The following is a 55,443-nucleotide window of genomic DNA, read 5'->3' as shown; positions in this document are numbered from 1 at the left end:
GCACCTGCGTGCTGATCCTCGGCGACGCCCGCACCAACCGCACCGACCCGAATCTCGCTGCGCTGGAAGCGATGACCGAACGGGCCAAGGCGGTCTACTGGCTCAATCCCGAGCCGTCGAGATCGTGGAACACCGGCGATTCAGCGGCCTCGAGCTATGCCGAAGTCGTCACCATGCACGAGTGCCGCAACGTCGCCCAGCTCGCCGTGGTGATCGGTCGCCTGCTGCCTGCCTGACGGCGCGGGGCCCTCGGCTCACCGCCGTGCCGACAGAGACGGCGGCCCGGCACCGGGTGGCGAACCACCCGGTGCGCCGAATCATCGCGGGCTGAGCCGCACCACCGCGTACTCGTGCTCGCTCTTGGCCTGGTACTTCCCGTACCGCGGCTGCGCGGTCGTGATCGACTCCCAGGCCCTGGCCCGCTCCTCACCGGTGAGCACCCGCGGGGCGACCGGCTGCGGCGCCTCACCGGGCAGTTCGATGCTCGCCTGCTCCGGGTGCCCCATGAGGTTGAGGTGCCAGTCGGGATGTCCGTTCTTCCCACCCGACGCCACGAGCAGCCAGGACCCGTCACCGTCGGCGAACCACGAGATCGGGGTCTGCCGCGGCTCGCCGCTGCGGCGGCCGACGGTGTTGAGGATCAGCACGTCCATCCCCATGAAGGTGCCGTTGCCGTTGCGGATCTTGCGGTTCATCCTGGCGTTCATCCTGTGCTGCATCCACCGGGAGAAGCCCCCGTGCGAGCTCTTGGTCTTGCCGGACGGCTGGTTCGTGGTCATCGGAAGGTCCTTTCGGTTGGGTCGGGTGCGGGGACTCAGCCCCAGGCGCCCGCGATCTGGCGGGTGGTGGCATTGAGCCGGTTGAACATGTTGGTGACGCCGATCATCAGCACGATCGAGGCGAGCTGCTTCTCGTCGAAGTAGCTGGCGGCCGCGTCCCAGATCTCGTCGGTGACGGCGTTGGAACGGTCGGCCAGGCGGGTCGCGGCCTCGGCCAGTTCGAGGGCGGCGCGCTCCTCGTCGGTGAAGTACGGGGTCTCGCGCCAGGCGACGACCGTGGCCAGCCGCTCCTCGCTGACACCGGCCTTGCGGGCGGTCTTGGTGCCTGCGTCGACGCAGGAGCTGCAGCCGTTGATCTGGCTGACCCGCAGGTGCACCAGCTCCAGGATCTCGCCGTCGACACCGCCGGTCTGCACGGCCTTGAGCACCTGCTGGATCGGGCCCATCGCGTCGGTGAGGACCATGGCCGGGTTCTGCATCCGAGACTGCATGATGTTCTCCTTGTTTCCTGTTGTTCTCCGCTGCTTGCGGTGTGACTCGATAACAGCCCGTCGTGCGCCGGAACACGATGGCTGTGGGACACTGTGGGACAGTGGAAAACGGCCCTGACCTCCCGATTGTCATCGGGAAACTTTCTGATCCGGGCCGGGACAACGGAGTGGGAAACGGTGGTTGTGCAACAGCAGACGGTAAGGGCCTACCCACAGGACGAACTCGCTGCGCGCCTGCGCCTGATCCAGGAACTGTCCGGGCGCGGCGTGCGCGCGCTGGCCCGCGATACGGGCCTGAGCTCGTCGTCGCTGTCGCGCTACCTCAGCGGACAGACGGTGCCGCCATGGCCCGCCGTGCTGGAACTGTGCCGCCTGGTCAAACGCGACCCGCGCCCGCTGCGTCCGCTGTGGGAGCGCGCCAACAACCCGTTGCCCGCGCCGCCGAAGACGAGCCGCCAGGTCGCCCCACCGAGCCCGCCCGTCGACGCCCCACCTCCGCCGCGCAACGATTTGCCGCGCGACGTCCCCGACTTCACCGGTCGCGAACAGGCACTGGCCGACGTCCTCGCCGCCGTCCGGTCCGACCGGGTGGTCGCCATCGACGGCATGGCCGGTGTCGGCAAGACGTCCCTGGCCGTGCACGCCGCGCACCAGCTGACCGCCGAATACCCCGACGCCCAGCTGTATCTCGACCTGCACGGTTTCACCGACGGCCGTCAGCCGCTCGACCCCGACGCCGCGATCCGCGCCCTGCTGGCCGCGCTGCAGGTGCCCTCGGAGAAGGTCCCGCAGGACGGCGGTGTCGAACTGCGGGCGGCGTGCTGGCGGTCGGAGCTGGCCCGGCTGCGCGCGGTGGTCGTCCTCGACAATGTCGCCGATGCCGCGCAGGTCAGTCATCTGCTGCCGGGCGCGGGGGAGTCGGTCGCCATCATCACCAGCCGTAATCGGCTGCTCGAGCTCGACGAGGTGCCGCCGGTGACCCTCGACGTGCTCACCCCGGAGGAGAGCGCGGAGCTGCTGGTCAGGGCCAGCGGCGATGCGCGCGGACCCGACGGCAGGCTCGCGCGGGAACCCGAGCAGGCCGCCGAGGTGCTGCGGCTGTGCGGCAATCTGCCGCTGGCACTGCGCCTGGCCGCGGCCCGGTTGCGGCACCGTCCGGGCTGGTCTGTCGGCATCCTCGTGGAGCGAATGGCCGAGGGCGCCAACGAATTCGACACCGCCTTCGGCATGTCGGTACGCCAGCTCAACCGCGATCAGCGCCGTCTGTTCCGGCTGCTCGGCCTGATCCCCGGATCCACCTTCACCGATTATGTCGCCGCGGCGGTGGCCGATGTGCCGCTGCGCACGGCGCGCACGATGCTCGAGGATCTGCTCGACGCCCATCTGGTCCAGCAGCCGGCCGAGGGCCGCTACCGCCTCCACGACCTGGTCCGCCAGCACGCCCGCAACGCCACCTTCGAACACGACACCGACGCCGACCGCGATCGCGCCCTGCACCGGATTCTCGACTACTACGTGCACACCGCGGCCGCCGCCGACGCCGCGATGCCGTTCCTGTCGCCGACCCGCCCCGTGTCGGCGGGCTCGCCCCCGGCCGAGTTACCGCACTTCCCGGGTCGCGACCCCGCGTTCTTCTGGTTCGTCACCGAGTACACCAACCTGATGGCGGTGTTCTACGCGGCCGTCGAGGTCGGCGCCGACGTCCATGTCTGCGAGCTGCCGCGCTTCCTGCGCGCCTTCTTCGCCCGACGTTGCGGCACAACGCATCTCAACGCCCTGTTCGAACAATCCCTGACCGCCGCCGAGAATCTGGGTGACCCACGTCAGCTCGCCGAAGCCCACAGCGACCTGGGTTTCGCCCGCTACAACGCGGGCCGCATGGCCGAGGCGGCCGCCGCCTACGCCGCCGCCGCACCGCTCATCGCGGCGGCGGGTGACCCACTGCCCCGCGCCGAGCTGACCATGCGCTGCGCCCACTTGCGCTGGGACGAAGGCGATACCGAGGAACCACTGGAACTGTTCCGCCAGGCCCGCGACCTCTACGCGACCAGCGGTTGCCCGATGAGCGCCGCCGACGCCATCGCCAGCGAAGCCTGGGCCATGCTGCAACTGGGCCACCGTGAGCAGGCCGCGCAGCTGGCCCGCGAAGCACTCGACATCCCCGTCGATGACCCGTCGTGGCCGCCGTCGCTACAGGCCCAGATCACCCTCGGCGTCGCCATCGCCGCCGACGAACCGGACGAAGCTCTCGAACATCTGAGCACCGCGCTGACCCTCGCACGCGAGGACGGCCACAAACACAACGAAGCCTGGTGCCTGAACTGTCAGGGCGTCGCGCTGCGCCGGATGGGCCGCTACGACGAAGCCCTCGCCAGCCATCGCGAGGCATTCGCCCTGCTCGACGCCCTGTTCGAGGAGCACTGGAAGATCCACTTCCTCAACGGCTACGCCGAAACCTGCCGTCTCGCCGGGCTTCCCGACGAAGCGCTGCGCCTGCACCGCCAAACCCTGGAACTGGCACCGAAACTCGGCTACCGGCTCGAGGAAGCGATGGCGCACCAAGGAATCGCCGACGTACTCGAATCGACCGACCCGGACGCCGCCGCGCACCATCGCGCGGCGGCCCAGGCCATCCAGGCCGAGCTCAGCCCATCGACTTCGCTCCATCCAGCGATTCCCGAATGATGTCGGCGTGGCCGGAGTGCTGCGCGGTCTCGGTCATGATGTGCATGAACACCCGGCGGGCGCTCCAGCGTCCGCCGGGCTCGAACCAGGGCGCCTTCGGCAGCGGCTGAGTCACATTCAGGTCGGGAAGCGTGCGCACCAGTTCATCGGTCCGCGCCGCTACCTGCTCGTACTCGGCGAGCACGCCGGCCAGGGTCTCGCCGGGCAGCATCCGGAAGACGTCTCCCCACGCGGCGATCTCCTCCTCGCTCATCGACTCGAAATCGGGGCCTTCTTCGGGCCCGTCGACGATGAACTTCGCCCAGTTGGCTTCCACCGCCGACACATGCTTGATCAGCCCGCCCAAGCACAGCTCGCTGGCGGTGGTCCGCATCCCGGCCTGCTCGTCGGTCAGATCGCGGGTCGTGTGCCGCAGGAAGTAGCGGTGCTTGGCGAGCATCTCCAGCAGGTCGGTGCGCTCGGCGTCGAGGAGAGTAGGCGTGGTCATGAGCGGATTCCCTTCGTTGTCGGTGTGAAATCCAAGGTAGAACCCATTGCGGCCAGTTTCTGTCCGCAATTGCGGACATAATCGAAAACATGGCCGACACGAGCGCACGCACCCTCCGTCTGCTGTCGCTGCTGCAGACGCATCGCTACTGGCCGGGCACCGAACTGTCCGAGCGACTCGGAGTTTCGGCGCGCACCCTGCGCCGCGACATCGACCGCCTGCGTGAACTCGGCTATCCCGTGGAGGCCCGCCCCGGCGTCGACGGCGGCTACCAGCTCGCCGCGGGCGCCGCCCTCCCGCCCCTGGTCCTCGACGACGACGAAGCCGTCGCCATCACCGTCTGCCTGCAAGCGGGTTCCCAGGGCGCCGGTGACGGCCTGGCCGAACCGTCCATCCGCGCCCTGGCCAAACTCGTCACCGTCCTGCCCACCCGCCTACGCCGCCGCGTCGACGCCTTACGCGCGATGACCGTCTCCACCGGCTGGAACGCCGTCCCGCTCTCCGACGTCGACCCCGCCGTCCTCACCGACCTGGCCATGACCTGCCGCGGCGAGGAACGCCTCACCTTCACCTACACCGCCGCCGACGGCCGCACCAGCACCCGCGAAGTAGAACCGCACCGCCTGGTCTCCCTGGGCCGCCGCTGGTACCTCGTCGCCTACGACCTCACCCGCCACGACTGGCGCACCTTCCGCGTGGACCGCCTCACCGACTCCCACACCACCGGAATCCGCTTCCGCCCCCGCGAACTCCCTTCCCCCGACGCCGCAGCCTTCGTCCGCGAAGGAATGGGCTCCCGCCGAACGGGTTACACCGTCACCGCCGAAATCGAAGCCCCCGCCCTCGATGTCCACTCCCGCGTCGGCCGCTGGTGCATCATCACCGCCCTCCCCGACAACCGCTCCCACATCGAGATGACCGTCGACAACCTCGACTGGCCAATCCTGCTGCTGGGCAAGGCAGAAGCCGAGTTCCAGGTCCTGGGCCCACCGGAACTTGTTGCCCGGCTGGCAGAGTGGGGAACACGTTTCAGCGCAGCGACCGCCAGATAGCTGACCCGGCGCGCGTTTGGTGCTTTGTCAGGGGCGGTATCCGTCCTGCGGTCGATACTGCGGCGGCTGACCGCTCGGGAGTTGTTGTCCTTGTGGCGCTCCATGACTCGGCTGGGGGAATCCCGGATGTGACGCGCCCGGGATGGGTGCGGCACCGGGGTTCTGTGCGCCAGGGGCGAGCGCGGGGTGTGCGCCGAGCACGGGTGTGGGAGCGGGGCGTTGTGCACCAGGCACGGGCACCGGGCCAGGCGCGAGACCGGGATAGTGTCCGCCAGGCATGGGCACGGCACCCAGATGCTGCGCGACAGGGGTCGGCTGAACACCAGGATGGTGCCCGACCGGCGGCCGCATGCCGTATGGCTGCATCTGCGCACCGGGCGCCCAGGCACCGACCGGTCGCCCACCGACCTGCGCGACCGCCCTCTTGCACCACCGCCGCGTCGACGGCAGCACGGCGAGCACGAACGTCACCACCGGAAACAGAAGCGCCAGCATCGACACCTTCCACGGCACGTCGATCCCCACAGACTGCAGCCCGTACAAGGCTGTTTGCCCGAACACCACATCCAGGTGCCGCCCGACCGAAAGGCGATATTGCAGCAACTGGGCAACAGTCGAGATCGCCGTCACCACATACGAGGCCAGCACCCCGACACACCCCAGCACCACCAACGTCGGCCCCGCACCCCGCCGCCGAAACACCAGAATCGCCCCCGCCAGCAACAGCACCCCCGCCAGCAGGTCGACCACCAAGGTCACCACCGACACCACCGACATCCACCCGGGAACCACTCCCCACGCGAACACTCCACGCTCACTGTCGACGGTCGCCACCACCCCGAAAACAACCCCCACCACCCCGACAATCCCCCCGAGCAGCGCAAGAACCGCAGCCGCAACCGCCGTCCCCCCGCTAGCCGGCCGCTGATCGGCAACCCTGTACATCTGGCCCTCCTCGCGTAGTCCCGGTCGACCCACTCCGACCAGATCCACCAGGCTGCCGCACACCGCCAACCGCGCATCATGAACACCGCGAGTGGTCCCGCCGCCTGTACTCGGTTACCCACCTGCTCGATGGCGAATCCACGGAACCACACTGCTACCGCAGAACGGCTCTCCGGGCTACCCGTGCCGATACCGCTGCATCCGCCGCCGCTGGAAGAACAACTGGTCGACCGCGACCGGATCCACCAACGCCGTGATCTCGGCCAACCGGGTGTCGTAGTGATGCTCGGTAATGCACCGATGCAGGTGGGCCCGGCGCTCGGGCCCGAGCCCCGACCACACCGCGCCGAATCGAGCCTGCGCGTCGGGCCCGGAGACGGCAACCAGATCGAGCAACGCAGGCCAGCAATGAGTTTCCGTGGCCCGGGCAGGCAGCTCGGCCACCGCGGAATCCGACAGCGCGGCCAATGCGTAACCGACCACGCTCCGCACAGGCTCATCCATGCGCGACATCAGGGTGAACAGCCCACTCCAACTGCCGGCGTCGCTGCGGCTGTCCAGCGGCGCGACCAACCCGGCGCCCACGCCCGGATCGTCGAACACCGGATTGCCGACCAGCGTCCACAGCGCGACAGGCGTGAGCTGCCCAGCCAGCGTGAGAAATTCGGGCACCGCACCCGCCCCGATCGCATTCCTGACCAGGTTCGCCACCTCGACAGGCCGCGCATTGCCGAACAGCACATCGCCCACCCGGCAGATCACATCCGGCGCACACCGCGAAAACACCGACAGCGCAGCATGCTGCAGCGCAGGCCGACCGGCCAACACCGCATGCACCATCCGCGGAATCCGCCGATGCGGACCGTCGAGCAACTGCCGGAGCACAGCGCTGAGTAAGTCGCGGTCATAGGAGTAGGCGGCAGAGTGGATCAGCCCTGCATCATCGGGAACCCCCGCCTCCACAGCGGCGATCAACTCCGGTGTGGCACAGGACAAGAAGGGCCCAGCGGTCACATAGTCACACCGGCGCAGCAGCTCGTTGACGATCTCGACGATCGGCCCGGGCGGCGCCACATCCGCCAACTGTTCGATGGCCCGCGGATCCAGATACGGCGCGCAGTCCGCCGCGTACCTGGGATCGAGCATCAGCAACGTCTCAGCAGCCTTGACCGGATGTTCGACCCCCACAGACCCGGCCGCCCGCCCGGTAGTCATCGGCGGAACCAGCCTCTGCACCAACGGAATCGAGATCGACAACGGAATGAACGGCACCAACGCACTGATCCGCCGAAACGTCTCGATGTGCTGATCGAACAACACCCCCGAAATCTGCTGCTGCAACTCATGCAGCCGATCGGCCCCCAGATACCGCAGATGCTGCAAACGCTGAGGATGAACATGCAGCGTGCGAGCCAGCAGAATCAACTGCGCCCGCGTCGTCAGATCAGTCATCTGCCGCCGAACATGATCTTCTTGGTCACCGCGCGAAACGGCCGAGGCAACGCCCCCAACATCGAGTCGATCGACTTGTCCAGCGCCGCAGCCTCGAACGTCACCGCCGCCCGCATCAACTCGAACAGATCCCTGGCTTCGTCGGCGGGCAAACTCTGTAGCGCAGGCAGCGTCTCAGGCACGCCACCTTCACAGTCACTTCGGACAGTCATATGGCTCCTGAACAACGCGTAGATCTCAACTTCCGAGAATGCCGCCTCTCCCCGCCCCCGACCACAACTTCGCGAATATCTGTGCACAGCAACGAAAACAACGACACAGATACATGTGAACCGACGTTCCACCGATGATGTTCTATGGCCGAAGTCTCTTGACATCGTTCGAGCAGCCCACCTCCGGATCAAATCGGAGAAGTGGCGTCGCAGTGGGAGATCCAAGACACACGAAGTAGAATCGCCGAGAAATCCGACATCGAGAGGCAGCCTCCCAGGCATGACATCGAGTGGCCCGTTTCCCAAGCTGCTGCCGGACTCGACATCGGACACCGACGCCATCGCGCGAAACGACTGGAACGCCTACGCCGAGATCGACTTCCTCCGGGACCACTGGTCGGTGAAGCAATGGGCTCCGGGCCACACGGGGTACTACTGGTACCTCACCTTCGATTCCCCTGAACTGATCGAACTCGCCGCTGAGTGCCAGAACGCCCTGACACAAGACGAACTCGACAACGTGCCGCTGGATGCCCTGCACCTCACCCTCGCGGGGATCGGCAGCACGACGACAGTCACCGACGAGCAGATCGACAACCTGGTCTCGCTCGCGCGATCGAGACTGACAGACGTGAAGCCCTTCGACCTCACCATCGGCCCGCTGAGCGGCTCCCGCAGCGCCGTCCGATTCTCGGTGTCACCGTGGGATCCGCTACTCGACCTGCACCGAATCCTCCGGGCATCCACCTCGGAGTCGATGCCGAGCCTTTCCGCCCCGACGGGATCAGGCGGTTCCCGTTTCCGGCCACATCTGGGCATCGCCTACAACAACACCGACCGAGCCGCCGCTGAGCTCATCGAAGCAGTCGCAGCGCTGCGCGACACCGGACCCGCCACAGTGCGCGTGAACCATGTCGAATTGGTTGTGCTCCGAAGAGATGGCCACAGCTACCGCTGGGACACCCGCGCGGCCATTCCACTCGGGGGCACGACGGTGCTCGACGGGGCGTTGTGGGCAGACCCCGCTGGGAGTGAGTGAGCGGAGGGAGTGCAGGGGTACCCCGGTACCGCAAGGCACGGGTGCACCTTGACGCATGTGGTCCGCCGGTCGGTCGGTCGCTTCGGTCGTTTGGTGTGCACGCTCCGCCGGGCATTACTCGGCAAGGAGCCGGGACTGGGATACTGCACAGGGTCAGGAACACCCAGGGGAGCCCTGGTATCCATGCCACCAACCACGGTGGAGCCGTCCGAGTCCGCCTTTACCGGCCGACCCTGTGTCATCGGAACAGTCGCAGCGGCCCCTCTGACGGGCGACGACTACGCCGGTGCCTACCACCGATCTCGGTCCGGCACAGCACTTTTCCACCCTTTAGGCGGTGGCCAAGGCACACCCCGCATAGCCAGCACCGCCCGAGTGAACCCTCCATTCGGCGTCTGATTCGCTGTCAACTCCTCGACCGAGATGTACCGTGGTGACGCCAATCGTTCACGGGTCGATTATGCATCGGTGATCGGCGGACGCCGACCTCTCGTTCGGGTTGCTCACCTGTGTCTACTTCCCGCCCCACTGAACGGGTTTGGTCAGGGCGACATCGATGTTGGCGAGCTTCGACGGGTTGGCCGACAAGAACTCCTCGAACCTCTCGGCAAGGCGTTCACCGGCGGGGTGATATTCCTCCTTTTCGGGGACCATCAACTTGGCGTTGTGCAGCCCCCTTAGTGCGAACTTCAGAATCGGGCCCTCGTTTTCCGCTTCCTGCAGAGCGGGGCCGACATGCACACGCAGATCGGGCGAAAACCCGATCAGGTTGGCGTCGAACGCCGTGTGGTGAATACGGCATAGGCTCAACCCGTTGGGGATCTCCGCTGCCCCGTGGATGTTCTTGTCCGGGATAATGTGTGCGGCCTCGAGGAGCTCCGGCCTCCCGAGACGGCAGACGGCGCACCGTTTCTTGTAGGCGATGAGTACCTGGCTACGGAACTGTGGTTGGTGGAGTCGCTGCTCGGTGACCCGCTGTGCATACCGTTTCTCCACCGGTGATAGATGCAGCGGATCGGCCACATCCAACAGCTTCTCGTCGAGCGCGATAAGGATTTTCCGGTTCTCCGGGTCGTCCTTGATCGCGTAGACAGGGTAGATCGGAACGTACCGGATCCCGTCGACGTCGATCCATTGAAGGAAGATCATCGGAAGTCGGGTCTTCACCGAATGGCGCAGCTTGCGGTTGTCGCCCTTGTTGATATCGCCCACCGTGTACGCGTACGAGTGCAGGGACTCGCCGACGACCTCATCGGAGTACGGGCCGTTCGGGGTGCTCATCACTGACAGCGTGGATGTGAACGACGCGGGGTTACGGATTCCGCGCTGGCCGTCCACCAGCGGCAGCCGGGTCCCGCGCAACTCGAAGTCGAACAACTCGCGCCGAGTGAGGGCACCGCCCTTGACTGCGACCAATTGGTCTAGGGCAGAAAAGATTTCGTTCCGGAGCGCCAGCTCTTCGTCTAGATCCACCGCCTCAGCTTGCCACGGTTGAGCGGGGGAGGCATCTGCACTTCGCTACACACTCTCTACTACTGTTCTGGCAGCGAAGATCAATCGCCCGGCACGTCCGCCGGGTAGACCGCCGAGGGTTCGGATTGGACCCGGGTGTGCTCGGCGGCGCCGACCGGGTTCCGTTTGGTGGTGGGCGTCTCGGGCGTGGAAGTGGCGAGGTCGACGCGGCCTGTGTCGAATCGTCCTGAGAACCACTCGACGACGAATCTTCCGCTATCTCGATACCGGAACCCGCGCCCGAACCATTACCTCGCCAACGCCGCGAATCATCAATTTTGGAGGTCCGGCGATGACGATAGCCCGAATCGACCTCGATGATGACGTGCTGGAGCGGGTGATGGCAGCTTCCCAGGCGAAGACCAATAGCGACGCTGTGAACCTGTCTCTGTGCAAGGTCGGCCACCAGCACGGTTGATGCGGTCGGGAGGTCAGAAGGACAGTGCTGACCAAGGAAGTTCGATGGGGAATGGGTACGGGAAAGATACCTCCGTGCCGCCGTCTGTGGTCCACTCACCTGCGAGGACGTAGTTTGCGGGGCGTAGCGGCCGAACGCCTTCTGGGAGCTCGGCGTGACCGATGTCGAGTCCGTATACCCGGACGGTTCCGATCGTGCCGGTGTCTCGCAGCAAACTGACTTCCCAGTACCACGGGATGGCACCGCTGGCGTACCGCGCGCGTTTGGCTTCGATGTCGATCGGAGTGTTCGAGGGGGACAGCACTTCCCCAACGAGCACTGTGTCGGTAGCGCGCACGTCGGCGAACGGCGGCAAGCAGCGGTGTACCAGGAAGTCTGGAGTGACAAAGTCGGATTTACCGTTAGTCCCGAAGAACACATTTGTTTCGAGATTTACTCGCCAGCATCGTTCAGAACCTGGCTGCATGTCTTCGCGAGCGCATCTTTCGATCTGTTCTGTCAGGCGGCGCATGGCCATTTGATGCTCGCCCGGCCCACGCCGGGCCCAAACGACCCGTCCCTCCCACAGCTCGATCTGTGCGGCGATCTCATCGGGCAGCTCTTGGAGCTCTTCCCAGGTCATATGCTCCGGGAGGTCAGGGCGCTCGATGCTGGACACAGGCATTTGCTCATGCTACCCACGGCGACCGAGCGGTGTCCCGACTGGTGGAAGGGCAGTTTGAGGGTCCGTCCGGGGACCGAGTTGCCTTCATCGTCACATCCCCACATCGAAGGCCGCCAGCGTCACGAAGCGACCGGCGTGCCCAGGATGATTCCGCTGTGGAGGGCGTAGATGTGTCAGGTGGGGTGTGCCGATGGCCGATAGAGCGAGCTAGGTGGGAGTTCGTGCCGAGGTGTGGCCATCGGGTGATTGCCGCGTGTGGACGAGCTCGACGTGGTCGGCGCTGTCAGGGCCGTGAGCCAGCAGCACCGACATCCCGATCCGCTGGATCACGCCCGACACAGGATCGAACACGACATCAGTCCTAGGCGGTCTTCCGCATCGTCAGGTGGGTGTGCAAGCCGAGGCGCGCGCCGAATCCGATCAACCGCTCCAAGCTGTACACGCCCTGCTTGCCGGCCCGCATCTCGTAGATGCGCGACCTGGCTACACCGAGTCGTTCGGCGGCTTGGGTAGGTGTGAGCTCCAACTCATCGATTCGGGCGAGCACTGCATCCAGGGCCTCGGCCCAGACACGAAGCCGCTCTGCTTCTTCGGGAGACTCTGCGATCGCTTCCCAGACGTCGGATGGTCGCTGAATTGTCATGGCTTGCTATCCCTTTCGTACATCCGCTTCCGCTGCGCGGTACCGGTCCCGGCCTACTGACAAATCGCCGGGCGTCGCCGAATCTGGCGACGTAGAACATTCGGTAGGCGCCCGTGCGGTCGCGAAAACGGAGTTCGAACGCGCCGGCGCCGACGGTGGGCATCGGTTTGAAATCCAACGGAGCCTGGCCGGTCTGTACACGGTGCAGGCCGTAACCGAGGCCGCGTTGCGCGGGCGGCGGCAGCTCGCGCAGTCGGTCGAGGGAACCGCCGACCCATCGGAGTTCCTTCACGTTGCCGGTGTACAGGTAGCGTGATATCCCTGTCCCGGGGGTAGAGCCACAGGTTAAGAGCTGCCAGTGTCACGAAGAACGCGAGCGGTCAGGATGTGGCGCGGACTTTGATGGCGTCGTGGGAGATGAGGACGTCGTATTCGCCGGGGGTGGCGATAACGGCGTTGCCGTAGGCGGACTTGACGAAGGGGGAGGTGTACCAGGTGCCTTCGTTCATGTCTTCGAAGAAGTCTCGGTCGCTGCCGTCGAGCATGATGTGGTCTTGGGTGGTGTGTTTGCCGTCCAGGCGTTGGCCGTACAGGCGGGTGATTTTGTAGCCGGAGTGGAAGCCCAGGGCGTTGACCCAGGGGTGTAGTTCTACGATGTTGGCTTGCAGGACCCAGAGGTTGCCTTCGACGCGGTGGGTGGTGCGGGTGTCGACCGCGCCTTCGTCGTCGAAGAGGGTCAGTTCAAGGTCGAGTTGGTCGGATTGTCCGGCAACGGGTTTCGCGACTACGTGGGCGGCGGTGATTTCGCCGGTGAGGCCCAGGTAGGTCTGGAGCAGGGTGGCGATCCAGAGGAGGAGGGTGGCGACGAGGAGGAGGGCGAGGGCGGGGGCGCCTCGGCCGAGAACGGCTTTCGGGCCGCGGCGGTGGCGGGCGGCGAGGACTGCGGAGACGAGCAGGGCTAGGGCGAGCGCGATCAGTGCGAGGAGGACGACCTGGGCGAGCCCGAAGGTCACCGGGAAACTCATGCTCTCGGTATACCCCGAATGTGGCTGGGGGATGGGTGGTCTCGTGGTTCTCGGTAGGGTGGATTTCGTGGACAAGTATCGGGTGCTCGTCGGCGTTCATCTGGTGCTCCTCGACGGGGATGGGCGGGTGCTGTTGGGGCGCAGGCGCGATACCGGGTTCGGGGACGGGTTGTTCCACGTGCCCGCGGGGCATCTCGAGGCGGGGGAATCGGCGGTGGCGGCGCTGATTCGGGAAGCGCGCGAGGAGGTGGGGGTCGACATCGATGCGGGGGATGTCGAATTCGCGCATGTGCTGCACAGTGCCGAGCGGGTGCAGATCTTCTTCACCGTCCGGCGGTGGCGAGGCGCTGTCACGAACTGTGAGCCGGAGAAGTGCTCGGAGTTGCGGTGGTTCGATGTGGTGGCGCTGCCGACAGAGATCGTCGAGTACTGCCGGGTCGGGCTCGGGTCAGTCCTGAGCGGGCGGGCGTTCTCCGAATTCGGGTGGCAGGACGCCTGATCGGTCGGTCGCTGGGCGGTGACGGATCAGTAGCGCGATAGCGACGGTGCAACCGACGGCGATGCCGATCGCGATCGCCGCGGGGAGCGGGCCTCGGTTCACGTCGGCGGTGCGGTACCAGGACGACGAGTAGGCCAGATGGCCGAACTCGGTGTCGCTCAACGCGACTCCGATGGATGGCACACACAGGATCGACAGACCGACCGTGGCCGAGGTGGGGCTCAGCGGGACGGCGGAGCCGACGCAATAGCCGCAGATCGCGCCGAGCGCCACGCAGCCGACCGCGGCATTGAGGGTCGCCGGTGGGTCGAGAATGTCGGTGGCCAGGACGAAGACCGCCAAGCCTGCCACGCCGACCGCGGCGGTCACGGCATGGGGACGACGCAGGCCGGCCAGCAGCCCGGCGCCGAGGGCGATGACGGTGCCCACATCGACCAGTCCCGAACGGGGCAGCGTGATGACGAGACTGCCCGCCACGGCGAAACCGGTCATCAGCAGCACCAGGACGCCGTCGCGGTCCGGCAGGATCAGCGCGGCCACCGTTGCGGCCGCGACGACGACGATCGAGCCGACGATCACAGACGGGATGCTCGTCTCGCGGGATGCCACGGCCAGCGACGTCACCAGAATGGCCGAGAAGGCGACGACACCGGCGAACACGGGGGCCAGCGGAATCGCGGTGTCCACACCGTTGCGCGGCGGGGTGACGGTGGTGATCGCGAAGTAGGCGAGCGCGAGCACGGCGGCCGCGATGAACCACAGCGGCAGCGAACCCGCGAGGACGCCGTCGAAGCCGGCCGAACCCTCGTCGGTGGGGGTCTCGGTGAGGTCGCCGAGCACGGCGGCGGCGGGCACCGCGAACAGGTAGACGGTCCGCAGCAGCGGTTCGGGCCAGACCGCGACGGCCATCGCGCCCAGCGCCACGCCCGCGAGCAGCGCGTCGATGAAGTTGAGCGTGGCCAGCGACAGGCCGGTGAAGTTCTCGTTGTCGCTGTGGGGGACCAGGAGCAGGTGGCTCAGCACGATGCCGGCGAGTGCGAGCAGCGCCGTCCAGCGGGCGGTGCGCCTGCTGCCGACGGCGACTGTGACCGCCGCGGTGATGACCGCGGCGAACGCGCCACCGGTCATCGCCCGCGGAACGTTGAACACCAGCAGATCGACGTGCCGCGCCTGCGCCAGGGCGGCGAAGCTGATCGGCAGCATGATCACGAGCACCGCGACCGAGGTGGCCACGAAGACGGTGACCGCTTCGGCGGCGGAACGGACGGTGGTGGCGCTCGGCTGCACCGACTCTCCGTTCTCCCGGACCCGGCCGGTCCCCAGCGGACCTACCTGGAGTTTATCCAGCGCGGATGCCGCCGAACGGCTGCGACAACTCCACGGCTTTCGTGTCGCGGGGCACGGCATGCGAACATGGGCGAATCAGCATGTCAGGCAAATGATTCGGAAGGTCGGTTGATGCCGGGCGGCGTCGTGAGCTGGTTCGACAGCGGCAAGGGATTCGGATTCATCACCCCCGACGCGGGCGGGGCGGAGGTATTCGTGGAGTACACCGAACTGGTCGGGGAGGGGTTCCGCACGCTGCGGGCCGGTCAGCGGGTGGAATTCGGGGTCAGGGAGACCCGGCGCGGACCGGAAGCCCACCACGTGCGGGCCGTCTAGCGGTCAGTAGACGGCGACGGCGTAGATCGCGAAACCGGTCGCCGCCAGCGACGCCATCGCGCTGACGGTCAGCAGCCGCGTGCTGAGCCGGTGCAGCCGGTCGTGACGGGCACGCAGGACGAAGAAGCCGCTGGTCGGGTTGCCGTCGCCGATGAAATGCGAGGCGGCCCGCGACGCGAGCAGCGCGTCGGTCGCCTTGGATTCGGCGATCGAGGCAGTGAACAGGGCGAGAGCGCCTGCACCCGCGCAGAGCACGGCCGCGATGATGAAGAACAGCACGTGGATCCCCCGTGAAGACTCGGCCGGAGCCGGTGATTGCTACCTCCTCAGTGTCTCAACGGGGTACGACAGATTCAGCTCTGGCCGCTGGGCCAGAAGCGGCTCGCGCGCTGACCGTGCACCGGCCTGGCCAGGTTGGGGTCCTCGGCTTCGGTGATGCCGACCTGCATGAGCAGCACCATGGTGACCATGCTGACCCCGATGATCAGCGGGGTGAGCAGCTGGGTCGCGGTGGCGCCGGAGGCGTGGGCGACGTGGGCGCTGGTGTGCGCGCTCATCGAGAACATGCCGGTGTAGTGCATGCCGGTGACGGCCACGCCCATCAGCAGCGCGGCGCCGATGGTGGCGAGGAGTCCGTGGATGTGCAGAGCGAACCAGAGCGCGGCCGTGGCGGCGACGACGGCGATGACCATCGAGACGGCGACCACGAACGGGTCGTAGACGATTTCGATGTCGGTCTTCATCGCGTACATGCCGGAATAGTGCATCGCGCCGACGCCGAGACCGGTGATCGTCCCGCCCACCGGGAGAGCGGCGCTGTCCCAGCTGCGGCGCACCACGATGGACAGCCCGAGCCACACCACACCCATCGCGACGGCGGCGCTGAACAAGGTGATCGGGACGTTGTATCGGATGGTCGCGCCGTGCACGGAAAAGCCGAGCATCGCGATGAAATGCATGACCCAGATGCCGGTCCCGCCGAGTGCGATCGCGGCCGCGGTGAGCCAGCCGCCATGACTACCCGATGCGCGCGAGCGAACCATGCAACGCAGTGCCAGCATCGACCCGAGGACCGACATGAGATACGCCGGCAGCGGGGTTACCCAGCCGTAGGTGAAATGGTTGATGTCCAGCACTCTCTACTCCTTGCGTGATTTCTCCGCGGGGTGTGCCCTCCCTCACAAACTCGGAAAATACGCTGGTAGGAAATTTGCCGTACTGGGTTTCTGGAAAATGTCTAGGGATGCTGACGGTGACCGGGCGCAGTTGCGTAGAGGTGTCGATGGTGAAGTGTGCCAGCCGGTTCGGCGGAGAGCGCCGATCGAATCCGGCATCCTCGCCGCAACTGCCTCGGCATACACCGAGCATCCAAACGGTCGCTTGTGTGACAGCACTGGGCGGCGGCATCGCGGCGTTGGCTTCCTCACAGTCCACGAAGTCGGGTGTGGAGGAATTCGTCGGATCATGGCATTGTTGATGGCGAGACCGGGACCGGACTATTAGGACCTGGCTCGTCTACAGAAGGTTTTGAAATGGCTCAGGGCATTGTGAAGTGGTTCAACAGCGAGAAGGGCTTCGGCTTCATCGCACAGGACGGCGGCGGACCCGACGTCTTCGTGCACTACTCGGCTGTTAGCGGCTCGGGCTTCCGCTCCCTCGACGAGGGTCAGCGTGTGGAGTTCGAGATCGGTCAGGGTCAGAAGGGCCCGCAGGCTCAGGACGTCCGCGTCCTCTGATTCTGCGCTTGACCAGCGTACGAACGTGAAGCTCCGCACCAGTAGGTGCGGAGTTTCTGCTATCTGGGGGCCAGTGCCTCCGTGCGGAAGAACTGTTCGGTCACCGCTCGCGCCGCCGTCAGATCCCGCGGCCCGCGCATTGCGAATTCCGGTGCCGCCCTGGCGAACTCATCGTCGATGAAGTTCGCGATCGAGCGCGGCGGCTCGCCCGAGCCCATCTCCCTGGTCTTCGACTTGAGTGCCGTCAGCTCGGTGATCGAGGCGACCAGGTCTGCGGGCAGTTCGCACTGGGCGAGCAAGGTCGGCAGGTGCATCGGGGCCACCGCGGCGCCGGGATGCTCGCGCAACCAGCGCAGCGCCATCGCCGGGCGCAGGGAGTAGAACACCTTCTTCAAGCCGCCGTTGCGCTGGAACAGTGTCCACTGGCGCGCGCCCAGGTGCAGATAGTGCCGGGCGATCCGGTCGCGATCGGCCACCTCCTCGGCCACCTCGCGCAGGCGGGCGCGGAACGCCTCGTCGCCGCGATAGACGATCGGTGACATCAGCCACTCGACCAGCACCGCGTTGCCCTGCACCAGCAGGCGCAGCGCCTTGGCCAGGTCCCAGCCGTTCACATCGAGCAGCCCGACCAGCGGCGTCTCGATGACATCGCGCCGCGACCACGGCGACAGATAGGTCTCCAGGCTCGCCACATAGACGAACCGGCAGTCGTAGTCGGAATCCGGCGAGGGGAAACCCCAAGCGCGGCTGCCGCTTTCGATGGCCAGCCGGATGGACACGCCGTGCTCGGCCGCCACCCGGTCGAGCTCGGCGTCGACGGCGGCCACCACGGCCGGATCCATCGAGTCGGGGACGGTGCGCAAGGACGTGGCGTGATGGTAGGTGCGGCGACGCCCAGGGTTCACCCGGTTTTCGGCAGGGGGGTAAGGGGAGGCGAACCCCGCCGACTATTCTGGTCGGCGGTAACTGCCGACCCCCTTTCTTCCCCAGGAGTACCCCACAGTGAGCCAAGCAGGCCGTCCTGTAGTTCTGATCGCCGACAAGCTCGCCCAGTCGACCGTCGACGCGCTCGGTGACGGTGTCGAGGTTCGCTGGGTCGATGGCCCCGACCGCCCGGCGCTGCTCGCCGCGGTGCCCGAGGCCGACGCGCTGCTCGTGCGCTCCGCGACCACCGTCGACGCCGAGGTGCTCGACGCGGGCAAGAAGCTCCAGATCGTCGCCCGTGCCGGCGTGGGCCTCGACAATGTCGACGTGCCCGCCGCCACCGAGCGTGGCGTGATGGTCGTCAACGCGCCGACCTCCAACATCCACACCGCCGCCGAGCACGCCGTCACCCTGCTGCTCGCCGCCGCGCGTCAGATCCCGGCCGCCGACGCGACCCTGCGCGAGAAGACCTGGCAGCGCAGCAAGTTCAACGGTGTCGAGATCTTCGGCAAGACCGTCGGCGTGATCGGCCTCGGCCGCATCGGCCAGCTGTTCGCCGCCCGTCTGGCCGCGTTCGAGACCAAGATCGTCGCCTACGACCCCTACGTGTCGCCGGCCAAGGCCGCCCAGCTCGGCATCGAGCTGCTGTCGCTGGACGAGGTCCTGCAGCGCGCCGACTTCATCTCGGTGCACCTGCCCAAGACCCCGGAGACCAAGGGTCTGCTGAACGCCGAGCGTCTCGCGCTGACCAAGCCGGGCGTCGTCATCGTCAACGCCGCGCGTGGTGGCCTGATCGACGAGCAGGCCCTGGCCGACTCGATCAACTCCGGCCACGTGCGTGCCGCCGGCCTCGACGTGTTCGAGACCGAGCCGTGCACCGACTCGCCGCTGTTCGACCTGCCGCAGGTCGTCGTGACCCCGCACCTGGGTGCTTCCACCTCCGAGGCCCAGGACCGCGCGGGCACCGATGTCGCCAAGTCGGTGCTGCTGGCGCTGGCCGGTGAGTTCGTGCCGGGTGCGGTGAACGTCACCGGTGGCGCCGTGAACGACGAGGTCGCCCCCTGGCTCGACGTCGTGCGCAAGCAGGGCGCGCTGCTGGGCGCCATCGCCAACGAACTGCCCGTCAGCATCGAGGTGCAGGCGCGCGGCGAGCTGGCCGCCCAGGACGTCGCCGTGCTGGAGCTGTCCGCGCTGCGCGGTGTGTTCTCGGCGCTGGTCGAGGACCAGGTCACCTTCGTCAACGCGCCGTCGCTGGCCAAGGAGCGCGGCATCACCGCCGCCGTCACCACCGCCACCGAGAGCCCGAACCACCGCAGCATGGTCGACCTGCGCGCCGTGTTCGGCGACGGCTCGACCCTGAACGTGGCCGGCACGCTGACCGAGCCGAACCTGGTCGAGAAGATCGTCAACATCAACGGCCGCAACTACGACATGCGCGCCGAGGGCCTGAACCTGGCCGTGCTGAACTACACCGACAAGCCGGGCGCGCTGGGCAAGATCGGCACCAAGCTGGGCGAGGCCGAGATCGACATCCTGGCCGCGCAGCTGAGCCAGGACGTGGACGCCGAAGGCGCCACCGTGATCCTGCGCGTCAACCGCGAGGTGTCCGCCGAGGTGCAGACCGCGATCGCCGAAGCCGTCGGCGCCGCCAAGGTCGTCCTGGTCGACCTGGCCTGAGTTGTGACGTCCCGGTCTCCGGGACATCGGCAGCTGCGCGCCGTCACCCCACGGTGGCGGCGCGCATCTGTATCCGCGGCGCGGCACGATCCGCCCCGACTTCGAACGGAGCTTGTTCATGAAACTCGCAGTCATCGCCGGTGACGGCATCGGTCCCGAGGTCATCGCCGAGGCGCTCAAGGTGCTCGACGTGGTCTCGCCCGGTGTCGAGAAGACCGAATACGACCTGGGCGCTGCCCGCTACCACCGCACCGGCGAGATCCTGCCGGAGTCGGTGCTGCCCGAGCTCAAGCAGCACGACGCGATCCTGCTCGGCGCCATCGGCGACCCGTCGGTGCCCAGCGGCGTGCTCGAGCGTGGTCTGCTGCTCAAGACCCGCTTCGCGCTGGACCACCACGTGAACCTGCGTCCGTCGCGACTGTTCCCCGGTGTCACCAGCCCGCTGGCGGGCAACCCCGACATCGACTTCGTGGTCGTGCGTGAGGGCACCGAGGGTCCCTACACCGGTACCGGTGGCGCGATCCGTGTCGAGACCCCGCACGAGGTCGCGACCGAGGTGTCCACCAACACCCGCTTCGGCATCGAGCGCGTGGTCCGCTACGCCTTCGCCACCGCGCAGGCCCGCCGCAAGCATCTGACCCTGGTGCACAAGAACAACGTCCTCACCTTCGCCGGTTCGCTGTGGCAGCGCACCGTCGACGAGGTCGCCGCCGAGTTCCCCGACGTGCAGACGGCCTACCAGCACATCGACGCCGCCACCATCCATATGGTGACCGACCCGGGCCGCTTCGACGTGATCGTCACCGACAACCTGTTCGGCGACATCATCACCGACCTCGCCGCCGCCGTCAGCGGTGGCATCGGCCTGGCCGCCTCGGGCAACATCGACGCCTCCGGCGTGAACCCGTCGATGTTCGAGCCGGTCCACGGCAGCGCCCCCGACATCGCGGGCCAGTCCAAGGCCGACCCGACCGCCGCCATCCTGTCGGTCTCGCTGCTGCTCAACCACCTCGGCAACGCCGAGGGCGCCGCGCGCATCGAGTCCGCGGTCGCCAAGGACCTGGCCTCGCGCACCGGCACCGCCTCCACCGTCGAGGTGGGCGACCGGATCGCCGCCATCGTCTGAGGACGCTGAACAACCCGAAGGCCCGCTCGGCTGTTGCCGGAGCGGGCCTTCGCTGTCCTGTTGTGCCGCACCATGTTTCGGTCGATCGAGACATGATGCGGCACAGCTATTTTCGCGGTACCAATGGGACCGCCGCCGCAGCGGCGATGGCGGCCACCGCGAAGGAGGCGGGGAAGCCGGTGGCGGTGATCAGCAGGCCGAAAACCGGTGGGACGGCGGCGATGGCGAGGTTTTGGCCGGTGTTCTGGATACCCAGGCCGCGGCCGCTCCAGAACGGGCCCGCGATTTCGGCGACGGCGGTGAAGGCCAAGCCGTTGTCGGACACCGAGATCACCGAGGCGGCGACCATCAGGGGCACTGCCAGCCACCACCAGTCGGTCCAGGCGGTGATCGTCAGGGCGGCCATCGCGACGACGGCGGCGACGGCCACCTGGCGCAGCGGGCCGAGGCGGCTGCCGACGCGATCGGACCAGGCGCCCGCGCCGATTCGTCCTGCGGCACCCAGGAATTGGGTGGCCGTCATCAGGGCGCCCGCGGCGGCCAGCGACCAGCCCAGGTCGCGGTGCAACCACAGCAGGGCGAAGGTCCACAGGGTGGCCTGCGGGATGACCAGCAGGATCGAGACGGCGTGGATGCGCCACAGGGTGGAATCGCCGCCGCGGTAGGGGTTGGCGCGGTCGGCGGCCTTGGCGGGCGGACGCGGCGGGTCGACGATGCCGACCAGACAGCCGACCGCGGCGATACCGGCCATCAGCGCGGGGACAAGCAGGGCGGCGGGGATGCCGTGGTGTTCGGCGACCCACGGAATGCTCAGCGCGGCCAGGCCGACGCCCAGCGGCTGGGCGGTCTGGCGGATGCCCATGGCCAGGCCGCGCCGGTCGGGCGGGAACCAGCCGACGATCACCCGGCCGCTCGCGCCGTTGGAGCTGGCCGCGCCGACACCGCCAAGGAACAGCAGCGCGCCGAACGCGATCGGGTTGTCCACCAGCGCGGCGGCGACACCGGCCACGAACATCAGCGCCGTGCCCGCCACCAGCACGATCCTTTCGCCGATCCGGTCGACGACATAGCCCCACGCGATCAGCGTGCACACCAGGCCGACGGTCGGCAGGGCGACCAGCGCGCCCGCGGCGAACAGGGAATCGCCGCGAGCGGTGAGCGCGGGCAGCAGGAACGGGGTGCCGTGGATGAAGATCGAACTCGAGGTCTGCGCGAATACACCGAGGGCGAGCATCAGCCAGCGTCTGCCGTCGCCGATCCTGGTCACTTCGGCCGTCGGCCGCACCTCTGTCACGATTCTCACCTCGCCGGATTGCACGATTGCATCTCAATATTTGAGATTGATGTCTCATGTGGTGAACATCTGGGTTCACGGTACACCCGTGACCGCAGAATGACGCCTCCTGATTCGGTGTCTGACAGATCACAACCGGCGACGACGGTGCGGAGTGCGAATCCCGTAGGCGGGCAGTGGCTTCGAATCGCACCGGTGTGAGCTTGGCCGCACTCCGCCCGCGCGCGCATCACTCCTCGCGTCCCGCATCCCGGGCGCGTTCGGGCAGGTGGGCGCGTCTCGATAGACTCCCGGGCATGCGCTTAGGTCGAGTTGCCAGTCCCGATGGAGTCGCGTTCGTCAGCATCGAAGGTGACGGCAGCGATGCCACCGCCAAGGAGATCGCCGAACACCCGTTCGGCTCGCCGACGTTCACCGGCCGGAGCTGGCCGCTGGCCGATGTCCGCCTGCTGGCGCCGATCCTGGCGAGCAAGGTGATCTGCATCGGCAAGAACTACGCCGCCCACGCGGCCGAAATGGGCGGCGAGGCGCCGGCCGACCCGGTCATCTTCATGAAGCCCAACACCGCGATCGTCGGCCCGAACGCCCCGATCATCCTGCCGCCCAGCTCTTCTCAGGTCGACTACGAGGGCGAGCTGGCTGTGGTCATCGGCCGCCCGTGCAAGGACGTGCCTGCGGCCAAGGCCGCCGAGGTCATCCTGGGCTACACCGTCGCCAACGACGTCACCGCCCGCGACCAGCAGCGCCACGACGGGCAGTGGACAAGGGCCAAGGGTTACGACACGTTCTGCCCGCTCGGCCCGTGGATCGAAACCGCGCTGGATCCAAGCGATCTGGAGATCGTCACCGAGGTCGAGGGGCAGGTCCGCCAGCGCAGCCGCACGTCGCTGTTCCTGCACGACATCCCCAAGATCGTCGAATGGGTGTCGACCGTGATGACCCTGCTGCCCGGTGACGTGATCCTCACCGGCACACCGGAAGGCGTCGGCCCGCTGCAGGCCGGGCAGAACGTGTCGGTCACCGTCGAGGGCATCGGCACCCTCACCAATCCTGTTGCCACCAAGCGCTGATACCGCGGAGAGAGAGTCATGACTGAAGTACGGGTCCGTTTCTGCCCGTCGCCGACCGGCACGCCGCACGTCGGCCTGATCCGCACGGCGCTGTTCAACTGGGCGTACGCGCGCCACCACGGCGGCAGCTTCGTCTTCCGCATCGAAGACACCGACGCCGCACGCGATTCCGAGGATTCCTACCGGGCGATCCTGGACGCACTGCGCTGGCTCGGCCTGACCTGGGACGAGGGCCCCGAGGTCGGCGGTCCCTACGAGCCGTACCGGCAGTCGCAGCGCCGCGATCAGCACCTCGAGGTCGTGCGCAAGCTGGTCGAGGCGGGCGAGGCCTACGAATCCTTCTCGACGCCGGACGAGGTCGAGGCCCGGCATCGCGCGGCCGGTCGTGACCCGAAACTCGGTTACGACAATTTCGACCGTGAGCTGTCCGCCGAGCAGATCGCGGCCTACAAGGCCGAGGGCAGGCCGGCGGTGATCCGGTTGCGGATGCCGAACGAAGATCTCGGCTGGAACGATCTCGTGCGCGGTGAAACCACCTTCAAGGCCGGCACCGTGCCCGATTTCGCGCTCACTCGCGGCAATGGCGATCCGCTCTACACATTGGTGAATCCGGTCGACGACGCGTTGATGAAGATCACCCATGTGCTGCGTGGTGAGGACCTGTTGTCCTCGACGCCGCGCCAGCTCGCGTTGTACGCGGCGCTGCAGCGTATCGGGGTCGCGGAGTTCACCCCGGAGTTCGGTCATCTGCCGTTCGTGATGGGCCAGGGCAACAAGAAGCTGTCCAAGCGCGACCCGGAATCGAATCTGTTCGTCCACCGTGATCGCGGATTCATCCCCGAGGGTTTGCTGAATTACCTGGCCCTGCTCGGCTGGAGTATCGCCGAGGACCGCGACGTGTTCTCCATGGCGGAGATGGTGGCGGCATTCGACATTTCGACGGTGAATTCGAATCCGGCCCGCTTCGACCAGAAGAAAGCCGACGCCATCAATGCCGAGCAGATTCGTTTGCTCGAGCCGGGTGATTTCGGCCACCGTTTGCGCGAGTACCTGACCGCGCAGGGTCATATCGGCGCCGAAATCGACGAGAAGGCCTTCCTCGCCGCGGCCGAACTCGTCCAGACTCGCATCGTGGTGCTCGGCGACGCGTGGGACCTGCTGAAGTTCCTGTTCGTCGAGCCCGCGGAGTTCGCGATCGACCAGGCCGCGGGCGGCAAGAACCTGGGCGCCGAGGCCGATCCGGTGCTCGACGCCGCGATCGCCGCCGTGGAGCCGCTGGCCGAGTGGACGACGCCCGCCCTGGAAGAGGCGCTGAAGAAGGCGCTGATCGACGATCTGGGGCTCAAGCCGCGTAAGGCGTTCGCGCCGGTGCGAGTCGCGGTGACGGGTTCGCACATCAGCCCGCCGCTGTACGAGTCGATGGAACTGCTGGGCCGCGAGGTCTCACTCGCGCGGCTGCGTGCCGCGCGTGGCTGGGCGCCCGCCGCGCAGTGAGTGCGTCCGGGGCGGATGCGGCTGGATCGCAGCCGCCCCGGAACGGTCAAAACAGCCAAAAATGGGCTTCTGACCAGGCGATTTGTAGTTTACCCCACTGTGTTTGGTAATCTTCTTCTCGCCGCGGAACACGGCCTCGCAACACCGACAACCAGCCGGTGAGACGAAGGCCGAGCGTTTCCATCCTTGGGGTATGGTGTAATTGGCAACACAGCTGATTCTGGTTCAGCCATTCTAGGTTCGAGTCCTGGTACCCCAGCAAGGTTTCACTTCGGTGAGATCGTCCTGGCCCCGTCGTCTAGCGGCCTAGGACGCCGCCCTCTCAAGGCGGTAGCGCGGGTTCAAATCCCGTCGGGGCTACAAAGAAAGACCCCCGGTCGAATTCGACCGGGGGTCTTCTTCGTTTTACAGCCGCTTGTGCAGTGCCTCGGCGGCGGCGACCAGATCGGCGGCCCAGCGCGCGCCCGGCCGCCTGCCCATCCGGTCGATCGGACCCGAGACCGACACCGCGGCCACCACGAGGCCCGCCGTGTCGCGCACCGGCGCCGAGACGCTCGCCACGCCCTGTGCGCGTTCCGCTGCGCTCTGCGCCCACCCCCGCTTGCGGACCTCGGCCAGCGCGCGATCGCCGAACACCGCGTCGGCCAGGACCGTGCGCTGCAGTTCGGGATCGGCCCACGCCAGCAGCACCTTGGCCGCCGAGCCCGCGGTGAGCGGGAGCCGGGAGCCGACCGGCACGGTGTCGCGCAGGCCGACGGGCGGCTCCAGCGCGGCCACGCAGACGCGCGCGTGCCCGTCGCGGCAGTACAACTGGACACTCTCGCCGGTGATCTCCCGCAGACGGGGCAGAATGGTCCCTGCGGCCTCCACCAGTGGATCGGCGGCCCCTGCGGACAGTTCGGTGAGCGCGGGGCCTGGACGCCACAGCCCGTTGCCGTCACGTGCCAGCAGCCGGTGCGTCTCCAGCCCGACCGCCAGCCGGTGCGCCGTGGCGCGGGGCAGGCCGGTGCGGGTGCACAGGTCGTTGAGACCGCATGGCTCGTCCGCGACGGCGTAGAGCACCGCCACGGCTTTGTCGAGGACACCGATACCGCTATGCTGTCTCATAGAACGATACTAACTTCTCATATGTTGAGATACCAAGTATGTCCATCGAAAGGTGATCAAGCCATGGCCGAGCGCGCCCGCACACTGGCCGAGAAGGTGTGGGAACAGCACGTCGTCACTACCGGTGCCGGCGAAGGTTCCTCCCGTGAACCCGACCTGATCTACATCGATCTGCACCTCGTGCACGAGGTGACCAGCCCGCAGGCCTTCGACGGGCTCCGCGCGGCGGGCCGACCGGTGCGCAGGCCTGATCTCACCATCGCCACCGAGGACCACAACGTCCCCACCGCCGACATCGACAAGCCGATCGCCGACCCCATCTCGCGCACCCAGGTGGAGACGCTGCGCCGCAACTGCGCCGAGTTCGGTGTCCGCCTGCACCCGATGGGCGATGTCGAGCAGGGCATCGTGCACGTGGTCGGCCCGCAGCTGGGCCTGACCCAGCCGGGCATGACCGTGGTGTGCGGCGACAGCCACACCTCCACCCACGGCGCGTTCGGCGCGCTGGCGATGGGCATCGGCACCAGCGAGGTCGAGCACGTGCTGGCCACCCAGACGCTGTCGCTGCGCCCGTTCAAGACGATGGCCATCACCGTCGACGGCGAATTGGCGCCCGGCGTCACGAGCAAGGACCTGATCCTGGCCGTGATCGCCCAGATCGGCACCGGCGGCGGCCAGGGCTATGTGCTGGAGTACCGCGGCGAGGCGATCCGCAAGCTGTCGATGGAAGCGCGGATGACGATCTGCAACATGTCCATCGAAGCGGGCGCTCGTGCGGGCATGATCGCCCCGGACGAGGTGACCTACGAATTCCTGAAGGGCCGCCCGCACGCGCCGCAGGGCGGCGACTGGGACGCCGCGGTGGCCGCCTGGGAGGCGCTGAAGACCGACGAGGGCGCGGTTTTCGACGCCGAGGTCCATATCGACGCGAACAAGCTCACCCCGTTCGTCACCTGGGGCACCAACCCGGGCCAGGGCCTGCCGCTGGGCGCGAACGTGCCGGATCCGGCCCAGATGGCCGACGAGAGCGAGCGCGACGCCGCCGAGAAGGCGTTGCGCTACATGGACCTGACGCCGGGAATGCCGCTGCGTGAGGTCAGCGTGGACACCGTATTCGTCGGTTCCTGCACCAACGGCCGGATCGAGGATTTGCGTGCCGTCGCCGATGTTTTGAAGGGACGCCACGTCGCCGACGGCGTGCGAATGCTGGTCGTACCCGGGTCGATGAAGGTGCGCGCGCAGGCGGAAAAAGAAGGACTCGGCGAGATTTTCACCGCCGCGGGCGCGGAATGGCGCCAGGCGGGCTGCTCGATGTGCCTGGGCATGAATCCCGATCAGCTCGAGCCGGGCCAGCGCTGCGCGTCCACCTCGAACCGCAATTTCGAAGGCAGGCAGGGCAAGGGTGGCCGTACCCACCTGGTCTCGCCGCTGGTGGCCGCCGCCACCGCGGTCCGCGGAACCCTGTCCTCGCCCGCCGATCTGGCCTGAGCGCCCCGACCACCACGATCGAAGGAGAATCGTTATGGAAGCCTTCACTGTTCACAAAGGCATCGGGGTCCCGCTGCGCCGGTCCAATGTCGACACCGACCAGATCATCCCCGCCGTTTACCTGAAGCGGGTGACCCGCACGGGTTTCGAGGACGGCCTGTTCGCCGGTTGGCGGGCCGATCCGGACTTCATTCTGAACACCGAGCCCTACCGTCACGGCAGTGTTCTGGTGGCCGGACCGGATTTCGGCACCGGTTCCTCGCGTGAGCACGCGGTGTGGGCGCTGTCGGACTACGGCTTTCGGGTGGTCATCTCGTCGCGTTTCGCCGACATCTTCCGTGGGAATGCGGGCAAGGGCGGCCTGTTGGCCGCGCAGATGTCACAGAACGATGTCGAAATGCTGTGGAAGCTGATGGAGGAACAGCCCGGCCTGGAATTGGTTGTCGACCTGACCGCGCGCACTGTGACGGCGGGAACCGTCGTGTTGCCGTTCGATATTGACGACTACACCCGGTGGCGTCTGCTGGAGGGTTTGGACGACATCGGCCTGACGTTGCGCCAGGCCGACGTCATCGGCGACTTCGAAAAGGGAAGGCCGTCATGGAAACCCGTGACGCTGCCGGAGCCTATTTCGCAAGCGTAATCACCAGCGGCGATTGGCAGCGCATCCCCTGGGGGCGGTAGCTGGACGTGTGCTAAACCACATGAATTTTGGCGTGGCACATAGACTCTTGCTCAAACTGGGTTTACCGTGGTACCTAGTCGGTCCGACGACGGGCCATTAGTCTGCGGAGGATTCAATGAACAAGGCGGAACTGATCGACGTTCTGACCGAAAAGTTGGGTACGGACAGGCGCACGGCTACTGCGGCTGTCGAGAACGTGGTCGACACCATCGTCCGTGCCGTGCACAAAGGTCAAAGCGTCACCATCACCGGATTCGGTGTGTTCGAACAGCGCAAGCGTGCCCCCAGGGTTGCCCGTAACCCGCGTACCGGTGAAACCGTGAAGGTGAAGGCGACTTCGGTGCCTGCCTTCCGGCCGGGCGCTCAGTTCAAGGCGGTGATCGCGGGCAAGCAGAAGCTGGCCGCGTCCGGCCCCGCCGTCAAGCGTGGCGTGAACGCCCCGGTGGCGGCGAAGAAGGCGGCAGCCAAGAAGACGGCGGCCAAGAAGACCGCCGCCAAGAAGGCGACGCCGTCGAAGGGTCCGGCCAAGACCACCGCCCGTAAGGCAGCCACCAAGGCACCCGCCGCCAAGAAGACCACGACGGCGGCAGCGAAGAAGACCACCGCCGCCAAGAAGACCACGGCGGCAAAGAAAGTGACTGCGGCCAAGAAGGCGCCGGCGAAGAAGGTCACGGCGGCCAAGAAGACCACCGCCGCCAAGACCACGGCCGCCAAGAAGGCCCCCGCGAAGAAGACTGCTGCGAAGAAGACAGCCACCCGTCGTGCTCGTTGATCCCGCCGCAGCGGGATCAGGTCGGGGAATGTGCACGTAGGCCGCATCACCCACCACTGGACCGAGAACGGCCCCGGGAAACCGGGGCCGTTTCGGCTGTTTGGTGGTACTCAGGTGGTGCTCAGGCGGTGACGATGCCCGTCGACAGCGAGCGGTCCATATGGTCGGCGGCGACCAATCGGTCCTCGACGAACGACAATGCCCAGACGCTGCCCTTGCGATTGCGGGCAGGGGGCAGCGTGAGCTCGCTGCGCTGCGCGAGCCACTGCACCAGATCGGGAATCACCTCGCCCTGACTGCACACCACCGGGACACCCCGATCTGTTACCAAAGACAGAAATCGTTGCCGTGCCGCACTTTTCGCTGAATCGTAACCTTGCTCGGAAAACATTGGCTCGCAATTGATTTCGGCGTTCAACTGTTCCGCCAACGGTGTCACGGTTTGGATACAGCGCAGCGGATCGGCCGAATGGATCTCGGATGCGCCGAACGCCAGCAGAATCGGTGCCAATGCCTTCGCCTGCTGCTCGCCCGCGGGCTCGAGCGGGCGCAACTCGTCGGGTCCGTCGAAGCGCGCGCGCTTGCCCGCCTTGGCGTGGCGCACCAGCAGCACCGTGTTCGTCCTCGCGGGCAGCCGGGCGAACATCCGTACGACCTGGCGGTCCATCGGATACGACAGCTGATCCATCACCTGGTCGAGCGGGAACCAGCGCAGCTGGTCGACTTCGGCGTTGACGGCGAACTCACCGGCCGCGGCCTCGGCGGCCCAGTAGTCGACCCGCTTGAGCTGACGGTGGCCGGGGATCGGATAGGTGACGTGCCCGAGATAGCGCCCGAGCGTGCACGGCAGGCCGGTTTCCTCGCCGACCTCGCGGACCGCGGCGACGATCGGGGTCTCGCCGGGGTCGAGCTTGCCCTTGGGCAGCGACCAGTCGCCGTATTTGGGCCGGTGGATCACGGCGATTTCCGGCCCAGCGGCGCCCTCGCGCCACAGGACCGCGCCCGCGGCATGGATGTTGGGCCGCACTCTGGGATCACGCATGGACTTGTGCTTTTCCTTGGTCACGGCTGATCGGGGCGACGCAGCCGCATGAGGAACTGCTGGTGGTCGCGCACCTGACTGGCGTCGGGTGCGGTCGGGCTGGCCTGCCAGGTGCCGTCGGGACCGAGCACCCAGCAGCGCGTCATCGGGTCCAGCGCCGAATCGAACACCATGGCGAGCTGTTCGACCAGGCGCGGATCCTTCACCTGCACCATGACCTCCACGCGGCGGTCGAGGTTGCGGTGCATCATGTCGGCGCTGCCGATCCAGGTCTGTTCCTGCGCGCCGAACTCGATCACCCGGGAGTGCTCGAGGAAGCGGCCCAGAATCGAGCGCACCTCGATGTTCTCGCTCAGGCCCGCCACGCCGGGGCGAAGGCCGCAGATGCCGCGCACCACGATCTGCACCGGAACCCCGGCCTGGGACGCTCGGTACAGCGCGTCGATGATCTGCTCGTCGACGATCGCGTTGGCCTTGATCCGGATCCGCGCGTCGAATCCCTCCCTGGCCAGTTCGATCTCGCGGTCGATCCGATCGATGATGCCCGCCCGCACGCCGAGCGGGGCGACCATCAGATTGCGGTAGTCGTCCTTGCGGGAGTAACCGGTCAGCGAATTGAACAGGTCGGTCAGGTCGGCACCGATTTCCGGTGCGGCCGTGAACAATCCGACGTCCTCGTACAGACGCGCGGTCTTCGGGTTGTAGTTGCCGGTGCCGATGTGGCAGTAGCGGCGGATGGTCGAGCCTTCGCGGCGCACCACGAGGCAGGTCTTGCAGTGGGTCTTGAGGCCGATGAGGCCGTAGACCACGTGCACGCCCGCCTGCTCCAGTGCGCGCGCCCATTTGATGTTGGCCTGCTCGTCGAAGCGGGCCTTGATCTCGACCAGCGCGACGACCTGCTTGCCCGCCTCGGCGGCCTCGATCAGCGCGTTGATGATGGGGGAGTCACCGGAGGTGCGGTACAGCGTCTGCTTGATCGCCAGCACCTGCGGGTCGGCCGCGGCCTGCTCGATGAAGCGCTGCACGCTGGTGGAGAACGAGTCGTAGGGGTGGTGCACCAGCACGTCGCCCTCGCGCAGCGCGGCGAAGACATTGCGCGGAGTCTCGCGCTCGCCGAAGGCCGCCGGGGTGGCCGGGACATACGGCGCGTCCTTGAGATCGGGGCGGTCGACGCCGTAGACCTGCCAGAGGCAGGACAGGTCGAGCAGTCCGGGAACTTGGATCACGTCGGCGGGGTCGACCTCGAGCTCACGTAGTAGCAACTCCAGCATGTGCTCGGTCATGTCGTCGGAGACCTCGAGCCGCACCGGCTTGCCGAAACGGCGGCGGGCGAGTTCGCGTTCCATCGCCTGCAGCAGGTCTTCGTCACGGTCCTCGTCGACCTCGAAGTCGGCGTTGCGGGTGATCCGGAACGAATGCGTCTCCACCACGGTCAGACCGGGGAACAGCAGATCCAGGTGCGCGGCGATGAGGTCTTCCATCGGCAGGAACGCCGCGATCGCCGACGGCGCCGCGGTGCGCCGGACACGGACGAACCGGTCGACGTTGTCGGGCACCTTCACGCGAGCGAAATGCTCACCGCCGGTGCCTGCGTCCTTCACCGTCACGGCGAGGTTGAGGCTCAGGCCGGAGATGTAGGGGAACGGGTGCGCGGGGTCGACGGCCAGCGGGGTGAGCACCGGAAAGACCTGGTCGGTGAAGTAGCCCGAAAGGCGCTGGCGCTCATCGTCGTCGAGATCGGCCCAGCCGATGATGTCGATGCCCTCGGTGGCCAGCGCCGGATCGACGTCGTCGAGGAAGACATTGGCGTGGCGCTCGGCGAGTTCCTGGGCGCGCGCGGTGATCATCTCCAGCTGTTCCGACGGTGAGCGGCCGTCGGCAGAGCGCACCGACAGACCGGTCTCGGCGCGGCGCTTGAGCCCGGCGACCCGGACCATGTAGAACTCGTCGAGGTTCGAGGCGAAAATCGCCAGGAACTTGGCGCGTTCGAGCAGCGGCAGGGAGGCGTCCTCAGCGAGGGCGAGTACCCGGGCGTTGAAGTCGAGCCAGCTCAGTTCGCGGTTGAGGTAGCGATCCCGGGGCAATCGCTGCGAGGTGGTGTCACCGCCCGAGGCGATGGCGGCCGCAGGTGGCGGGGAAATCGGGGGCTGTTGCTTGATGGTTTCCGTGTCGCTCACGCATCAATCATCCCCTAGGTAGCGGGCAGTTCGCAGCATGACACCGACCGGTTCGTCGGATGTGAACCGATTGCGGCGATCGGCTAGCACACGGTGCGAACGGAGTCACCGATCCTCGCGGGCAGCCCGAATGCGCGGAGCGTGCGCGCGGTGTGCGCGCCGACCCCGAGAGAACGGACGGTATCGAGGTCGGCGGGGGTGTCGACGTCGCAGCGCAGGCCGGGCCAGTGCCCGGAGAGGGGGTGTGCGCCGTCGTCGCGGTGGGCGCGGGCGGAGTCGGCGCCGAAACGCGGATTCAGTGCGGCGGTGGTGTCGCGGACCAGTAATGCCGCCGTGCCGGTGCCGGTGTGATCGATCACGACCGAGCGAATTCCGTCCGGCGCGACCGTCAGCAGGTCGGCTAGTTCCGCCGGGCGCAGGGCCGGGAGATCGGCCTGCAGAGCCAGCAGATGGGCGGGGCCGTGCCGGTCGCGCACGTCGGCGGCGCCCGCGGCCAGGGCGGTGTTGAGCGGATCGTCGGTGCCCACCGGCTCGTCGAGCACGTGCGCGCCGAGCTCGCGGGCGCGGGTGGCCACGAGTGGATCCGGAGTGACGACGGTCAGCGACAACACCTCGGGCACGGCGGTCGTCGCCACGACGGTGTCGGCGAACATGGCCAGCACGAGCTGCCCGCGCTGCTCGGGAGTCAGCACGTCGGCCAGCCTGCTCTTGGCCCGATCGATGTGCTTGACCGCCATCACGGCGTGCACGGTGTGCGGACGCATGGCGTCAATCCTTCCATGGCATATTGAGCTGATGACGAGGGCGGCGGTTATGGGTGCGGGGTCGTGGGGCACGGCGTTCGCGCAGGTGTTGGCAGAGGCGGGGACCGATGTCACGATCTGGGCCAGACGAGCCGAGGTGGCGCAGGCCCTCGACACCGAGCACTGCAACCCGTTCTACCTGCCCGGTGTGCAGCTGCCGCCGGTGCGGGCCACCGACGATCACCGGGCCGCGCTCGCGGGCGCCGATCTGGTCGTGCTCGCGGTGCCGTCGCAGTCGCTGCGCGCGAATCTGGACCGGTGGAAGGGCGATATCGATCCCGACGCCACCCTGCTCAGTCTCGCCAAGGGCATCGAGACCGGCACGCTGCTGCGGATGAGTCAGGTGATCGCGGAGGTCACCGGGGCCGAGCCGGGACGCATCGCGGTGCTGTCGGGGCCGAACCTGGCCGGGGAGATCGTGCAACGTCAGCCCGCGGCGACGGTGATCGCGTGCACCGACACCGAGCGCGCCGGGATGGCGCAGCGGGCCTGCGCCACCGGATATTTCCGGCCGTACACGAATACCGATGTGATCGGCTGCGAGATCGGTGGCGCGTGCAAGAACGTCATCGCGCTGGCCTGTGGCATCGCCTCGGGGATGGGGTTGGGCGACAACACCGTCGCCAGCCTGATCACCCGCGGGCTGGCCGAGGTCATCCGGCTCGGCGTCGCGCTCGGGGCGCAGCCGGTCACCCTGGCCGGGCTCGCCGGTGTCGGCGATCTCGTGGCTACCTGCACCTCGCCGCTGTCGCGTAACCGGTCCTTCGGCCATGTGCTCGGTGCGGGCGGGTCGATGCAGGCCGCGCAGGAAGCGACCCATGGGCAGGTCGCCGAAGGTGTGAAGTCGTGCACATCGGTGCGGGCCCTGGCCGCCGCGCATCATGTGGAGATGCCGCTGACCGACGCGGTGCACCGGGTGTGTCACGAGGGCCTTTCGGTGAGCGAGGCGGTCGACAGTTTGCTCGGCAGGCGGATCAAACCCGAGTAGGGCGATAGCGCCACGAACCGGGCAAACAGTTACGGTGACGTTCATGACGAACCGGATCAGGGTGGCCGTGGTTTTCGGCGGGCGCAGCAGCGAGCACGCCGTCTCGTGTGTGTCGGCGAGCAGCGTGCTGCGCAACCTCGATCCAGAGCGCTACGAGGTGGTGCCGATCGGCATCACCACCGACGGCGGCTGGGTGCTCGCCGACGGCATCGGCGAACTCGCGCTCAGCCACGGTTCGCTGCCCGCGGTCGACGCGGCGGGTACCGCGCTGACCCTGGCCGCCGATCCGAGCCGCGCGGGCGCGCTGGTGGCGCTCGACGATCCCTCGGCCGCGCTGGGGCGGGTCGACGTGGTGTTCCCGATCCTGCACGGTCCGTTCGGTGAGGACGGGACCTTACAGGGCATGCTCGAGTTAGCCGGCGTCCCCTACGTGGGGGCGGGCGTGCTGGCCAGTGCCGCCGGCATGGACAAGGAGTTCACCAAGAAATTGCTGGCGGCCGAGGGGTTGCCGGTCGGCGTGCAGGTCGTGCTGCGGCCCGGTACCGCGACGCTGACCGAGGCGGAGCGGGCCCGGATCGGCCTGCCCGCGTTCGTGAAGCCGGCGCGCGGTGGGTCCTCGATCGGGATCACCAAGATCACCGACTGGGCCGATCTCGACGCCGCGGTCGCCGCGGCGCGCGAGCACGATCCGAAGGTGATCGTCGAAGCGGGCATCGTCGGCCGGGAAGTCGAGTGCGGCGTGCTGGAATTCGCCGACGGGCAGGTCCGGGCCAGCGTGGTCTCCGAGATCCGGATGCCCGACGCCCATGCCGCCGCCCCCGAGTTCTACGACTTCGCCACCAAATACCTCGACGACGTGTGCGAATTCGATGTGCCCGCCAAGCTCGACGACGAGGTCGCCGATCAGATCCGCGAGCTGTCGGTGGCCGCGTTCCGCGCGCTGGACTGCCAGGGGCTGGCGCGCGTCGACTTCTTCGTCACCGCGGACGGTCCGGTGATCAACGAGATCAACACCATGCCCGGGTTCACCCCGATCTCGCAGTACCCGCGGATGTGGGAAGCGACGGGGATCGACTATCCGGCGCTGGTGTCGACGCTGATCGAAACAGCTGTGGCGCGCGGTACCGGCCTGCGCTGAGCTGTATTTTCGGCGGCTGGCGCCGCGGGTTTTCGGCCTCGTAACCTCGCATCCGAGGGGCGATACTGCGCCTTCGGCGTTCCGTCTCGCCCCTCGGATGCGAGGCGGCCGAAAACGTCGTGGTCGAGACTCGGGCCGCACGCTGGCCGGTCGCCGAAACTACAGTTCGCCCGGGTTCGGTTGGCGGGCGGGCAGATTCGCGGTGATGACGTCGGAGACCGTGGTGATCGCGCCCGTGCCCGAGCCGTCGGGGACGGTCAGGGCGATGTAGGTTTCGCGGTCGACGGCGAACCAGGTGCCGACCTTGCCGACCTCGTCGCGGACCTGGAACCACTGAACGCCGTTGATCTCGGTCAGGGTGGACGCGCGGTTGAATTCCAGCGGCCGGTCCAGGCCGCAGCGCAGGACGATCGGTTCGCCGCCGTCGGGGTGCTGCCAGGCGCGGGTGGCGGGCGGTGCCGGTTCGACGAGGGTGGATTTGGTGTAGTCGCCGAGGTCGGCGGGCAGGGCGGGGAGCAGGGCCTGGCAGGCGGGGCCGTCGGCGGCGGGGGCGGGGACCGGGCCGAGGGCGAGAGGTTCGCGTTCGACGGGGGCGCGCAGGGCGATGAAGGCGGCGGCGAGTACGCCGACGATCAGGACGATCGGGAGGGCGACCGCGGTGGCGATCAGTGCGGGGGAGTAGGGGGTCGACTCCTCGTCGTCCTCCGCGTCCTCATCCGTATTCGCGTCCTCATCGGCGTCCGGCTTCGCCTCAGCACCGGTGTCGGCCTCCGGCTGTGCGTCGGCGTCCCGCTTCGCACTCGCATCCGGCTTCACGTCGCTGTCGGCGACGGCGCTGTCTGCGTCGGCCGAACCGGAGCCGGTCGATGCGGTGCCCGTCGCCGAATCGGCATCCGAGCCGGTCCTCGGCTCGTCCGTCGAGGACTCGGCTGGGGTGTCAGGAGCGTCTCCAGCCGGTGACGTGTCGTCCCGATCGTCCGCGCCTGTCGAGTCCGACGAATCCGCCGCCATAACCGTCCGGTCCTTTCCGTTGTGTCCGATCGCCTCCGAAAGGGTACCGTCGGGGCGATTTCGTCGGTCGTCAGCACAGTGGGAAGGGGCCGGTCATCAGCGAGGACAGCCGTCCGCAGACAGTGCGCGAGCTGGGTGAGTTCGCCTTGATCGACCGGATCAACGCGGGCAGGCAGCAGGCCGCGCACGTCCTGCTCGGGCCCGGTGACGACGCCGCGCTGGTCGCCGCGCCGGACGGCCGGTTCGTGGTGAGTACCGACATGCTCGTCGAGGGCAGGCACTTCCGGCTCGACTGGTCGTCACCCGAGGACGTCGGCCGCAAGGCCATCGCCCAGAACGCCGCCGACATCGTGGCCATGGGCGCGCGCCCGACGGCGTTCGTTGTCGCGCTCGGCTGTCCGGCCGATACTCCGGTGCCGGTGGTGGAGGGCATCGCCGACGGCATGTGGGCCGAGGCGGAGCGCGCGGGTGGTTCGATCGCGGGCGGCGATCTGGTGCTGAGCGAACAGCTGGTCGTCTCGGTGACCGCGTTCGGTGACCTGGGTGGGCAGGCGGCGATCACCCGCGCGGGCGCCGGGGCAGGCGACATCGTCGCTGTCGCAGGGGAACTCGGCTGGTCCGGTGCGGGGCTCGCCGTATTGACCGGCGGCGCAGACTCTTCCGATCCGGCCTTCGCGCATGCCCTTGCGGCACATCGGGTTCCGCAGCCACCGTATGGTGCCGTGCTGGACGTGATCGGCGGCTCGAACCCGAACGCACTCACCGATGTCTCCGACGGATTACTCGCCGACCTGGGTCATCTCGCCGCGGCCTCCGGGGTCGCCGTAGACGTGCACAGTGCGGCGCTGGCCGATCCCGAACTGGCCATTGTCGCCCGCCTGCTCGATGCCGATGCGGCGCAATGGATTCTGGCAGGCGGCGAGGACCACGCCTTCGCGGGAACCTGGCCCGCCGGCACGGCGCTGCCGCCCGGCTGGCGGCCGATCGGGGTCGTCACCGCAGGCAGCGGCGTCACCGTGGACGGTGCGCGGCCCACCGGCGGCACCGGCTGGGAATCGTTCCGTGGGGCGGACGCCACACCCACCGGCCGGAAACGATAGGTTGTGCGGTCATGGGTGCCAAACCACTGTCGGAGATCATCGATCCGGGCTGGGCCCGGGCACTGGAACCGGTCGCCGACCGGATCAGCGAGATGGGCGAATTCCTGCGCGCGGAGAACGCTGCGGGTCGGGGCTATCTACCGGCCGGGGAGAACGTGCTGCGCGCCTTCCGGCGCCCGTTCGACGCGGTGCGCGTGCTGATCGTCGGCCAGGATCCCTACCCGACGCCGGGTCACGCCATGGGCCTGAGTTTCTCTGTCGCGCCGGATGTTTCGCCGGTGCCGCGCAGCCTGTCCAACATCTTCGCCGAGTACAGCAAGGACCTCGGCTTCGATACGCCGAGCTGCGGTGACCTGAGCCCGTGGTCGGATCAGGGTGTGCTGCTGCTGAACCGGGTGCTCACCGTCACCCCCGGCACCCCGGCCTCGCATCGCGGCAAGGGCTGGGAAGCGGTCACCGAGCAGGCCATCCGCGCGCTGGTCGCCCGGGACGAACCGCTGGTCGCCGTGCTGTGGGGCCGCGACGCCGGCTCGCTCAAACCCACCCTCACCGAGGCCGAGATCCCCTATATCGAATCGGCGCACCCCTCACCGCTGTCGGCTTCGCGGGGATTCTTCGGTTCGCGACCCTTCTCCCGGGTCAACGAACTGCTCGACGAACTCGGCGCCGAACCAGTCGATTGGCGGCTGCCCTGACCCGGGGCGTCGCCCGCACCAGAAGAAAATGATGAAGGAGCACAACCGAATGCACATGACAACCGTTCGCGCTGCCGTCGCGACCGCCGCCGTCGCCGCCGCCCTCACCGCGGGCGCCGCCTCGGCCAACGCGGCCGGGCTCGCGCTCGAGCCCTACGACGAGCAGGCCGCGCCGGTGGCCACCAGCCAGATCGGTGAGGAATGGACCTCCACCGGCACCTCCACCATCTCCGCGGGCGTGAACGCGAAGGTGACCTGCCTGCTGCAGAACACCTTCAGCGCCCTCGGCGCAGCCTGCTGAAGCTGATTCAGTTCAGCCCGAGGTAATCGGGCTTGCGCTTGGCAACGAAGGCGTCGACGCCTTCGCGGCCGGTGCTGTTGTTCGCGGCGGCGGCGATGCTGTCGCGTTCGGCGTCGAGCTGCTGGTCCAGGGTCGCCGTTGGCGATTGGGCCAGCAGCTTTTTCATGGCCGAGTAGGTGGCGCGCGGACCGGAGACGAAACTCTGGGCGACGCGCAGGGCCTCGGCGCGGACCTCGTCGTCGGCGACGGTGCGGCTCAGGATGCCCAGGCGCACGGCCTCCTCGGCGCCGATCACGGCGTCGGTGAGCAGGATCTCCCTGGCGCGGCTCGCGCCGACGATGCGGGGCAGCAGCCAGGACATGCCGCCGTCGGGGCTCAGGCCGATGCCCGGGTAGGCGGGGCGCAGCTTGGTCGACGGGCCACCGATGGCGATGTCGGCGGCGCACACCAGGCTCATGCCCGCGCCGGCGGCCCAGCCGTGCACCGAGGCGACGACCGGGACGGGGGTCGCGGCCAGGGCGCGCACGAACTCGTGCAGCTCGTCGGCCAGCTTGTACAGGTAGGCGCCGCGATCGTCGGCACCGGCAAAGTGATGGACGTTGCCGCCCGCGCAGAAATTGGCGCCGGCACCGGTCAGCAGCACGGCGCCGACCTCGGAATCGAGCGAGCGCAGAGCTTCGGTGCCCTCATTGATCAGGTCGAAATTCATCGAGGTGCCCGCCGCGGCGGTGGCGATCGTCAGCTGCAGCACGCCGTCGACGAGGGTGACGGCGGTGACCGGTTCGGTGGTACTCATGGCGTCACCCTAGCGAGGGCCGCGGCGCCACAACTGTTCGGGCAGCAGGGTGAACGGGTCGACCCGGCGGACGCCGGTGTCGGCGAAGCCATGCCTGCGGTAGAAGGCGTGGGCACGCGGGTAGTCGCCGAACACCCACAGCGTGCACGGTGAACCCGGCGCGGCGGCGTCGATCAGGGCATCGGCGACGCCGGTGCCGTGCCAGGCGGCGCGGACATAGAGGGCTTCCAGTTCGGTGTCGGTCGCGGCGGCGAAACCGATCAGCCGGTCACCGGCCAGCGCGATCGGCAACCGGTGGGTCCCGTCGGTGCGGCGGCGTTCCCAGGTGGCGGCGGAGCGTTCGAGGTCGAATCCGGCGAGCACGTGCCCGGGGACGAGGGCGTCGTAGGCCTCGCGCCAGCTCGCGATGTGACAGGCGGCGAGTGCGGTGACGCGCTCGGCGGTCAGTGTCTCGATCCGCCAGTCAGGCACATCGACCCCCACCGACGACAAAGCCCCGGATCACCCACACGGGGTGCCGGGGCGCTGTCGGCAGAATGTACGGGCTGAAAATCAGCCGCGGACGACCTTGCCCGCCTTCAGGCAGGAGGTGCACACGTTCATCCGGCGGGTGTTGCCAGGGGCAACCTGCGCACGCACGGTCTGGATGTTCGGGTTCCAGCGACGGTTGGTGCGCCGGTGCGAGTGCGAGACCGACTTCCCGAAACCGGGGCCCTTGGCGCAGACGTCGCAAACGGCAGCCATGTCGCGAGCTCCTTCATGTCATAAGCGGACAGCGGCGCACGTATGCCCGCTGAACCGGAAACTGATGTCGTCAAATGCCTTGCCGACTTGCGTCGGCCAGCGCAGACCGGATGGGCCGCACGAGGCAACCCTGCAAGGGTAGCTGGCCGGGCCGTGATCTTCCAAACCGGGTGTCCCGGTCGACACGCCGGGCACGGCCCGGATAGCGGGCCCGTCCGCGGTCAGCATACCGCTGTCGGCCGCTGCCGCTAACCTGGCGTGCGGTGCTCGGCGCGCGGGCACCCAGAACGGGGAGCGAGGTGGCGGTGTCGCACGTGCGGGAAGCGCTGGACGGCGCCGGTCTTCTGTCCTGGGCCCGAACCTGCCGCACCGACCTGGAACTACGCCGCGCCGAGATCGACGCGCTCAATGTGTTCCCCATCGCCGACTCCGACACCGGAACCAACCTGCTCGCCACCGTGCGGGCGGCAGTCGCCGCCGCTGAGCGGGCGGTGCCAGGAGCCGCGGGCGCCGACCTGGCCGCGCACACCGACCCGGCCGCGCGCACCGACCCTGCCGCACGCACCGACCCGGCCGCGCGCACCGACCCGGTCACGGGAAACGGCCCGTGCGCGGGTGTCGACCTGGCAGCGGGTGTCGACCAGGCCGCGGGCGATGACCCGTCCGCACATCTGGTCGCGCAGGCGCTCGCGCGCGGAGCGACGATCGGTGCTCGGGGGAACTCGGGGATCATCCTGTCGCAGGTGCTGCGCGGTATCGCCGAGGCGGTCGTCGACGGCCCGCTGACCGGCGAACGGCTGCGGACGGCGTTGCATCGGGCGGCGGTGCTCGTGCGCACGGGACTGAGCGCCCCGGTCGAAGGCACGATCCTGACTGTTCTCGAGCGCGCCGCGGTCGCCGCTGCCGAGTCGGCCGACCCGTCTCTCCCCACCGTCGCCCGATCGGCCGCCGACGGCGCCGCGCGTGCGCTGAACGAGACACCCGCCCAGTTGGGCGTCCTGCGCGCGGCCGGGGTGGTCGATGCCGGAGCCAGGGGACTGGTCGTACTGCTCGACTGCCTCGTGGCCCAGATCTGCGGCGAGGCCCCCGCCAGGCACAGCTATACCCGCGATCACGAGGACGACGGACCACGGCGCAGCAGTGGTGACGAACGTGCCAGCGGCGGTGACGTCGACCACCACGATCAATCCTCCGACCCGCACTTCGAGGTCATGTACGTGATCGCGCAGGCCGACGAGACGGCCGCGGGCGCTTTGCGTGACCGGCTCGCCGTCCTCGGCGATTCGGTGGTCGTGGTCGGCGACGGTGACCACACCTGGTCGGCCCACGTGCACTGCCGCGACGCGGGCGCGGCGATCGAAGCCGGACTCGCGATCGGCACCGTCACCGGCATCCGCATCGAGAGTTTCGCCGTGACCGCGCCGCACGGAGCGAGCCACGAGGATCACCGGGATCGCGCCGTTGCCGTGCCGCACGGCAACGGCCACCACGATCTCGCGGTCCCTGCCCAGCGGCCCGACGGTCTCGCCGACCGCGGCATCCTCGCCGTGGCGTCTGGTGCGGCGGCCGCGCGCCTGTTCGAAGACGCGGGCGCGGTGGTGCTGCACGGCGACCGGCAGCTCGACACCACCGCACTGCTGACCGCGATCCGCGCGATGCCGCACCGGGAAGTCCTGGTCCTGCCCAACGGCGCGCTGCCCGCCCAGGAACTCGTCGCCGCCGGTGTGGCCGCCCGTGACGGGTCACGTGACGTCCTGCTGCTGCCGAGCGCGTCGATGGTGCAGGGCCTGGCCGCGCTGGCTGTCCACGATCGTGGGCGGATCGCGGTCGACGACGCGTTCGCGATGTCGGAAGCCGCCGCGACCACACGATGGGGCGCGCTGCGGGCGGCCAGGGTGCGCGCCTTGACCATGGTCGGAATGTGCTCACCCGGTGACGGACTCGGTCTGGTCGGCCACGACGTGGTCGTGATCGACCCCGATGTGGTCGGCGCGGGCCGCATCCTGCTGGACCGGATGCTCGGTCTCGGTGGCGAATTGGTGACACTGCTGATGGGCGCCGACGCGGGCCCCGAACTGGGCGCGGTCCTGGCCGATCACGTGACGGCCGGTTTTCCGGGTGTCGAGGTCGTGGTGTATTCCGGTGGGCAGCAAGCGGATCTGGTGCAGATAGGGGTCGAGTGATGGCGACGTTGAGTGACCGGCTCGACCACGTGCTAGGCGTGAAGGCGGCCGACCGGCTGACCGAGGCTTTCGACATGACCACGGTCGAGGACCTGCTGCGCCACTATCCGGCCCGCTACGCCACCCAGGGGCAGCCGCTCACCGAGGAGGAACCGGAGGAGAGCGCGCACATCACCGTCATCGGCCGGATCACCAAGACCGAACTGCGCCCGATGAAGAACCGGCGCGGCTCGCTGCTGAAGGTCCAGCTCGACACCGGCGCCGCGCGCCCGATCGAGGCCACTTTCTTCAACGGCGACAAGGTGCGCTACCTGGTGAAAGAGGGTGTGCGGGCGATGATGTCGGGCACCGTGCACTGGTGGCGCCCCGACCGCTGGAACCTCTCGCACCCGGACTACCTGATCCTGCCCGACAAGGCCGAGGCCGGCGTCGAGGAACTCACCTCCGTGCGCGGCAGCGGTGCGCTGCGCGGGCTGGCGCAGAGCGCGAAGGGCGCGGGGGGAGTGGACCCGGCGTTCTTCGAGCGCGAGTTCGTCCCGGTGTATCCGGCGACGGCGAAGGTGCAGAGCTGGGACCTGCTGGCCTGCATCCGCCAGGTGCTCGACCAGCTCGACCCGATCGATGACCCGCTGCCCGCCGACCTGCGCGAGGAACGCAACCTGCTCGAGGTCTCCGACGCGCTGCGCCTGATCCACCTGCCCGAGCACAAGCTCGACATCGAGAAGGCAAGGGACCGGCTGCGTTTCGACGAGGCGCTGGCGCTGCAGCTGGTGCTGGCCGAGCGCAGGCACGAGGTCGAGGGCCGCACCGCCCCCGCCTGCCCGCCGAGCACCGACGGCATCGCCGCCGCCTTCGACGACCGGCTGCCGTTCGAGCTGACCGAGGGCCAGCAGCAGGTGATCGACGAGATCTCCGCCGACCTGTCGCGCACCCGTCCTATGCATCGCCTGTTGCAGGGCGAGGTGGGTTCGGGCAAGACGATCGTCGCACTGCACGCGATGCTGCAGGTGGTCGACTCCGGTCGGCAGTGCGCCCTGCTCGCGCCGACGGAAGTCCTTGCCGCCCAGCACTATCGGTCGCTGCGGGCGATGCTCGGCGACCTCGGCACCGCCGGGGAGCTCGGTGCGGCAGAGCAGTCGACCAAGGTGGTACTGCTGACCGGATCGATGACGGCGGCGGCGAAGAAGACGGCGCTGCTGGACGCGATGACCGGCGAGGCGGGCATCGTCATCGGCACCCACGCGCTCATCCAGGACGCGGTCGAGTTCTTCGACCTCGGCCTCGTGGTGGTCGACGAACAGCACCGCTTCGGCGTCGAACAGCGAGACGCGTTGCGCGCCAAGGCGAAAGGCGGCATCAGCCCGCATCTGCTCGTCATGACCGCGACCCCCATTCCGCGCACCATCGCGATGACCACCCTCGGCGACCTGGAGACCTCCACCCTCACCCAGCTGCCGCGCGGCCGCTCGCCGATCGTGTCGAAAGTCGTTCCGCGCAAACTGCACCCGGGCTGGGTGGACCGCGCGTGGGAGCGCATCCTCGAGGAGGTCGGCGCGGGCAGGCAGGCGTACGTGGTGTGCTCGCGCATCGGCGAGGACCCCGAGGCACCGCCGGCCAAGGGCAAGAAATCGGCGGAGGAGAAGGAAGGCCCCACCACCCAGGCGGCGGTCGACATGTACGAGACGCTGAGCGCGGGCCCCCTGTCCGGAGTCCGGGTCGGCCTGTTGCACGGTCGGCTGCCCGCCGACGAGAAAGACCAGGTGATGCGCCAGTTCAACGACGGCGCCATCGACGTCCTGGTCTGCACCACGGTCGTCGAGGTCGGTGTCGACGTGCCGAACGCGACGGTGATGGTGATCGTCGACGCCGACCGGTTCGGCGTCAGCCAGCTGCATCAGCTGCGCGGCCGGATCGGCCGAGGCAAGCACCCCGGCCTGTGCCTGCTCGTCACCGATGCCGCGCCCGGCGGCACCGCGATGGCCCGGCTCGAAGCCGTCGCCGCGACCACCGACGGCTTCGAACTCTCGGTGCTCGACCTACGCCAGCGCCGCGAGGGTGACGTGCTGGGCGCCGCCCAATCCGGTACGGCTCGGTCGCTGAGACTGCTGTCGCTGCTCGACGACCTCGAGGTGATCACCGCCGCCCAGGAGCTGGCCAGGCAGGTCGTCGCCGACGATCCTGGCCTGGTCAAGCACCCTGGTCTGGCGGGGATGATGGACGCCGCCGTCGACGGCGAACGCATCGAATACCTCGCGAAGTCCTGACGCTCAGCGCGGCAGGCGCGGATACGGCAGATCGGTGCTGGTGTGCTCGGCCACCGCCAGCGGCCGCCCGATCTGCGGGAACGCGCGCTGCGGGCACGACGGCCGCTCGCACACCTTGCAGCCCGCCCCGATCGGGACCGCTACCTGCGGGTCGTCGAGCTGCAAGCCCTGGGAATACACCAGCCGGTCGGCGTATTCGATATCGCAGCCGAGTCCGATGACGAAGTTCTTCGACGCCGCCCCGAACCCCTGGGGACTGGCCGGGGTCGTGCGGGCGATCCACAGGTAGCGGCGCCCGTCGGGCATCTCCGAGATCTGCGTGAGGATCCGGCCCGGATGCGCGAACGCCTCATGGGTGACCCACAGCGGGCAGCTGCCGCCCACCCGGGAGAAATGGAACGCGGTGGCGGACTGACGTTTCGAGATATTTCCCGCCCGATCCGTACGGACCAGGAAGAACGGGACACCGCGCTGACCCTGCCGTTGCAGGGTGCTGAGCCGATGACAGACCGTCTCGAAACCGACCTCGAACCGCAGGGCGAGCAGGTCGGCGTCGTAGCGCAATTCCTCGGCCGAACGCAGGAACCGCCCGTAGGGCAGGATCAGCGCGCCCGCGAAATAGTTGGCCAGGCCGACCCTGGCCAGGGTGCGTGATTCGCCGGTGAGCCCCCTGGACTCGGCGAGCACATTGTCGATCTCGCGACCGTAGAGCAGCAGGCCCAGAGTGGTGGCGATCTGGAAGGCACGCTGGCCGGGACGCAGCCGCCTGGCCAGGGTGAGCGTGCGGGTATCGGGGTCGTAATGGCGTTTCGGGATGGTCGGGTCGGCGCCGTCGCCGCGGACCAGCACGGTGACGCCCGCGCGTTCCTCGGCGATCCTGGCCAGCTGACGATCCAGCGAGCCGATGCTCAGCCCGGATTCCTCGAACAGCTGCTCGGCCGCGTGATCGAGGGTCGAGATGTGATTGCGGTGGTCGTAGAAGAAGTCCCGCACGTCCTCGTACGGCATCGGCGTGCCCGGCGCGCCGCTGGGCGTGTCGACCCGCGACGACAGCAGATCGAGCTGATCGGTGGCCGCGCGCAACCGCCGGTGCATGGCGATGACGATCCGCGCGACCTCGGGCAGCCGGGTCGCGAGTTCCTCGACCTCGGTGATCGGCGCGGTGTCGCCGCCCCCCGCGGCTTCGACGAGCACCTCGTGCAGGTCCGAGACCAGCCGCGCGTCGGAGTCGGCGGCGAAGAACTGCACATCCAGATCGAAGGTCGAGTTCAGTTTCAGCAGAACGGGAATGGTGAGCGGGCGCTGATCACGCTCGAGCTGATTGAGATAGCTGGGGGACAGATCCAGCGATTTCGCGAGCGCCGCCTGAGTCATCCGTCGTTCTTCACGCAGCCGTCGTAGCCGGGCCCCCGCGTACATCTTCCGCACGCCGAGATCCTAACTCTCCGGCTTTGCAATATTCGCTCGAAATGGCGATTGTCCGGGGAGAAGTCCAGTCCTGCAAGGGAATTTACCTGTGACTACTGGTGCGTAACGTGCGAAGGGAGACGATGGGGACAGGCGGGACTCGCCGCCCCGGACGGATGCGCTCCATCCGGGGCGGCGAACTGCTCAGCGCAGTGCGGCCGCGGCCGTCACCAGGTTGCGCAGTGACGCCTCGACCTCCGCGCGACCACGGGTCTTGAGACCGCAGTCGGGGTTCACCCAGAGCCGCTCCGCGGGCACCGCTTTCAGCGCGGCGGCCAGCGAGGTGGTGATCTCCTCGACCGAGGGGACCCGCGGGGAGTGGATGTCGTAGACGCCGGGGCCGACCCCGAGCGCGAAACCGGCCGCGTTCAGGTCGTCGAGGACCTCCATGTGCGAGCGCGCCGCCTCGATGGAGGTGACATCGGCGTCCAGACCCGCGATCGCCGAGATCACCTCACCGAACTCCGAGTAGCACAGGTGCGTGTGCACCTGTGTGGTGTCGGCGACACCCGCGGTGGCCAGACGGAACGCGTCCACCGACCAGCGCAGGTAGGCGGGCTGTTCGGCCGCGCGCAGCGGCAGCAGCTCCCGCAGGGCGGGCTCGTCGACCTGGATGATCCGCGCGCCCTGGGTTTCCAGGTCGACGGTCTCGTCGCGGATCGCCAGCGCGACCTGGCGGGCCGAGTCGGCCAGCGGCTGATCGTCGCGGACGAACGACCACGCCAGAATCGTCACCGGGCCGGTGAGCATGCCCTTGACCGGCTTGGCGGTCAGCGACTGGGCGTAGCCGATCCACGACAGCGTCATCGGCTCGGGCCGCGAGACGTCGCCGAACAGGATCGGCGGACGCACGCAGCGGGTGCCGTAGGACTGTACCCAGCCGTTGTCCGTGGCGGCGAAACCGTCCAGGAGCTCGGCGAAGTACTGGACCATGTCGTTGCGCTCGGGCTCGCCGTGGACCAGTACGTCCAGGCCGAGCTGCTCCTGCAGGGTGATCACGTCGGCGATCTCGGCGCGCATCCGGCGCGCGTATTCGGCCTCGTCGATCTCGCCCTTGCGCAGCGCGGCGCGGGCCAGGCGAATGGCCGAGGTCTGCGGGTAGGAGCCGATGGTGGTGGTCGGCAGTACCGGCAGGTCGAGGTGATCGCGCTGCAGCTCCCGGCGCTCGTCGGCGGGGGAGCGGGTCAGGTCCTCGTCGTCGAGGGCGGCCAGCCGGGCGCGGACCCGGTCGTCGTGCAGACGCGGGTCGGTGCGGCGGGTGCCGGCGGCGGCGCGGGCCGCGGCCAGCTCGTCGGCCACCGCGGTGGTGCCGTCGGCTAGCGCGGTCGCGAGAACCCGGACCTCACCGACCTTTTCGGCGCCGAAGGCCAGCCACGACCGCAGCCGCTCGTCGAGCCCGGTCTCGGGAGTCAGCGAGTACGGCACGTGCAGCAGGGAGCACGAGCTCGCCACGGCCACCGCGTCGGCGCTGCCGAGCAGGGTGCCGAGGGTGCCCAGCGCGGCGTCGAGATCGGTGCGCCAGATGTTGCGGCCGTCGACCACACCCGCGACCAGCAGCTTGCGGGTCAGCGCCGTGACGGCGGCGACCGCGGCGACGTCGGTGCCCGCGGTGAAGTCGAGGGCGATGCCCTCGATCTCGGTGTCGGCGATCGCCGCCAGCGCGGCATCGGGGTGCCCGAAGTAGGTGGCGACCAGGATCGCCGGGCGGTCCGGTGCGGCGGACAGCTCGGTGTAGGTCTCGCGCACCAGCGCGATCTCGGCGTCGGTCAGGTCGGTGACCAGCACCGGCTCGTCGATCTGTACCCACTGCGCGCCCGCACCGGCCAGCCGCGCGAGCAGGTCACGGTAGAGCGGCAGCAGTTCCGGCAGCCGGTCCAGCGCCGCGCCGTCGGCGGACTTGGCCAGCTTCAGGAACGTGAGCGGGCCGATCACCACCGGGCGGGCGGGCACGCCGAGTTCGCTCGCCTCGGCCAGTTCGGCCAGCAGCTTCTCTGGGTGCAGGGAGAACGTGGTGGCCGCGTCGATCTCGGGCACCAGGTAGTGGTAGTTGGTGTCGAACCACTTGGTCATTTCCAGCGGGGCGACGGTGTCGGTGCCGCGCGCGGCCGCGAAGTAGCGGTCCAGCGGATCGGCGATCCCGGCCACGCGCGGCGGTAGCGCGCCGAGCAGGGCCGCGGTGTCGAGCATCTGGTCGTAGTAGGAGAAGGTGCCGACGGGCACCGAATCCAGCCCGGCCGCCCGCAGTTCGGCGAACTGCGCCCGGCGCAGCTCGCGGCCGACGGTGTGCAGGTGCTCGGCTTCGACGCGACCTGCCCAGTAGGACTCGATGGCGCGCTTGAGTTCCCGGTTCGGGCCGACCCGCGGCAGGCCGAGAACCGTTGCGGTGAACGGAGAGTGCGAAACAGTCACGGAGATTCTCCAGTGTCGTGCAGGGAGAGCCGTCGCCTTACCGCGGGCAGCCGCCGACACCGGAGGGACCCGCCGCGAAGACACGACAGGTCGGCACAGGTGGACAGCGCGCCCGATCCACGAGGCGGTGGCCGCCGGATACGGCGTATCCGGCACAGTCGGCAGGTCTTCGGACTCGCTGGCACCGGTCGTGTGATCGACCGACCTACTGGCCGTCGCTTCCCAGGCATCGTGCCCAGTGCTGATGACGGCGGTCGTTCCTGCATACCGCTGCGGGACAGTCCCGGATTCCCACCGGGTTCCCTCTTCACCCGGCGCGCGGCTACGCGCGCCCGGGTTTCGACGCCGGCGCGGGAGGTCGGGGCTCCGACTCTTCCACCGCGCAGGCGAACCAGCTGCATCACTCAGCATAGGTCCTCGCCGGCGGTGACAGCTACCGCCCCTGCCGGTGCACCCGGCGTGACCTGCGCGTTGCGGACGCACCGCCGACCGGTCGCCGTGGTGAGATGTGACGGCCGGATGAACGCAACTTCGCAGGTGGGCGGGTGTGCGATGTGAAGATTGCTGCGAAGGCACCTTGCGTGTCGGTGGTGCGGTCACGGCCGGGTACCGTGGTCGAATGTTCTCGAAAGTCTTGGTCGCCAATCGTGGTGAGATCGCCATTCGCGCCTTCCGCGCGGCATACGAACTCGGCATCGGAACGGTCGCGGTGTTCCCCCACGAGGACCGCAACTCCGTGCACCGGCTGAAGGCGGCCGAGTCGTATCAGATCGGCGAGGAAGGCCACCCGGTCCGGGCGTACCTGTCGATCGAGGCGATCATCGACGCGGCCAAGTCGGCGGGCGCCGACGCCATCTACCCCGGTTACGGGTTCTTGTCGGAGAACCCCGACCTCGCCGCCGCCTGTGAGCGGGAGGGCATCACCTTCATCGGCCCCTCGGCGTCGGTGCTCGAGATGGCCGGTAACAAGGCCACCGCCATCGCCGCCGCGAAGGCCGCCGGGCTGCCGGTGTTGAAGTCCAGCGAGCCCAGCGCCGATATCGACGCGCTGCTGGCCGCCTCGCAGGAGTTCGAGTACCCGATCTTCGTCAAGGCTGTGGCCGGTGGTGGTGGCCGCGGTATGCGCCGGGTCGCCGCGCCGGAGCAGTTGCGTGAGTCGATCGAGGCGGCCTCGCGTGAGGCCGAGTCGGCGTTCGGTGATCCGACCGTGTTCCTCGAGCAGGCCGTGGTGAACCCGCGCCACATCGAGGTGCAGATTCTGGCCGACCAGCACGGCAATGTGATGCACCTGTTCGAGCGGGACTGCTCGCTGCAGCGCCGGCATCAGAAGGTGATCGAGCTCGCGCCGGCCCCGAATCTGGATCCCGCACTGCGCGAACGGATTTGCGCGGATGCCGTCGCTTTCGCTCGCCAGATCGGGTACAGCAACGCGGGCACGGTGGAGTTCCTGCTCGACGAGCGCGGCAAGCACGTGTTCATCGAGATGAACCCGCGCATCCAGGTCGAGCACACGGTGACCGAGGAGATCACCGATGTCGACCTGGTGCAGTCGCAGCTGCGCATCGCCTCCGGCGAGACCCTCGCCGACCTCGGCCTGAGCCAGGACGCGGTGTCCATCCGTGGCGCCGCGCTGCAGTGCCGCATCACCACCGAGGACCCGGCCAACGGCTTCCGTCCCGACACCGGCCGCATCACCGCCTACCGCACCCCCGGCGGTGCGGGCATCCGTCTCGACGGCGGCGCGAACCTGGGCGCCGAGATCGGCGCCTACTTCGACTCGATGCTGGTCAAGCTGACCTGCCGCGGTCGCGATCTGCCCGCCGCGGCCGCTCGCGCCCGTCGCGCGCTGGCCGAGTTCCGTATCCGTGGCGTCACGACCAATATCCCGTTCCTGCTGTCGGTGCTCGACGACCCCGACTTCCAGGCGGGCCGGGTCACCACCTCGTTCATCGACGAGCGTCCCGGACTGCTGACCTCGCGTGGCTCGGCCGACCGTGGCACCAAGATCCTGAGCTACCTGGCCGATGTCACCGTCAACAAGCCGCACGGTGACCGCCCGACCACGGTGTACCCCTACGACAAGCTGCCCGCTGTCGACATGACGGTGGCGCCGCCGGACGGGTCGCGTCAGCGGCTGCTCACCCTCGGGCCCGAGGGCTTCGCGCGGGCGCTGCGTGAGCAGAAGGCGCTCGGGGTCACCGACACCACCTTCCGTGACGCGCACCAGTCGCTGCTGGCGACCCGCGTGCGCACCAACGGCCTGCTCGGTGTGGCCGGCCACGTCGCCCGACTGACCCCCGAGCTGCTGTCGATCGAGGCGTGGGGTGGCGCGACGTACGATGTGGCGCTGCGGTTCCTGCACGAGGACCCGTGGGAGCGGTTGGCCGCGCTCCGCGAGGCGGTGCCCAACATCTGTCTGCAGATGCTGCTGCGTGGCCGCAACACCGTCGGCTACACGCCGTACCCCGAACAGGTCACCCGCGCTTTCGTTTCCGAGGCCGCGACCACCGGTATCGATATCTTCCGCATCTTCGACGCGCTCAACAATGTCGACCAGATGCGTCCGGCGATCGACGCCGTGCGTGAAACCGGCACGGCCATCGCGGAAGTCGCGCTGTCCTACACCGGCGACCTGCTGGATCCGAACGAGTCGCTCTACACCCTCGACTACTACCTGAAGCTGGCCGAGCAGATCGTCGACGCCGGTGCGCATGTGCTCGCCATCAAGGACATGGCAGGTCTGCTGCGCGCTCCCGCCGCGGCGAAGCTGGTCACCGCGCTGCGCAGCAACTTCGATCTGCCGGTGCACGTGCATACCCACGACACCCCCGGCGGTCAGCTCGCCACCTACCTCGCTGCGTGGCAGGCCGGTGCGGACGCGGTCGACGGTGCGTCCGCGGCGATGGCGGGCACCACGTCCCAGCCCGCGCTGTCGGCGATCGTGGCCGCGGCCGCGCACACCGAGCATGACACCGGGTTGAACCTGCAGAACGTCTGCGATCTGGAGCCGTACTGGGAGGCACTGCGCAAGGTGTACGCGCCGTTCGAGTCGGGTCTGCCCGCGCCGACCGGCCGCGTGTACACCCACGAGATCCCGGGCGGTCAGCTGTCGAACCTGCGCCAGCAGGCGATCGCCTTGGGCCTGGGTGACCGGTTCGAGGAAGTCGAAGCCAAGTACGCCGCCGCCGACCGCCTGCTGGGTCGTCTGGTCAAGGTGACCCCGTCGTCGAAGGTCGTCGGTGACCTGGCGTTGGCGCTGGTCGGTACCGGTGTCGATATCGAGGACTTCTCCGCCGATCCGGGCCGCTACGACATCCCGGACTCGGTGATCGGTTTCCTGCGCGGTGAACTCGGCACCCCGGCCGGTGGCTGGCCGGAGCCGTTCCGCAGCAAGGCGCTGGCCGGACGGAGCGAGCCCAAGCCGGAGACCCCACTGACCCCGGCGGACCAGAAGGGCCTCGACGGCTCCTCGCAGGAACGCCGCGACACCCTCAACCGCCTGCTGTTCCCCGGCCCGACCGCGGAATTCCAGGCGCATCGCGAGAAGTACGGCGACACCACCGGCCTGTCGGAGAACCAGTTCTTCTACGGTCTGCGCCGCGGCGAAGAACACCGCGTGCAGCTGGAAAAGGGCGTCACCCTGCTCATCGGCCTGGAAGCGATCTCCGAGCCGGACGAGAAGGGCATGCGCACGGTCATGTGCATCATGAACGGGCAGCTGCGCCCGATCGCGGTGCGCGACAGGTCCATCGCCTCGGAGGTTCCGGCCGCGGAGAAGGCGGACAAGAACAACCCGGGCCACATCGCCGCGCCGTTCGCCGGTGTCGTCACCCTGGCCGTGTCCGAGGGCGACGAGATCCACGCGGGCGACACCGTCGGCACCATCGAGGCCATGAAGATGGAAGCGGCCATCACCGCGCCGCGCGGCGGCATCGTCGGCCGGATCGCGACCGCCAAGGTGCAGCAGGTCGAGGGCGGCGATCTGCTGGTGGAACTGGCTGCGCGCGAGTCGGAATGACGCGCATCGTCGCGGGCACGGCAGGCGGGCGGCGGCTGAAGGTGCCGCCCGCCGGTACCCGGCCCACCTCGGACCGGGTGCGCGAAGCCCTGTTCAGCGCCATCGACGCGCGCCTCGACCTCGACGGCGCACGGGTCGTCGATCTGTACGCGGGGTCGGGCGCGCTCGGTCTGGAGGCGCTCTCGCGTGGCGCCGCGCACGCCCTGCTGATCGAGGCCGACCGCAAGGCGGCCGCGATCGTGCGCGCCAATATCGCCGAACTCGGCCTGCCGGGGGCCGAGCTGCGCCTCGGTACGGTCGGCTCGGTGCTGGCGCACCCCGCGCCCGCCGCCTACGACCTGGTCCTGTCCGACCCGCCGTACGACGTGAGCACCGAGGACGTGCTCGCCGACCTCACCGCGCTTGCGGCCAACGGCTGGCTCGCGCCGGACGCGCTGGTGATCGTCGAGCGATCCATTCGCTCGCCCGAAATCACTTGGCCCGCAGGCTATGCGCCGCTGAAGCCGCGCAAATACGGGGAGACCAGAATCGAGCTCGCCGAGTTCGGTGCTAGCGTCTGACCCATGGCTGCAGCACTGTGCCCCGGCTCCTTCGACCCGGTCACCAACGGTCACCTCGACGTGTTCACCCGCGCGGCCGCGCAGTTCGACGAGGTGATCATCACCGTCAATGTGAACCCCAAGAAGCAGGGCATGTTCACCGTCGAGGAGCGCATGGAACTGCTGCGCGAATCGGTCGCCCACCTGCCCAACGTGCGCGTCGCGTCCTGGCAGGGCCTGACGGTCGACTTCGCCAAGCAGGAGGGCGTCACCGCGATCGTCAAGGGCCTGCGCGACGCGGGCGACTTCGGCTACGAGCTCCAGATGGCCCAGATGAACCACAAGCTGGCCGGCGTCGACACCTTCTTCATCGCCACCAACCCGTCGCTGAGCTTCCTGTCCAGCTCACTGGTCAAGGAAGTCGCGGCCCTCGGCGGCGACGTCAGCGACATGCTCCCGCCCGCGGTGCACAAGCGCCTGCTGGACCGCCTCGCGGAACGCCGCGCCTAGAAGACCAGGCCGCGCAGGGCGAGGAAGCGCATGCCGCCGACGGCTGCGGTGATCGCGAGGACGGCCAGCGCCTGGACACTGTCGCCCAGGCCGGGGGCCCACACGCCCAGCGCGGCCAGGCCTGCCGTCGTGATGCCCAAACCGAGCAGCGCGAGTCCGCCACCCTCCCATTGCGCCGTGAACCAGGTGACGCGGTCGGCGGCGTGGAAGGTGAGCTGACGGTGCAGTTCGTTGGCGATGATCGTGCTGACGACCGAGCCTGCCACATTGGCGATCAGCGGGCCGATGCCGTGCATGGCGAAGAACAGCAGCACGTAGGCGACATTGCTGAATCCGCCGACCAGGGCGAAGCGGATGAGCTGCGGGAGGGCGTGGTCACCGCGCAGGTAGGTGAGCGCCCGGTCGACCTGTGGACGCAGCACGGGGGCCGGCGGGCTCGGCGCGAGCACGGGGTACGGACCGATCCAGGGAGTGAACATGCCCGCGACATGCGACACCGCGCTTCGCGGTGTTTCCAGAACGGTCATGGTCGACTCCGATCGCAATGAACGAACGTCGAGGAGTACAACAGGTGAAAACGTGCAGTGCTTCCCGGCGGACGGTTGTCGTGCCTCCCGATGGTAGCGGAAGTGGAGAGGTTCACTCCACTTGATATCTGTGCGATCTAGGACACTGTCGCGACACACCGCGACGACATTCGGAACACGCGCCGCGGGCAGGCAGACTGGGCCACGGCGGTAGTGGTTTCGCCGTGAGTCGGCAGGAGGGTAGTGAGCATGTATCGCGTATTCGAAGCACTCGACGAGCTGGTCGCCATCGTCGAAGAGGCGCGCGGCATCCCGCCGACCCGCAGTTGCATCGTGCCCCGCGGCGATGTCCTCGAACTACTCGACGACGTCCGCGACGCCCTGCCCGGCGAGCTCGACGACGCCCAGGACGTCCTCGACCACCGCGACAAGATCGTCGGCGACGCCCGCACCGGCGCCGAGGCCACGGTGACCGCCGCCAACGAGCAGGCGCGCACCACCATCGAGAAGGCGCGCGCCGAGGCCGACCGCATCCTCGCCGACGCCAAGGCGCACGCCGACCGGATGGTCGCCGAGGCGACAACGCACGCCGACCGCCTGGTCGCGACCGCGCAGGCCGAGGCCGACCGGGTGATCGCCGACGGCAACGCCGAGTACGACGAGCTCACCGGCCGCGCCCAGGTGGACGCCGACCGGGCCATCCAGGCGGGCAAGGACTCCTACGAGCGCTCGGTCGCCGACGGCAAGGCCGAACAGGCCAGGCTGGTCGCCCAGACCGAGGTCGTGCGGGCAGCGCACGCCGAGTCGGCGCGCCTGATCGACGGCGCCCAGGCCGAGGCCGACCGGGTCCGCGCCGAATGCGACGACTACGTCGACGAGCAGATGGCCGATTTCGACGGCAAGCTCGCCGCGCTGGGCGAGACGCTGGCCACCACCCGCCGCACGATCACCCGCGGCCGCCAGCACATGCGCGGCGGTCAGGCGCCCGAATATCCGGAATACGCCGCCGACCACCGGCGCTGAGCGCACCGCGCGTTTTGAGTTCGGACGGGGTCCTGCCGTACTGTTGAGTGGTTGCCCAAATCCCCTCAGAAGTAAGTGAGTCAGTGATGCCCGCCGCTTCCGGTTCGCCGTCGCGTCCGCACAAGACCAGTGGTCCTGTGTCCGACGCGGGCTTCGTGCTGGATGTCCGCAGTCTCGGCCGTCGGCCGGGAACCATGCGGGAACTGCGGCGCACCGTCACCGACCATGAGCGGCTGGGTCTCGACCTGATCGCCATCCCGGCCGACGCCGCGGTGGAGCTCGATCTGCAGCTGCAGGCGGTCTCGGAAGGTGTGCTGGTCACCGGCACGGCGTCCGGTCCGACGGTGGGGGAGTGCTCGCGCTGCCTCGAACCGTTCGACGACCAGGTGGAGATTCGTCTGACGGAGCTGTTCGCGTATCCGGACAGCACCACCGAGCAGACGACCGAGGACGACGAGGTCTACCGCATGGAAGACGACCTCATCGATCTCAAGCCGGTGATCCTCGACGCCATCGGGCTGGAGCTTCCGCTGCAGCCGCTGTGCACCCCGGACTGCGCGGGCCTGTGCCCCGAGTGCGGTGTGCGGATGGCGATTGCGGGTCCTGATCATGGGCATGAGATACTGGACCCTCGCTGGGCCAAGTTGGCGAGTTTCGCCGCAGAGGCGCCCGGCACCGGCGACCCCGCTGAGGGTTCCACCACCCCAGACCGATCCGCTCCCGTGGCAAACGATGCCGACGTGGTCAGCGAAAACACAGAGGAGAAGTAG

Annotated in this window: 55 protein-coding genes, 2 tRNA genes and 1 riboswitch (1 of these 58 only partly in view); of the genes, 29 read left to right on the top strand and 28 right to left on the bottom strand. The window is 68.4% G+C overall.

The genetic code is table 11. The features are described from left to right. On the top strand, window positions 1–236 hold the 3' end of the coding sequence (locus IEY60_RS05975) for a vWA domain-containing protein (RefSeq protein WP_229739569.1). 1,159 nt of this gene lie to the left of the window's left edge; only the last 236 of its 1,395 coding nucleotides appear in the window; its start codon lies beyond the left edge, outside the window; it ends in the stop codon at window positions 234–236. Between the two features lie 81 nt (window positions 237–317). Here IEY60_RS05975 and IEY60_RS05970 read toward each other — a convergent pair whose 3' ends face one another. Next, complete coding sequence (locus tag IEY60_RS05970; RefSeq protein ID WP_189024542.1) at window positions 318–779, bottom strand: nitroreductase/quinone reductase family protein; 462 nt, start codon at window positions 777–779, stop codon at window positions 318–320. 35 nt (window positions 780–814) lie between these two features. After that, window positions 815–1,270, bottom strand: a complete 456-nt coding sequence (locus IEY60_RS05965) for a carboxymuconolactone decarboxylase family protein (RefSeq protein WP_189024532.1) — start codon at window positions 1,268–1,270, stop codon at window positions 815–817. 177 nt (window positions 1,271–1,447) lie between these two features. Here IEY60_RS05965 and IEY60_RS05960 point away from each other — a divergent pair, with 177 nt between their 5' ends. Next, window positions 1,448–3,955, top strand: coding sequence for a tetratricopeptide repeat protein (locus IEY60_RS05960; RefSeq protein ID WP_229739568.1), 2,508 nt, complete (start codon window positions 1,448–1,450; stop codon window positions 3,953–3,955). Here IEY60_RS05960 and IEY60_RS05955 read toward each other — a convergent pair. Further along, the gene (locus IEY60_RS05955; protein ID WP_189024530.1) at window positions 3,915–4,442 is read right to left on the bottom strand and encodes a DinB family protein; all 528 of its coding nucleotides are present in this window, start codon (window positions 4,440–4,442) and stop codon (window positions 3,915–3,917) included. The two genes, IEY60_RS05960 and IEY60_RS05955, sit on opposite strands and share 41 nt — an antisense overlap. Before the next feature lie 89 nt (window positions 4,443–4,531). Between IEY60_RS05955 and IEY60_RS05950 the strand changes: the two genes are divergently transcribed. Then, window positions 4,532–5,494, top strand: a complete 963-nt coding sequence (locus IEY60_RS05950) for a helix-turn-helix transcriptional regulator (RefSeq protein WP_189024528.1) — start codon at window positions 4,532–4,534, stop codon at window positions 5,492–5,494. A gap of 27 nt (window positions 5,495–5,521) precedes the next feature. Here the strand turns inward: IEY60_RS05950 and IEY60_RS05945 are convergent, their stop codons facing one another. From IEY60_RS05945 to IEY60_RS05935, 3 genes are all read right to left on the bottom strand, one after another. After that, window positions 5,522–6,244, bottom strand: a complete 723-nt coding sequence (locus tag IEY60_RS05945) for a hypothetical protein (RefSeq protein ID WP_189024526.1) — start codon at window positions 6,242–6,244, stop codon at window positions 5,522–5,524. A gap of 372 nt (window positions 6,245–6,616) precedes the next feature. Beyond that, on the bottom strand, window positions 6,617–7,891 hold the full coding sequence (locus tag IEY60_RS05940; protein ID WP_229739567.1) for a hypothetical protein: 1,275 nt from the start codon (window positions 7,889–7,891) through the stop codon (window positions 6,617–6,619). Continuing rightward, the gene (locus tag IEY60_RS05935; RefSeq protein ID WP_189024524.1) at window positions 7,888–8,073 is read right to left on the bottom strand and encodes a hypothetical protein; all 186 of its coding nucleotides are present in this window, start codon (window positions 8,071–8,073) and stop codon (window positions 7,888–7,890) included. Before IEY60_RS05935 ends, IEY60_RS05940 begins: the two co-directional genes overlap by 4 nt. Window positions 8,074–8,383: 310 nt before the next feature. On the opposite strand from IEY60_RS05935, the gene IEY60_RS05930 reads away from it, so the two are divergent. After that, a complete protein-coding gene (locus IEY60_RS05930) occupies window positions 8,384–9,142 on the top strand; it encodes a 2'-5' RNA ligase family protein (RefSeq protein WP_189024522.1) in 759 nt (252 codons plus the stop codon). 513 nt (window positions 9,143–9,655) lie between these two features. On the opposite strand, the gene IEY60_RS05925 is transcribed toward IEY60_RS05930, so the two are convergent. Further along, window positions 9,656–10,615 carry an HNH endonuclease gene (locus tag IEY60_RS05925; RefSeq protein WP_189024520.1) on the bottom strand — a complete coding sequence of 320 codons (960 nt, stop codon included), beginning with the start codon at window positions 10,613–10,615 and terminating at the stop codon, window positions 9,656–9,658. 331 nt (window positions 10,616–10,946) lie between these two features. Here IEY60_RS05925 and IEY60_RS05920 point away from each other — a divergent pair, with 331 nt between their 5' ends. Further along, window positions 10,947–11,072, top strand: coding sequence for a type II toxin-antitoxin system VapB family antitoxin (locus tag IEY60_RS05920; protein ID WP_189024518.1), 126 nt, complete (start codon window positions 10,947–10,949; stop codon window positions 11,070–11,072). 13 nt (window positions 11,073–11,085) lie between these two features. Here the strand turns inward: IEY60_RS05920 and IEY60_RS05915 are convergent, their stop codons facing one another. From IEY60_RS05915 to IEY60_RS05895, 5 genes are all read right to left on the bottom strand, one after another. After that, a complete protein-coding gene (locus IEY60_RS05915; RefSeq protein ID WP_229739566.1) occupies window positions 11,086–11,736 on the bottom strand; it encodes a Uma2 family endonuclease in 651 nt (216 codons plus the stop codon). A 207-nt stretch (window positions 11,737–11,943) separates the two neighbouring features. Further along, window positions 11,944–12,087, bottom strand: coding sequence for a hypothetical protein (locus IEY60_RS05910; RefSeq protein ID WP_189024516.1), 144 nt, complete (start codon window positions 12,085–12,087; stop codon window positions 11,944–11,946). A 10-nt stretch (window positions 12,088–12,097) separates the two neighbouring features. After that, entirely contained in the window at window positions 12,098–12,379 is a 282-nt protein-coding gene (locus IEY60_RS05905) for a helix-turn-helix domain-containing protein (protein WP_189024514.1), read from the bottom strand. Further along, window positions 12,264–12,671 (bottom strand): type II toxin-antitoxin system RelE/ParE family toxin, encoded by a 408-nt coding sequence (locus IEY60_RS05900; protein WP_229739565.1) that lies wholly within the window; start codon window positions 12,669–12,671, stop codon window positions 12,264–12,266. Before IEY60_RS05900 ends, IEY60_RS05905 begins: the two co-directional genes overlap by 116 nt. Window positions 12,672–12,759: 88 nt before the next feature. Next, window positions 12,760–13,404 (bottom strand): hypothetical protein, encoded by a 645-nt coding sequence (locus IEY60_RS05895; protein WP_189024512.1) that lies wholly within the window; start codon window positions 13,402–13,404, stop codon window positions 12,760–12,762. 67 nt (window positions 13,405–13,471) lie between these two features. Between IEY60_RS05895 and IEY60_RS05890 the strand changes: the two genes are divergently transcribed. Continuing rightward, window positions 13,472–13,903, top strand: coding sequence for an NUDIX hydrolase (locus IEY60_RS05890; RefSeq protein ID WP_229739564.1), 432 nt, complete (start codon window positions 13,472–13,474; stop codon window positions 13,901–13,903). Here the strand turns inward: IEY60_RS05890 and IEY60_RS05885 are convergent. After that, entirely contained in the window at window positions 13,853–15,190 is a 1,338-nt protein-coding gene (locus IEY60_RS05885) for a hypothetical protein (protein WP_189024508.1), read from the bottom strand. The genes IEY60_RS05890 and IEY60_RS05885 overlap by 51 nt on opposite strands. Before the next feature lie 171 nt (window positions 15,191–15,361). On the opposite strand from IEY60_RS05885, the gene IEY60_RS05880 reads away from it, so the two are divergent. After that, on the top strand, window positions 15,362–15,565 hold the full coding sequence (locus tag IEY60_RS05880) for a cold-shock protein (protein ID WP_189024506.1): 204 nt from the start codon (window positions 15,362–15,364) through the stop codon (window positions 15,563–15,565). A 3-nt stretch (window positions 15,566–15,568) separates the two neighbouring features. Here the strand turns inward: IEY60_RS05880 and IEY60_RS05875 are convergent, their stop codons facing one another. Beyond that, a complete protein-coding gene (locus IEY60_RS05875) occupies window positions 15,569–15,844 on the bottom strand; it encodes a hypothetical protein (RefSeq protein WP_189024504.1) in 276 nt (91 codons plus the stop codon). A gap of 74 nt (window positions 15,845–15,918) precedes the next feature. Then, on the bottom strand, window positions 15,919–16,701 hold the full coding sequence (locus tag IEY60_RS05870) for an MHYT domain-containing protein (protein ID WP_189024502.1): 783 nt from the start codon (window positions 16,699–16,701) through the stop codon (window positions 15,919–15,921). A 396-nt stretch (window positions 16,702–17,097) separates the two neighbouring features. Between IEY60_RS05870 and IEY60_RS05865 the strand changes: the two genes are divergently transcribed. Beyond that, window positions 17,098–17,301, top strand: coding sequence for a cold-shock protein (locus IEY60_RS05865; RefSeq protein WP_014987157.1), 204 nt, complete (start codon window positions 17,098–17,100; stop codon window positions 17,299–17,301). Window positions 17,302–17,360: 59 nt separating this feature from the next. Here IEY60_RS05865 and IEY60_RS05860 read toward each other — a convergent pair whose 3' ends face one another. Continuing rightward, a complete protein-coding gene (locus IEY60_RS05860; protein WP_229739563.1) occupies window positions 17,361–18,206 on the bottom strand; it encodes a nucleotidyltransferase domain-containing protein in 846 nt (281 codons plus the stop codon). 97 nt (window positions 18,207–18,303) lie between these two features. On the opposite strand from IEY60_RS05860, the gene serA reads away from it, so the two are divergent. Both serA and IEY60_RS05850 read left to right on the top strand, forming a co-directional pair. Further along, entirely contained in the window at window positions 18,304–19,902 is a 1,599-nt protein-coding gene (serA, locus tag IEY60_RS05855) for a phosphoglycerate dehydrogenase (protein ID WP_189024500.1), read from the top strand. Between the two features lie 118 nt (window positions 19,903–20,020). Further along, window positions 20,021–21,028 carry a 3-isopropylmalate dehydrogenase gene (locus IEY60_RS05850; protein ID WP_189024498.1) on the top strand — a complete coding sequence of 336 codons (1,008 nt, stop codon included), beginning with the start codon at window positions 20,021–20,023 and terminating at the stop codon, window positions 21,026–21,028. 106 nt (window positions 21,029–21,134) lie between these two features. Here the strand turns inward: IEY60_RS05850 and IEY60_RS05845 are convergent, their stop codons facing one another. Further along, window positions 21,135–22,262 (bottom strand): MFS transporter, encoded by a 1,128-nt coding sequence (locus IEY60_RS05845; RefSeq protein ID WP_189025006.1) that lies wholly within the window; start codon window positions 22,260–22,262, stop codon window positions 21,135–21,137. A 356-nt stretch (window positions 22,263–22,618) separates the two neighbouring features. Here IEY60_RS05845 and IEY60_RS05840 point away from each other — a divergent pair, with 356 nt between their 5' ends. From IEY60_RS05840 to IEY60_RS05825, 4 genes are all read left to right on the top strand, one after another. After that, complete coding sequence (locus IEY60_RS05840) at window positions 22,619–23,392, top strand: fumarylacetoacetate hydrolase family protein (protein ID WP_189024496.1); 774 nt, start codon at window positions 22,619–22,621, stop codon at window positions 23,390–23,392. An 18-nt stretch (window positions 23,393–23,410) separates the two neighbouring features. Continuing rightward, window positions 23,411–24,886 carry a glutamate--tRNA ligase gene (gene gltX / locus IEY60_RS05835; RefSeq protein ID WP_189024494.1) on the top strand — a complete coding sequence of 492 codons (1,476 nt, stop codon included), beginning with the start codon at window positions 23,411–23,413 and terminating at the stop codon, window positions 24,884–24,886. Between the two features lie 187 nt (window positions 24,887–25,073). Beyond that, window positions 25,074–25,145: transfer RNA gene (locus IEY60_RS05830), tRNA-Gln, on the top strand. Between the two features lie 28 nt (window positions 25,146–25,173). Further along, a tRNA-Glu gene (locus IEY60_RS05825) sits at window positions 25,174–25,246 on the top strand. 45 nt (window positions 25,247–25,291) lie between these two features. Here the strand turns inward: IEY60_RS05825 and IEY60_RS05820 are convergent. Beyond that, window positions 25,292–25,993: an IclR family transcriptional regulator gene (locus tag IEY60_RS05820; RefSeq protein WP_189024492.1), complete on the bottom strand. Its 702-nt coding sequence runs from the start codon at window positions 25,991–25,993 to the stop codon at window positions 25,292–25,294. 63 nt (window positions 25,994–26,056) lie between these two features. On the opposite strand from IEY60_RS05820, the gene leuC reads away from it, so the two are divergent. The 3 genes from leuC (at window position 26,057) to IEY60_RS05805 (ending at window position 28,938) form a co-directional block, all read left to right on the top strand. Then, on the top strand, window positions 26,057–27,481 hold the full coding sequence (leuC, locus tag IEY60_RS05815; protein WP_189024490.1) for a 3-isopropylmalate dehydratase large subunit: 1,425 nt from the start codon (window positions 26,057–26,059) through the stop codon (window positions 27,479–27,481). Between the two features lie 34 nt (window positions 27,482–27,515). Then, entirely contained in the window at window positions 27,516–28,124 is a 609-nt protein-coding gene (gene leuD / locus IEY60_RS05810) for a 3-isopropylmalate dehydratase small subunit (protein WP_189024488.1), read from the top strand. A 157-nt stretch (window positions 28,125–28,281) separates the two neighbouring features. Next, window positions 28,282–28,938, top strand: coding sequence for an HU family DNA-binding protein (locus IEY60_RS05805; RefSeq protein WP_189024485.1), 657 nt, complete (start codon window positions 28,282–28,284; stop codon window positions 28,936–28,938). Between the two features lie 121 nt (window positions 28,939–29,059). Here IEY60_RS05805 and IEY60_RS05800 read toward each other — a convergent pair whose 3' ends face one another. The 3 genes from IEY60_RS05800 to cofC form a co-directional block, all read right to left on the bottom strand. Beyond that, a complete protein-coding gene (locus tag IEY60_RS05800) occupies window positions 29,060–29,980 on the bottom strand; it encodes an NUDIX hydrolase (RefSeq protein WP_189024483.1) in 921 nt (306 codons plus the stop codon). Between the two features lie 20 nt (window positions 29,981–30,000). Then, on the bottom strand, window positions 30,001–32,157 hold the full coding sequence (locus tag IEY60_RS05795; RefSeq protein WP_189024481.1) for an RNA degradosome polyphosphate kinase: 2,157 nt from the start codon (window positions 32,155–32,157) through the stop codon (window positions 30,001–30,003). A gap of 83 nt (window positions 32,158–32,240) precedes the next feature. After that, window positions 32,241–32,921, bottom strand: coding sequence for a 2-phospho-L-lactate guanylyltransferase (cofC, locus tag IEY60_RS05790; RefSeq protein WP_189024479.1), 681 nt, complete (start codon window positions 32,919–32,921; stop codon window positions 32,241–32,243). A gap of 31 nt (window positions 32,922–32,952) precedes the next feature. On the opposite strand from cofC, the gene IEY60_RS05785 reads away from it, so the two are divergent. Both IEY60_RS05785 and IEY60_RS05780 read left to right on the top strand, forming a co-directional pair. Next, window positions 32,953–33,948, top strand: coding sequence for an NAD(P)H-dependent glycerol-3-phosphate dehydrogenase (locus IEY60_RS05785; RefSeq protein ID WP_189024478.1), 996 nt, complete (start codon window positions 32,953–32,955; stop codon window positions 33,946–33,948). Window positions 33,949–33,991: 43 nt separating this feature from the next. Further along, window positions 33,992–35,086: a D-alanine--D-alanine ligase family protein gene (locus IEY60_RS05780; RefSeq protein WP_189024477.1), complete on the top strand. Its 1,095-nt coding sequence runs from the start codon at window positions 33,992–33,994 to the stop codon at window positions 35,084–35,086. 159 nt (window positions 35,087–35,245) lie between these two features. On the opposite strand, the gene IEY60_RS05775 is transcribed toward IEY60_RS05780, so the two are convergent. After that, window positions 35,246–36,097 (bottom strand): DUF3515 domain-containing protein, encoded by an 852-nt coding sequence (locus IEY60_RS05775; protein ID WP_229739562.1) that lies wholly within the window; start codon window positions 36,095–36,097, stop codon window positions 35,246–35,248. Between the two features lie 95 nt (window positions 36,098–36,192). On the opposite strand from IEY60_RS05775, the gene IEY60_RS05770 reads away from it, so the two are divergent. From IEY60_RS05770 to IEY60_RS05760, 3 genes are read left to right on the top strand one after another with little or no spacing between them, the layout of a single operon-like run. Next, a complete protein-coding gene (locus tag IEY60_RS05770; protein WP_189025002.1) occupies window positions 36,193–37,197 on the top strand; it encodes a thiamine-phosphate kinase in 1,005 nt (334 codons plus the stop codon). 11 nt (window positions 37,198–37,208) lie between these two features. After that, window positions 37,209–37,892: a uracil-DNA glycosylase gene (locus IEY60_RS05765; protein WP_189024476.1), complete on the top strand. Its 684-nt coding sequence runs from the start codon at window positions 37,209–37,211 to the stop codon at window positions 37,890–37,892. Between the two features lie 49 nt (window positions 37,893–37,941). After that, window positions 37,942–38,193 (top strand): hypothetical protein, encoded by a 252-nt coding sequence (locus IEY60_RS05760; RefSeq protein ID WP_229739560.1) that lies wholly within the window; start codon window positions 37,942–37,944, stop codon window positions 38,191–38,193. Between the two features lie 7 nt (window positions 38,194–38,200). Here IEY60_RS05760 and IEY60_RS05755 read toward each other — a convergent pair whose 3' ends face one another. The 3 genes from IEY60_RS05755 to rpmB all read right to left on the bottom strand — a co-directional run bounded on the left by IEY60_RS05755 (window position 38,201) and on the right by rpmB (window position 39,733). Further along, window positions 38,201–38,989 (bottom strand): enoyl-CoA hydratase/isomerase family protein, encoded by a 789-nt coding sequence (locus IEY60_RS05755; protein ID WP_189024474.1) that lies wholly within the window; start codon window positions 38,987–38,989, stop codon window positions 38,201–38,203. Window positions 38,990–38,998: 9 nt separating this feature from the next. Further along, complete coding sequence (locus IEY60_RS05750) at window positions 38,999–39,460, bottom strand: GNAT family N-acetyltransferase (RefSeq protein WP_189024473.1); 462 nt, start codon at window positions 39,458–39,460, stop codon at window positions 38,999–39,001. A gap of 81 nt (window positions 39,461–39,541) precedes the next feature. Further along, window positions 39,542–39,733: a 50S ribosomal protein L28 gene (gene rpmB / locus IEY60_RS05745; RefSeq protein WP_011210730.1), complete on the bottom strand. Its 192-nt coding sequence runs from the start codon at window positions 39,731–39,733 to the stop codon at window positions 39,542–39,544. Window positions 39,734–40,032: 299 nt separating this feature from the next. On the opposite strand from rpmB, the gene IEY60_RS05740 reads away from it, so the two are divergent. Both IEY60_RS05740 and recG read left to right on the top strand, forming a co-directional pair. Beyond that, window positions 40,033–41,916, top strand: a complete 1,884-nt coding sequence (locus IEY60_RS05740; protein WP_229739559.1) for a DAK2 domain-containing protein — start codon at window positions 40,033–40,035, stop codon at window positions 41,914–41,916. After that, window positions 41,916–44,180: an ATP-dependent DNA helicase RecG gene (gene recG, locus IEY60_RS05735; RefSeq protein ID WP_189024470.1), complete on the top strand. Its 2,265-nt coding sequence runs from the start codon at window positions 41,916–41,918 to the stop codon at window positions 44,178–44,180. The genes IEY60_RS05740 and recG overlap by 1 nt, the downstream gene beginning before the upstream one ends. Before the next feature lie 3 nt (window positions 44,181–44,183). Here the strand turns inward: recG and IEY60_RS05730 are convergent, their stop codons facing one another. Both IEY60_RS05730 and metE read right to left on the bottom strand, forming a co-directional pair. Beyond that, window positions 44,184–45,608, bottom strand: coding sequence for a short-chain fatty acyl-CoA regulator family protein (locus tag IEY60_RS05730; RefSeq protein ID WP_189024468.1), 1,425 nt, complete (start codon window positions 45,606–45,608; stop codon window positions 44,184–44,186). Between the two features lie 183 nt (window positions 45,609–45,791). Then, on the bottom strand, window positions 45,792–48,062 hold the full coding sequence (gene metE / locus IEY60_RS05725) for a 5-methyltetrahydropteroyltriglutamate--homocysteine S-methyltransferase (protein WP_373291677.1): 2,271 nt from the start codon (window positions 48,060–48,062) through the stop codon (window positions 45,792–45,794). A 137-nt stretch (window positions 48,063–48,199) separates the two neighbouring features. Beyond that, window positions 48,200–48,415, bottom strand: a riboswitch (cobalamin riboswitch). 260 nt (window positions 48,416–48,675) lie between these two features. Between metE and IEY60_RS05720 the strand changes: the two genes are divergently transcribed. Genes IEY60_RS05720 through coaD form a run of 3 tightly spaced genes read left to right on the top strand, consistent with a single transcriptional unit; the run spans window position 48,676 to window position 53,123 of the window. After that, window positions 48,676–52,074: a pyruvate carboxylase gene (locus IEY60_RS05720; protein WP_189024464.1), complete on the top strand. Its 3,399-nt coding sequence runs from the start codon at window positions 48,676–48,678 to the stop codon at window positions 52,072–52,074. Further along, window positions 52,071–52,634, top strand: a complete 564-nt coding sequence (gene rsmD / locus IEY60_RS05715) for a 16S rRNA (guanine(966)-N(2))-methyltransferase RsmD (RefSeq protein WP_189024462.1) — start codon at window positions 52,071–52,073, stop codon at window positions 52,632–52,634. Before IEY60_RS05720 ends, rsmD begins: the two co-directional genes overlap by 4 nt. A gap of 3 nt (window positions 52,635–52,637) precedes the next feature. After that, entirely contained in the window at window positions 52,638–53,123 is a 486-nt protein-coding gene (gene coaD / locus IEY60_RS05710; RefSeq protein WP_189024460.1) for a pantetheine-phosphate adenylyltransferase, read from the top strand. On the opposite strand, the gene IEY60_RS05705 is transcribed toward coaD, so the two are convergent. Further along, complete coding sequence (locus tag IEY60_RS05705; RefSeq protein ID WP_189024458.1) at window positions 53,120–53,650, bottom strand: GtrA family protein; 531 nt, start codon at window positions 53,648–53,650, stop codon at window positions 53,120–53,122. The genes coaD and IEY60_RS05705 overlap by 4 nt on opposite strands. A 249-nt stretch (window positions 53,651–53,899) precedes the next feature. Between IEY60_RS05705 and IEY60_RS05700 the strand changes: the two genes are divergently transcribed. Together IEY60_RS05700 and IEY60_RS05695 are read left to right on the top strand one after the other, a co-directional pair. Then, window positions 53,900–54,673 carry a DivIVA domain-containing protein gene (locus IEY60_RS05700; RefSeq protein WP_189024456.1) on the top strand — a complete coding sequence of 258 codons (774 nt, stop codon included), beginning with the start codon at window positions 53,900–53,902 and terminating at the stop codon, window positions 54,671–54,673. A gap of 86 nt (window positions 54,674–54,759) precedes the next feature. Next, on the top strand, window positions 54,760–55,443 hold the full coding sequence (locus IEY60_RS05695; protein ID WP_189024454.1) for a YceD family protein: 684 nt from the start codon (window positions 54,760–54,762) through the stop codon (window positions 55,441–55,443).

The organism is Nocardia rhizosphaerihabitans (genome assembly GCF_014646295.1).
Taxonomy (GTDB): Bacteria; Actinomycetota; Actinomycetes; order Mycobacteriales; family Mycobacteriaceae; genus Nocardia; species Nocardia rhizosphaerihabitans.
Note: the sequence above shows the minus strand (reverse complement) of the source record. Positions and strands in the feature narration are given on the sequence as shown.

What these genes read in the sequence shown, in the direction of transcription:
- IEY60_RS05970 (WP_189024542.1), bottom strand. Translation starts at nt 779, where the DNA reads ATGACCACGAACCAGCCGTCCGGCAAGACCAAGAGCTCGCACGGGGGC.
- IEY60_RS05965 (WP_189024532.1), bottom strand. Translation starts at nt 1,270, where the DNA reads ATGCAGTCTCGGATGCAGAACCCGGCCATGGTCCTCACCGACGCGATG.
- IEY60_RS05955 (WP_189024530.1), bottom strand. Translation starts at nt 4,442, where the DNA reads ATGACCACGCCTACTCTCCTCGACGCCGAGCGCACCGACCTGCTGGAG.
- IEY60_RS05950 (WP_189024528.1), top strand. Translation starts at nt 4,532, where the DNA reads ATGGCCGACACGAGCGCACGCACCCTCCGTCTGCTGTCGCTGCTGCAG.
- IEY60_RS05940 (WP_229739567.1), bottom strand. Translation starts at nt 7,891, where the DNA reads ATGACTGATCTGACGACGCGGGCGCAGTTGATTCTGCTGGCTCGCACG.
- IEY60_RS05930 (WP_189024522.1), top strand. Translation starts at nt 8,384, where the DNA reads ATGACATCGAGTGGCCCGTTTCCCAAGCTGCTGCCGGACTCGACATCG.
- IEY60_RS05920 (WP_189024518.1), top strand. Translation starts at nt 10,947, where the DNA reads ATGACGATAGCCCGAATCGACCTCGATGATGACGTGCTGGAGCGGGTG.
- IEY60_RS05915 (WP_229739566.1), bottom strand. Translation starts at nt 11,736, where the DNA reads ATGCCTGTGTCCAGCATCGAGCGCCCTGACCTCCCGGAGCATATGACC.
- IEY60_RS05905 (WP_189024514.1), bottom strand. Translation starts at nt 12,379, where the DNA reads ATGACAATTCAGCGACCATCCGACGTCTGGGAAGCGATCGCAGAGTCT.
- IEY60_RS05895 (WP_189024512.1), bottom strand. Translation starts at nt 13,404, where the DNA reads ATGAGTTTCCCGGTGACCTTCGGGCTCGCCCAGGTCGTCCTCCTCGCA.
- IEY60_RS05880 (WP_189024506.1), top strand. Translation starts at nt 15,362, where the DNA reads ATGCCGGGCGGCGTCGTGAGCTGGTTCGACAGCGGCAAGGGATTCGGA.
- IEY60_RS05865 (WP_014987157.1), top strand. Translation starts at nt 17,098, where the DNA reads ATGGCTCAGGGCATTGTGAAGTGGTTCAACAGCGAGAAGGGCTTCGGC.
- IEY60_RS05850 (WP_189024498.1), top strand. Translation starts at nt 20,021, where the DNA reads ATGAAACTCGCAGTCATCGCCGGTGACGGCATCGGTCCCGAGGTCATC.
- IEY60_RS05845 (WP_189025006.1), bottom strand. Translation starts at nt 22,262, where the DNA reads ATGCTCGCCCTCGGTGTATTCGCGCAGACCTCGAGTTCGATCTTCATC.
- IEY60_RS05840 (WP_189024496.1), top strand. Translation starts at nt 22,619, where the DNA reads ATGCGCTTAGGTCGAGTTGCCAGTCCCGATGGAGTCGCGTTCGTCAGC.
- gltX (WP_189024494.1), top strand. Translation starts at nt 23,411, where the DNA reads ATGACTGAAGTACGGGTCCGTTTCTGCCCGTCGCCGACCGGCACGCCG.
- IEY60_RS05820 (WP_189024492.1), bottom strand. Translation starts at nt 25,993, where the DNA reads ATGAGACAGCATAGCGGTATCGGTGTCCTCGACAAAGCCGTGGCGGTG.
- leuC (WP_189024490.1), top strand. Translation starts at nt 26,057, where the DNA reads ATGGCCGAGCGCGCCCGCACACTGGCCGAGAAGGTGTGGGAACAGCAC.
- leuD (WP_189024488.1), top strand. Translation starts at nt 27,516, where the DNA reads ATGGAAGCCTTCACTGTTCACAAAGGCATCGGGGTCCCGCTGCGCCGG.
- IEY60_RS05805 (WP_189024485.1), top strand. Translation starts at nt 28,282, where the DNA reads ATGAACAAGGCGGAACTGATCGACGTTCTGACCGAAAAGTTGGGTACG.
- IEY60_RS05800 (WP_189024483.1), bottom strand. Translation starts at nt 29,980, where the DNA reads ATGCGTGATCCCAGAGTGCGGCCCAACATCCATGCCGCGGGCGCGGTC.
- cofC (WP_189024479.1), bottom strand. Translation starts at nt 32,921, where the DNA reads ATGCGTCCGCACACCGTGCACGCCGTGATGGCGGTCAAGCACATCGAT.
- IEY60_RS05785 (WP_189024478.1), top strand. Translation starts at nt 32,953, where the DNA reads ATGACGAGGGCGGCGGTTATGGGTGCGGGGTCGTGGGGCACGGCGTTC.
- IEY60_RS05780 (WP_189024477.1), top strand. Translation starts at nt 33,992, where the DNA reads ATGACGAACCGGATCAGGGTGGCCGTGGTTTTCGGCGGGCGCAGCAGC.
- IEY60_RS05775 (WP_229739562.1), bottom strand. Translation starts at nt 36,097, where the DNA reads ATGGCGGCGGATTCGTCGGACTCGACAGGCGCGGACGATCGGGACGAC.
- IEY60_RS05765 (WP_189024476.1), top strand. Translation starts at nt 37,209, where the DNA reads ATGGGTGCCAAACCACTGTCGGAGATCATCGATCCGGGCTGGGCCCGG.
- IEY60_RS05760 (WP_229739560.1), top strand. Translation starts at nt 37,942, where the DNA reads ATGCACATGACAACCGTTCGCGCTGCCGTCGCGACCGCCGCCGTCGCC.
- IEY60_RS05755 (WP_189024474.1), bottom strand. Translation starts at nt 38,989, where the DNA reads ATGAGTACCACCGAACCGGTCACCGCCGTCACCCTCGTCGACGGCGTG.
- rpmB (WP_011210730.1), bottom strand. Translation starts at nt 39,733, where the DNA reads ATGGCTGCCGTTTGCGACGTCTGCGCCAAGGGCCCCGGTTTCGGGAAG.
- recG (WP_189024470.1), top strand. Translation starts at nt 41,916, where the DNA reads ATGGCGACGTTGAGTGACCGGCTCGACCACGTGCTAGGCGTGAAGGCG.
- IEY60_RS05720 (WP_189024464.1), top strand. Translation starts at nt 48,676, where the DNA reads ATGTTCTCGAAAGTCTTGGTCGCCAATCGTGGTGAGATCGCCATTCGC.
- rsmD (WP_189024462.1), top strand. Translation starts at nt 52,071, where the DNA reads ATGACGCGCATCGTCGCGGGCACGGCAGGCGGGCGGCGGCTGAAGGTG.
- coaD (WP_189024460.1), top strand. Translation starts at nt 52,638, where the DNA reads ATGGCTGCAGCACTGTGCCCCGGCTCCTTCGACCCGGTCACCAACGGT.
- IEY60_RS05705 (WP_189024458.1), bottom strand. Translation starts at nt 53,650, where the DNA reads ATGACCGTTCTGGAAACACCGCGAAGCGCGGTGTCGCATGTCGCGGGC.
- IEY60_RS05700 (WP_189024456.1), top strand. Translation starts at nt 53,900, where the DNA reads ATGTATCGCGTATTCGAAGCACTCGACGAGCTGGTCGCCATCGTCGAA.
- IEY60_RS05695 (WP_189024454.1), top strand. Translation starts at nt 54,760, where the DNA reads ATGCCCGCCGCTTCCGGTTCGCCGTCGCGTCCGCACAAGACCAGTGGT.